This is a genomic window from Planotetraspora mira, from assembly GCF_016863275.1.
Taxonomy (GTDB): domain Bacteria; phylum Actinomycetota; class Actinomycetes; order Streptosporangiales; family Streptosporangiaceae; genus Planotetraspora; species Planotetraspora mira.
The window spans coordinates 1-55,528 of sequence record NZ_BOOO01000035.1 but is presented as its reverse complement, the minus strand read 5'-3'; the positions used below and the strand labels follow the sequence as shown (position 1 = coordinate 55,528).

Sequence of the window (55,528 nt, the reverse complement as noted above, 5' to 3'; positions counted from 1 at the left end):
GCGCTGCAGCAGCAGGTGGATCGTGCTGCTCCCGGTCTTCCCGGTCGCGCCGGTGACCAGGAACAACCTGTCGTCGTTGGTCATCTGAACACCTTTCGTAGCACTACGTGTCGCGGAGCAGCACCTCTTCGGAGGCCGCCTTGCGCGCGCTTCGAGATGCTGTTCACGGGGCGGGACGGCCCGTAGGTCCGGTGATCGGTACGCCGGGTAGCTTCCGCAAGTTCGACATATCGAGTTCACTGACTGAACTACACCAGGTAGACACCGTAGCACGCATCAGTTCAGTGAGTGAACTGACATGGTCGGGCCGCGACTCGGCCCTAGTCGGCGGCGTTGTGCGATCGCGCGGCGCGACAGCACTCGGCGGCTCGGGTCAGGAGCACAGCGAGGATCAGCGGGACGTCGCTCCGCCTTCCGCCGCGGCGTGTCCGGCGGCGTTCACCGCTCCCAGCATGATGCTTTCGGCCGCGCGGACGGCCTCCACCCGGCTCAGGCGACCGGCGGTGGCCTCGCGAGCCAGCGCCTCGGCGGCGCCGACGACGCCGAGCATCAGCGCCTTCCCCTCGCTTTCCGGCAGCGGCACGAAACGCTCCACGGCGCGGAGATAGAGCCCGGCGTAGCGCTCCCGCCCCTCCCTCAACAGTTCCTCGGTACCGGCGATCGAGGAGAGCGCCGCGGTCACCGAGCCGAACTCCTTGCCGATGTGCAGTACGCAGTCGATGTACGCCTCGGCCAGGATCCGTACGGTCTCCTCCAGCGAACGCACCCGCGCGCGCAGCGCCGCGGTCGCCGCTTCGGTCTGCTGGTCGTCGATACGCCGGTAGAGCGCGGCCAGCAGTCCCGTCCGCGTCTCGAAGTGCTCATAGGCGACCGGCTTCGTGACGCCGGCCTCCTCTGCGACCCGGGCAAGCGTCAGCGCGTCGGCACCCTCGGCCCCGACGATCTCCATCGCCGCGTCGAGCAGTTGCAGGCGTCGTTGCTCGCGCGACAGCCGTCGTCCGGCCACGTGTTCCTCCTCCTCGAAGAGAGCCTTGACAAGTAACCTACCAATGGTAACTTACGAAGAGTAACTTATCTGGCCGCCCGTCTCGTGGCGCGACCCCGGCGTTCCGGTAGCCCGGCGCACGGAGCGGCCGGTGCGTGCCACGCCTCCCGCCTGGGCGGCGACGCACCCTTCCTTCTCTTCCTCGGGAACACATGATGCATCGCATACTTGTCGTCGGCGGCTACGGGCTCGTCGGCGGATGGACAATCCGTCACCTGCGTACGGCAGGGCACGACGTCGACGTGGTGATCGGCGGGCGACGGCCCGCCGAGGCCGCCGCGCCGGCTCACGAATGGGGAGCAAGCGTCGTGAAGTTCGACACCGACCACGCCGAGGCCGGACTGGCCGCGGCAGGACCGGTCGACCTGGTGGTCTCCGTGGTGCAGGATCCGGACGACAATCTGCTGAGGGCGGCCCTGCGGGCCGGATCCGCACACCTCGGGATCGTGCGCAAGTCGGACAACGTCGGCCGCACCATGATCGCCGCAGCTGACCTGGCGCAGCGCCCAGCCCTGATCATGGGCCACTGGCAGGCGGGGGTCACGACGTTCGCCGCGCTGGCCGCCGCGCAGGGGTTCGGCCGGGTCGAGCACATCGAACTGGCCGCCCTGTTCGACCGGACCGACCCCACCGGACCGATGACCACCGACGACAGCGAGGCCTTCTTCAACCGGGCCCTCCTCCGCCGCGGCGGACGTTGGGAGACCGTAAAGCCGGAGGACGACATCCGCATCGTCGATCGGGGCGGCCCGCCGGCGTTCGGCGCCCAGCCCATGGGCGTGCTCGACGTCCCGGCGCTGGCGGCGGTCACCGGTGCGCCGAACGTCCGCTTCGACCTGGGGGTCGGCGACTCCTACGGCACACTCGCCGGCGGAACGGCGTCCCACGAGATCTACGCCGACCTGTGGGGCCGGGACGAGCACGACGCACCGGCGGCGCTCCGCACGATGGTCAGCGACCCGCTGGGGCAGGCCCATCTGACCGCCCTCGGAGTGCTCATCGGCATCGAGCGCGTCCTCGGCCTAGACGGCGCCCCGCCCCCGGAGGCCGGTGTGGTCCTCCCCGAAACGGCGATCGACCCGGTGCGCGCGCTGGACCGCCTGCGCGCGTTCGGTGTCGGCATCACCACCGTCGCCCTTCCGTCGACCCCCTCAGGAACAGCGGACTGATCGCACCCGCGTTCGCACCGGGCGACCACCCCGGGTCTCCGTTCATCCGGCGCGCGCCCACACGGGTGGACCTCAAGCGGGTGAGTCCGCGCGTTCGGCTGCGCGCGTCGCTCCGCGTTCGCCTTCACCGGCGGCCGAGAGTGTGCGCGGTCGCATGATCGGCTCGAGGAGGCGTCGGGGTGTGTTGATCGCGACGGACACGGGATCATGATCGGAGTCCGTTCGATCGAAACCGGGCCCGGGTTCGATCCGGATCTCCGGGACCGGGACCGCCAAACCGCAATCTTGGCAGCGCCCCTCGTGGTCGAGAAGGCCTCCGTCCTGATCGTGGCGCTCGGCGCGCTTCACTCCGGACGGAGAGTAGAACGCATCCCCCCAGCTCATGAGAGCACGCACGACCGGCCACAGTCCGACGCCCTTGGCGGTCAGCCGGTACTCGACGCCTCCGGTCGCATCGTCGTCACGTATGAGCACGCCTTCCTGCACGAGGAACTTCAGCCTGTTGGTCAAGACGGCGCGGGGGATCTTCAGCTGAGTGGCGAAGTCTCCGAATCGACGCACCCCGAAGAACACGTCTCGAATGATGAGCAGCGTCCACCGCTCTCCGACGATCTCCAACGATCGAGCCAGCGAGCAGTTGCGGTCTGCGTAAGTACTGGGGAGCGTCATGCTGCGATTCTACCCGCCCCGGTTCACTCAGCGAACTATGCCGTGCTACGGTGTCCGACCAGGAGCAGTTCAGTCAGTGAACTGAGCATGTCGAGCTTGAGGAGCCTGCCCCGTGTACCAATTCCTTGTCTCCTTCACCGTCCGGCCGGAGCACCGCGACGACTTCGTTCGGGCGGCCAGGAAGACCGCGCGTGACTCCCTCGCGAACGAGCCCGGCTCCCACCGGTTCGAGGTCATCGCGGATGAGAAGAACCCGGATCTCTTCTACCTGAACGAGGTCTACACGGACCTCGACGCATTCAACGCGCACGCCGGCGGCCCCTACTTCGGCGCGTTCTTCGCCGAAGCCGGCACCTACGCCGAAGGCCCGACGTGGCTCATGAGAGGAAACTTCGTCGGCGACAGCGCCGCCTGAGCCATACCCGGCCGGATGCGCCGGTGAGACCAGAAAGGAAGAGGTATCCATGTCCGAAACTCCGAGGCGAACCCGCCGTTACGTTCTCGCGGAGCGCCCCGCTACGCCCACCGGGCCACTGCAGGAAGGCGTCCTGCGCTATGAGGACGACGTTCCCGTGCCGCGGCTCGAAGCAGGACAGGTTCTGGTGAAGGTCGAGTGGATGTCGCTCGACCCCGCCACCCGGGGCTGGATGAACAACACCTCGAACTACATTCCGCCGTCACCGTTGGGCGAGACCATGCGCGCCCTGGGCGCCGGAACGGTGAGCGCATCGGAGCACCCTGACTTCGCGGTTGGGGAACGGGTATCCGGATTGCTGGGCTGGCAGGAGGATGCCGTGGTGAACGGCTCGATCCTGCGGCGGGTGCCCGAAGGCGTGCCGCTGCACGCCTCCCTGAATGTCCTGGGCATCGCCGGGCAGACCGCCTGGCTGGGGTTGCACGACATCGGACGGCCGCAGGTGGGCGAGACGGTCGTCGTCACCGCGGCGGCCGGCAGCGTCGGCTCCGTCGCCGTTCAACTGGCGATCGCCGCCGGCGCACGGGTCATCGGCGTCGCGGGAACGCCGGCCAAGTGTGAGTGGGTGAAGGAACTCGGCGCCGACGAGTGCGTCAACTACCGGGAAGACGACGTGTCGGCGGCGTGCTCCCGGTTGTGTCCTGACGGAATCGACGTCATCTTCGACAACGTCGGTGGGGCGATGCTCGACGCGCTGCTCCCGCACGTGGCGGTCAACGCCCGTGTCGTCCTGTGCGGTGCGATCTCCCGGTACGACGGCGGACGTGGTCCCGCTCCTCTCCACAACTGGTTTCACCTGTTGCCCAACAGGGTCCGGGTGGAAGGTTTCATCTACATGGATCACGACGCCCGCTTCGATGAGATCGAAGCCGATCTCCTGCCCCGCCTGCGCAACGGCGAACTGCGCAGCCGGGAGCACGTGGTCGAGGGACTGACCGCAGCGCCGGCGGCGCTTCGCACGCTCTTCGACGGCACGAACACCGGCAAGCTTCTCGTGCGGGTCGGTCGTCCTTGACCCGCGTGCATCGCGCCGGTTCGAAAATCACCAACTCATGATGAGGAGATCCATCATGTCGTCTGTGCTCATCACCGGCGCGTCCAAAGGCATCGGCCGGGCTGTCGCCGTCGAACTGTCAGGCCGGGGTCACCGGGTGATCGCCACCGCACGTCGTCCGGAAACGCTTGCCGACCTTCCTGTCGACCAGCGCCTGCGCCTTGATGTCACCGATCAGGAAAGCGTCGATCAGGCCATTCAGGACGCCGGCGACATCGATGTGGTGGTCAGCAATGCCGGCGAGACGGTGCGCGCGCCTTTGGAGAGCGTCCCGCTCTCGGAGGTCGAACGGCTCTTTCAGCTCAACACCCTGGGTGCGCTGCGGGTGGCGCAAGCCGTGCTTCCGGCGATGCGTGAAAGAGGAGCGGGCCGCCTCGTCTTCGTCTCCAGCATTCAGGGGCGGCTGGTGCTCCCGATGATCGGCCCTTACGGGGCCAGCAAATGGGCACTGGAGGCGCTCGCAGAGACGCTCGCCATCGAGACGGGCCACTTCGGTATCAAGGTCAGCGTGGTGCAGCCCGGCCCGGTCTCCACGGGTGGCGCTCAGCGCGCCAAGGTGTTCCTGAAGGAGAACGACCCGTACGCACCGCTGTATGAGGCACTCGATGTCCTCCGTGGCGAGCTCGTCACCCCAGAGGAGGTGGCCGCCACCGTGGCCGCCACGATCGAGCAGCCTGAACCTCCGCTGCGCGTGCCTGTCGGTGCACCCGCCGAACGGGTCCTGCAGGCCCGCAAACTGGCCCCGGAGAGCGAGCCCTTCCTGATGGCCGAAATCAACTGGTAGTCCGATGGGACGATCACATCCGCTGGACAATTCCGTCCACTCGGCGCTGGCCGGGCCGCACGCCCACTTCGCGCGGCGACGGGGCAACGCATTGCGCTACCCGTCGGACGTGTCACCGTTCATGGCGCTGCCGGACTCCCCCGACGACGCCGACTGGGCGGACGTCGCAGCACTCGCCGGTCCCGGTCGGGGAGTCCTGCTGACCGGCCTCACGGTCGAACCGCCGGACGGCTGGGAGATCGTGACGCGAGGCGCCGTACTCCAACTCGTCGACGCCGGGATCGCCGCCGCGCCGGACGGGGAGGCCGTCCGCCTCACCCAGGCGGACGTCCCGGAGATGCTTGCTCTGGCCGAACGCACCAAGCCGGGACCGTTCCTGCCGCGCACGATCGAGATGGGCACCTATCTCGGCATCCGCCACGGCGGGCGTCTGGTGGCGATGGCCGGTGAACGGCTGCGCCCTCCGGGGTGGACGGAGATCAGCGGAGTCTGCACCGACGCGGACTGGCGCGGACAGGGATTGGGGACCCGACTGGTGCTGGCTGTCGCGGCCGGCATCCGCAAGCGCGGCGAGACGCCCTTTCTGCATGTGGTCGCGTCCAACACGAACGCCGTCCGGCTGTACGAATCCCTGGGATTCCGACTTCACCGCACCGCAACCCTTGTGCTCACCCGGCCGCCGGCGGAAGTACCGATCTCGCCGGGCAGCACACCGCGGCCTACCGTCCGTGATGGGCGGCGAAGCTCAACAGGGTGATCGACGGGCGCAGATCGCGCGGGCCGGGCAGGGCCGCGATCTTCCGGAGTGTTCTCGACCGCCATGCCTTGCGGCCGGGCGGCGGCTGCAGGTCTTCGGCGGTGGCCACGCCGGGGATCTGTGCGGGCAGGCGGGCGGCCTCGGACACCGGCAGGCTGAACGGCATGGGCGGCGCGGTGTAGCGGGCCGACATGCGGTAGCCCTTCATCGTCCGGTTCCGGAACCAGGTGGGTATCGAGTCGAAGAACAGCCGCCCGCCGGGGAACCGCGCGGCGCACTCGGCGATCAGGGACATCACCTGATCGCGTTCGAAGTACATGAACAGACCCTCGGCGGAGATGAACACGCCACGCGCCGGATCGAGGGCGTCCATCCACGTGCGGTCCAGCGCCGAGGCCGGAACGGCGGCCATGCGCGGCTCCCGCGGGAGCAGGCGTCTGCGCAGGTCGATGACCGGTGGCAGATCCACAGACAGCCAGTCGACGCCGGGCCGCCCCAGGCGCCAGTAGGTGGTCTGCAGGCCCTCGCCGAGGGCGACCACCGTGGCGGCGGGGTGCAGGTCCAGGTAGGCGCGGATGGCGACGTCCAGGGCGAGGGCGCGCAGCGGATGGGTCTGGTTGGGCTTGCCGAACCGCTCGTAGTCGTAGTCGATCCTGCCGTAGAGGCGCTCCGCCAGCGGGTCGTGGAACGCCGAGCCGGGGTGCATCGACTCCTCGGCGCGGTTGCGCAGGGTCCACAGACAGGTGGCCGCCACACCGTCCAGCGCCGCACCGTCGATCTTGTCATCGGTCATGCCCACTCCCCAGGTGAATCAGGTAATGCCCTTATCCCGGGAACGTCCATCACCATGATCAGGCGGACGGCGATGGCTTCCACGCGGCCACCTGCCGGGGCGATATGTCCACGCCTTCGCGGCGCAGCCCGCTGTACATCCCTGATGACGGTTCCCATGCCCGCAATGGTCGACGGTCGCGGGTCGCCAGGCGTCCCGCCACGAGAGGCTTCGCCCGCTACGACACCGGCATGAGAAATCGGCCGGTCTACATCGCGGGGAGTAGCCTCGCAGGCGCCAAGGGGCGACGCTGATCGCCTGTCATATGCGGGAGCCGTCCTCGGGCGTCGCCGCCGGATGCCGCGCATTGCGCAACAGTTGCGCTGCGCGTTCGGCGATCGCGTAGACGGTGGCGTGGGGGAAGCCGACCAAGGCGCCAGGCATGACGGAGGCATCAGCGACGCGCAGCCCTTCGACGCCGCGTACACGCAGCGCGGTGTCGACGACGGATCGCTCGTCGGTTCCCAAGCGGCAGGTGCCGACAGGATGGTTGATGCTGCCCAGGTCGTCCCGCACGAACGCGGCCAGTCCCTCGTCGGTGTCCACATCAGAGCCGGGGGTGACCTCCGAGTGGCACCAGGGGGCGAGGGCGGGCGCGGCACCGATACGGCGTGCGGACCGCACCCCCGCAATCATGATTTGGAGGTCGTCGCCGTCCTGCAGGTACCGCGGGTCGATCAGGGGCGGGGCGAGTGGATCGGCGCTCGCGAGCCGCACGGTCCCGCGGCTGGCAGGCCTTGCGAGGATGACGGCCAGGGAATACGCCTGGCCCAGACCGACCGAGCGGTGGCCGGGCGCGTCGACCAGCAGGATCTGGTGGTCGGGACCGTCCGTCGCGTAGGGCGAGCGACAGTATCCCCATACCTCGCCGCGCTGGTCGCTCGCGGGGGGCATGGGCTTGGCCGCGCGGTACACGAGGTTGCTGACCGGGTGGTCCCGGAGGTTGGCGCCGACCTCCGGCGCGTCGTGCACGACGGGAATGCCGAGGCTGCGCAGATGCTCTCGCGGTCCCACACCCGACAGAAGGAGGAGTTGCGCGGAGCCCAAAGCGCCGGCTGTCAGGATCACGTCACCGCGCGAGCGCACGGTCACCAGGGTGCCCGGCGCGTCGTGCGGCGCGTAGACGACGCCGGTGCAGCGGCCCTGCTCGATGACCATCTGGTGTACCAGGGCGCCATCGATGATGCGCAGATTCGTCCGCGCGCGCACGTCGGAGGTGAGGTAGGCGTCCGTGGCGCTCTGCCGCCTGCCGTCGACGATGTTCCAATCGGGGTGTCCGAAGCCCTCTTCCAACCCCGAGCTCACGTCCCGCGCGGTGGGATGCCCGCACTGGACCGCGGCTTCCAGGCCGGCGAGGATCAGCGGGCTCAGCGGGTCTGCGAGCCTCGGCGTGAGGGGTCCGTCCGTACCGCGCACTGAAGGATCACGATGGGGTGCCGTCTCCGAGCGCCTGAAGTAGGGCAGCAGATCGGCGTAGGCCCAGCCGGCGGCGCCGGCCGCTTCCCAAGCGTCGTAACCCGAACGGTGGCCTCGCGCGAACATCATGGCGTTGATGGCGGACGAGCCGCCCAGACCGCGGCCACGCGCAATGAACGTAGAGGTGCCGGTGGCCCGCTGGGTGACCGTGGTGTCGCCCCAGCAGGCCGGGCTGCCCAGCAACTCGGGCCACGCGAGCGGTGACTTGATCTTCTCCGCGATCTCGAGGCTGTACGGGCCGCCCGCCTCCACCAGCAGCACCCGCGTGCCGCTGTCCTCGGACAGCCGGGCTGCCAGTACACAGCCTGCGCTTCCGGCGCCCACCACTACGTGGTCGTACACGTCCGTATCCATCACGCGGCTCCGATCCCGACCTCACACCGTCGCCGCCCACACCAAACGACACGGAAGACAAAGGCCGCAAACCGAGCATGCGACGCACTTCACCCCGTGACCGCCAAACGAAAGTCATCCCGGTGGAATGTTTCGCCAAGTTGCTCCGCCTGTGCCCGAGAGGCGGCTCCGGCCGAAAGAATCCGAGGCCGGCCCAGACGCCTTATAAGTCGGGCTGTCCGCGGCGAGATAATGACCGAATGCCGAGCCGACTCGCTGTCATCGCGATCGATGCCGTCGACCCTGACGTTGTCGCCGACTTCTGGTGTGCCGTACTCGGCTGGACCGTCCTCGGGCGAGAACCCGGCGGCATCACCATCGGCGACAAGGAGCGGTCCTGGCCGATGATCGACGTCTTCGCCGTGCCCGAGGGCAAGACGGTCAAGAACCGCCTGCACTTCGATCTGCGTGCCGACGGGCTGTCGACGTCCGACGAGCTCGACCGCCTGCTGGCGCTGGGAGCGCGACACGTAGACGTCGGACAGTCGTCCGACGCGAGTTGGGTGGTGCTGGCCGATCCGGAGGGCAACGAGTTCTGCCTCCTGTCCCGGTCGGTCCAGCAGCTGACCGAACCGGGGTAGGACACTGCACGCCGGATCAAGGCAGCCTCGTCCTCACGGTGGACGAGGCTGCCTTGATCCGGTCGCCTCCGTCGTACGCGACGCGGTTGCATCCGGTTCGGCGTGGGCGAAGCCGACGTGTCCTGGCCGGGGGCGGCTCAGCGGCCCTGCTTCTTGCCCGAGGCCTTGGTGATCCGGGCACGGACCTGCGGGCGGGTGACGCTCCAGGCGACGCCCAGCAGCAGCAGCCCCTGCACGGCCTGCTCCACACGGGCCCACATCGGGTACGGGCCGGGCAGCAGGACCAGGGCGGCGATGCCGATCGGACCGACCACCGACACCCACAGCATGCGCAACCACGCCGAGCGGGCGCCGTCACGCATCCTGGCGGCCCAGCGCAGCGACAGCAGCGCCAGCAACAGCACCCCGGCCGCCCGGATCCACACCACGGGGTCGAGACCGTCGCGGAACAGGAACGCCAGACCGAGAAAGACCACGCTGAGACCGACGTTGGCCCGGAGCAGCGTGAAGGTCCACCGCGTCGGGGCATCGACGGCGGCAGGAGCGGGAGTGGGAACCGAAACCGGGACAGGCTTGGCGAAGACGTCGGCCCCGGCGGCGGGACCAGCGGTGACGGAGGTGGGAACGGCAGCGGGGGCAGTGTGCTGAGCGGTCATCGTCCTGAGCCTTTCGCGGTGTGTTGCGGTGATGTGGACGACGCTACGGATCAGGCATCGGCTGCCGGTATCCCGTTAGCCACCGTCCCGGGTGGGGCTGGACCCACTCGATCGCGGGGCCCAGGTGGGTACGGCCGCCTCCGCGCGGGACGGCACACTTGGGGCTGTGGTGAACATCTGGGCGCCGGCCCGCGCGCACGGCTTGGCACTGACCCGCGGCCTGGTGCTCACCGGTCTGAAGCCGGTGGCGGCCGTGCTGGCCCTGCTCCCGGTTCTCGTCGTCGCCGACGGCTACGCCGGCGTGGTGTCCCTGACGCTGCTGATGATGTTCGCCCTCGGCCGCCGACTCGCCGGGCTGAGCCGTAAGCTGGCCGGTCGCTGGGGCGGCGTCGAGATCCCGGCCCCCTACCTGCCCCGCCCGGCCCTCCAGCAGGTCGAGCACGGATGGTACTGGACCGGTTACGACTACCATCACTCGCGCTGGGTGGCCAAGGCCTCGCTCTACACGAACTGGTTCTTCCGCGACCCCGCGACCTGGCGCGACCTGCTCTGGCTGCTGGTCGATCCGGTGGTCGGCGGCGTGTTCGCGCTGGCGCCCGCCGCGCTGGTCGCGTACGGGTTGGCGAGCGCGGTGCTCCCGTGGCTCCCCGGGGAGGGCGCCGATCTGCCGGAGCTGGCGAGATACGGCTTCATCCACGGCGACTCCACCACCACGGCTCTGCTCGCCACGCTGGCCGGGGCGGCCACCCTGCTCCTCGGGGTCGCCGTGGCGCCCTCGGCCGTACGCGCGCACGCGCGCTGGACCCACGCCCTGCTGGCCCCCACCAGACAGGCGTGGCTCGCCCGCCGCGTCGATCGCCTCACCGAGACCCGCACCGACGCGATCAACGCGCAGGCCGCCGAGCTGCGCAGGATCGAGCGCGACCTGCACGACGGCGCCCAGGCCAGGCTGGTGGCGATCGGCATGACACTCGGTACGGCAGAGCAGTTGCTGCGCACCGACCCCGCAGCCGTCGCCCCGCTTCTGGTGGAGGCCCGCGAAAGCTCGGCCGCCGCGCTGCGTGAGCTGCGCGACCTGGTGCACGGCATCTACCCGCCGGTGCTGGCCGAACGCGGCCTCAGCGACGCGCTGCGCCTGATGGCCCTGGAGAACCCGCTGGACATCACCGTGCAGGCCGATCTGTCCGGCAGACCGGAGCCACCGCTCGAGTCCGCCGCCTATTTCGCGGTGTCCGAGGCGCTCACCAACGTGGTCCGGCACGCCTGCGCACGTCACGCGCAGGTGGAGTTACGGCACGACGGCGAGTTGCTGCGCATCGTCGTGCGCGACGACGGCCAGGGCGGCGCCGACCCTTCGCGTGGCTCGGGCCTGCGCGGGCTGCAGCGCAGGCTCGGCGTCTTCGACGGTAACGTGATCGTGAACAGCCCTCGTGGCGGTCCGACCGAGCTGACGATGGAGATCCCGTGCGTGTTGTCCTCGCCGAGGACCTCTACCTCCTGAGAGACGGGTTGTCCCGGCTCCTGCAGGCCCACGGCCTCGAGGTCGTGGCGGCCGTGAAGAGCGGCCCCGAACTCGCCGACGCCCTGGCCGAGCACCGCCCCGACGTGGCCGTGGTCGACGTGCGGCTGCCACCCACCTTCACCGACGAGGGCCTGCGAGTCGCGCTGGAGGCCCGCCGGGAGACGCCCGGCCTCCCCGTGCTGGTGCTCTCGCAGTACGTCCAGCAGCTCTACGCCCGCGAATTACTCGCCGACGGCACCGGCGGCGTCGGCTACCTGCTCAAAGACCGTGTCTTCAACGCCGAGCAGTTCGTCGACGCGGTGCGGCGGGTCGCCGCCGGAGGCACCGCCATGGACCCCGAGGTGATCTCGCAACTGCTGGCCGGCACGGGGCGCGAGAGCACGCTGAGCCGCCTGAACCCGCGCGAGCTCGACGTGCTCGCCCTGATGGCCGAGGGCTATTCCAACGCCACCATCGCCCAGCGCCTCTTCCTCAGCGAGGGCTCGGTCAGCAAATACACCACCACGATCTTCACGAAGCTCGACCTCGCGGCCTCGAACGACACCAACCGACGGGTGCTGGCCGTCCTCGCCTACCTCAACGCCTAACCCGTCGTCGTGCCGACCTGCGGTGTTTTCGTCCGAAGCGGCACGACTGGCCCGTGCGTCGAACCCGGCCGACAGGCCGGCCCGGAAAGGATCCCCGTCCGCACGCGGCAACGGGCCGGCTCAGGTTCCGGGGCGCCGGGGGGCTGTCGGGACGGGCGTGCGTACGACGGGCAGGCCCGAGTCGCGCCAGGACTGGAATCCACCGATCACGTCCGTGGCCCGCGCCAGGCCCAGGAGCCTGAGGGAGGCCGCGGCGAGCGAGGAGGAGTACCCCTCGTCGCAGACCACGATCCAGTGGATGTCGTGCGCGGCGGCTTCCTGGATGCGGTGCGGGCTCAAAGGGTCGAGCCGCCACTCCAGGTGGTTGCGCTCGACGACGATGGCCCCCGGAATCTCGCCGTCCGCGGCCCGCTGGAACTCCGGTCGCGTGTCGACGAGCAGGGCTCCCCGCTGTGCCGCGTGATAGGCCTGGACGGCGGTCAAGCGCTGCAGCCCCCGCCGTGCCCGGGCGAGCACGTGATCTATTCCCCCCGACTCCATTCGTCGATCATGACCCCAGACGGCCAGGTCAAACGTCCCGGCGATGCCGATGACGGCGCGGGTCAGGGCGCGTCTTGCAGGAGGGGAGCGAGTTTGCGGCGGGAGGTGACGTCGAGTTTTCGGAAGATCTTGTTGAGGTGGTATTCGATGGTTGAGGTGCTGAGGAACAGGCGGGCGGCTATTTCGCTGTTGGTGACTCCGGAAGCGGCGAGAATCGCGATCTGTTTTTCGCGGGGGGTCAGGGCATTGGTGTGAGGGGTGGTTCGTTTGCGGGGATGTTCGCCGGTCGCCGACAGCTCGACTCGGGCTCGTTCGGCGAACGCCGCGGCGCCCATTCCGGTGAACATCTCGTAGGCCGTTCGCAGCTCCCGGCGCGCGTCGCCGCGGCGCTTGCGCCGCCGGAGCCACTCCCCGAACAGGAGGTGGCTTCGCGCGAGTTCGGTCGTGATCCGCGTGTGCCCGAGCAGCTCGATCGACTCGCGGTAGAGCCGCTCGCCGTGATCGTCGTCGACCATCAGCGCCCTGCAGCGGGAGAGCAGGCCGAGGCCCCAGGCGGTGTCAGCGGCCAGGGCGCGCTCCTCCAGACGGGTGAGGGCCGCCTTCGCGGCGACGTGGTCGCCGCTCCGTACTCCGGCCTCGACGATCTCGTGCAACGATCTGGTGCCGGTACCCGGCCTGTCGGCCTCGAATGACGGAAGGACGCACGCCAGTGCTTCGGCGTAGCGGCCGAGGCTCAGCTCCAGCACCGCCAGGCAGTTCCTGGCGAAGTCGGCGAGACCGACGGTCGAGCCGGTCCGCGCGGCGGCCGCCAGCGCCCGTGTCTCGGCTTGTCTACCGCTCCATGCCAGGAGCTCGATCCGTTGGATGTCCCCGGAGGACGACTGTCCGATCATGCTGGAGAGATCGGCGAGCTCGTCCTGGAGCGCGCCCGCCGCTGAGAACCGGCCCGCGCGCAGCTCCCACAGGGATCCGATCATGAGTGTGGTCCGCAGCGCGCCCAGCGCTCTGTTCTCGCGATCGTAGGCTTCGAGCCGCTTCCACGCCCGCCATCCTCCCTCGTCGTCCCACACGTCATCGGACGCGAACATGCTGACCACCGCCAGAGGCAGGCCGTCCTCGGCGAGGCCGCCGTCCGTGTGCAGGGCTTCCAGCGCGCCGCGCAGCAACGGCACAGCGGGCCGGTGGCCGACGGCGATGCGTGTGGCGTAGGCGTTGAGCAGCAGGTCGGAGAAGGTCGATTCCGCCGACCCCATCGCAGGTGACGCCAGCACCGCGCGAGCGAGGCCCTGCGGGGTGACTCCGACGGAGCGGTCGTATGTGATCAGAACCACCTGGAGTGCTTCGAACATCATTTTCCTCGCCAGACGAGGATCCAGGTCGGCGATCGACTCGGCGGCGTCCAGGAGAATCGCGGGGGCGGTGGCAACCCGGCCGAGGTACAGCTCGGCCGTCGCCCCGATCTGCCGCGCACGGGCGCGCAGCACGGGACGGTCCAGGCCGAGCTCGGCACGGTCGAGCATCTTCCGCGCCGCAGCCGGATCCCCGACCACGACGTAGGCGTGTGCGGCCGCGACGAGCCGCGCGGCCTGATCGCGGGCATCGGGGGTGAGGTCCGCCGCGCGGGACAGGAAGGCGGCCTGTTCCGCGTGGCCGCCGCGGGAACGTGCGTGCTCCGAAGCCGTTTCGAGCTCCGCCGCGACCTGTTCGTCGAGCCCGATCGTGGCATGCGCGCGATGCCACGCGCGGCGGTCCCGGTCGTGCTCCTGATCGCTCACGGCGGCGAGGGCGGCGTGGACCCTGCGCCGCTCCACCGCGCCCGCGCCCCGGTAAACGGCGGAGCGGATCAACGGGTGCCTGAAGTCGAGGGGGCCGTGGTGGGTGAGAACACCCGCGGACAGCGCGGTGTCCGCGGCGCTCGCAGCGATCCCCAGGTGACCGGCGGCCCGCCAGAGCAGCGACGGGTCTCCGGGCGGCGCGGCGGCGACGACGAGGAGCAGGGCCCGGGTATCCGCGGGGAACGCCTGGACCTGCTGCAGGAAATGCGTTTCGAGGAGCCGGCCGACCGGGAGAGGGCCGGGCAGGGGGGCAAGACCCGACAGTTGCTCAGCGGTGAGCGTGCGGGCGAGCTCGATCAACGCCAGCGGGTTGCCGCCGGTGCCGGTGACGATCTTCGCGGCCACCGCGTCGTCGAGGCGTCCGGCGACGCTCGCCGACAACAACCTCCCGGCATCGCGATCGGGCAGTCCGGACACCGTCATGACGGGCAGCCCGTCGAAGAGTGCCGAACCGTCAGAGCGCGGGCGGGTGGCGAAGAGGAACCCCACGGTTTCGGCATGCAGACGGCGAGCGACGAACGCCAGGGCTTCTGCCGATTCCCGGTCCAGCCACTGCACGTCGTCCACCACGCACAGCAGAGGCTGAACCGAGGCGGCATCGGCGAGAAGCGTGAGGGCCGCCATGCCGACGAGGTACCGGTCGGCCGCGACTCCGGCCACCTGGCCGAACGCCGAGCGCAACGCATCGCGCTGCGGGATGGGAAGGCCCTCGATACGAGGCGACCATTGGCGCAGCAGGCGGTGCAGCCCCGCGAAGCCGAGATGCGCCTCGGACTCCACACCGGCGATCCTGACTACACCGACGTCCGGACAGCCCGCCGCGGCCTGGTCAAGGAGCCGGGTCTTGCCGGTCCCGGGTTCGCCGACCAGCACCAGCACGCCACTCAGCCCGTCCTGGACACCGGCCACAAGGCCGGCCAGGACGTGTTGTTCCTCGAGGCGGCCGATGAGCGGCCGGTCACGGGAACCGACCGGCAGGTGCTCGGCGGTGGTCGGCCGGGCCGTGACTGCACGGTCGGACAGGCCCTCCGTGAGAAGCGTGAGCACGTCGTGCGTGACGGCCGTCATAACACGGCCGCCTGGCGGATGAGCTCGGCCACCGTGGCGGGCTGCGAGACGTAGACGGCGTGGCTGCCGATCGCGTCGACGACGAACGATCCGGAGCGTTCGGCCATGGCGCGCTGGGCCGGCGGCGGGATCATGCGGTCCTCGGTGGCCACCAGGTACCAGCTCGGCTTGTGCCGCCAGGCCGGCTCGGTGACCGCCCCGGCGAGGGCGCCCACGCCCCAGGGGACCTGGGAGTCGGCCATGAACGCGGCCAGTTGTGCGGGCAGATCGGCGGCGAACGCGCCGTGGAACTCGTCGCGGTCAAGGAAGAGGAAGCCCTCCACGGGAGGGAGGATCGGCGGCACCGGCGCCCCGGGCGGCGGGTCGGCGATGAGGGTGCCGACCGACTCGCCCTTGTCGGGGGCGAACGCGGCGACGTACACCAACGCCGCCACGTTGGGGTGCGTGCCGATCTCACTGATGACGACCCCGCCATAGGAGTGGCCGACTAGGACGGCCGGACCGTCGAGCGCGTCCAGGGCCCGGCGGGTCGCGGCGACGTCACCGTCGAGCGACACCGTCGGGTTCTGCACGATCCGGACGCGGAAACCGTCTCTCGCGAGGTCGTCGTAGACGCCCTGCCAGCCGGATCCGTCCACAAAGGCGCCATGCACGAGCACGACGTTCTTGATTGTCGTCATGGGTCGCTCCTGACCTGGATGGACGGACAGGCTTAACGCCTGCCTGTGGGTTCAATCAAAGTCGCGCGGAAGGAACCAGACCACGCACAACAGCACGAAGAAGTTCGCGCTCAACCGGCTTGCGGCGGCTGAGGAGAAGCGGCCGCAAGCTCGCGGCAGCGGTTGCTCGCCTCGGCGTCGCCGACGTCCTCATACACCTCGGCCGCCCGCGCGTAGGCATGGCGGCTCTCCCCGGTCCGGCCCTCGTCGGCCAGCAGGGCCGCCAGTGTCTCCAGGGAACGGGCCTGCGGGACGGGCAGCCGAGCCTGCTCCATGAGGCCGATCGCCTCGGTGAGCTTGATGATCGCTTCACCCCGGTGGCCGAGCGATCCCAGACATTCGCCGACGCGGGCAAGCACGATCGGCCGGAGGAACGCCGCGACGCTCGGCGTCACCCCCGAGCGGTCGTCGTTCAGCAGGGCCAGCACGTCGAGGTACTGCTCCAGCGCCTCGGTGTGGCTTCCGGCGTCGCGAAGGCAGGTGCCGAGGGCGCTGAGACAGTGGCAGTACCGGTCCATGTCGCCGTTGGCCTTGTGGATCCGCGCCGCCTGGGTTTCCGCCGCGATGGCCTCATCGAGCCGGCCGAGCCGTCGGAGCGCGCCTCCCGCGTGGTGGTGGGCCGAGGCGATCTGCGTCGTGGCGACACTGCGGGTAGCCAGGTCGATCGCCCGGGCTGTGTACCGCAGTGCGGTCTCCGGGTCGTCTCGCGGAATCAGATGGACCCAGGCCAGCAAGTTCATCTGCGTGGCCTGGCGGGCCGGATCGCCCAGGGCGGCGGCGGCCTCCGCGCCGAGGGTGAAGACCTCCTGCCAGTACGGCGCGTGCATCCACCGGTCGGAGAACCAGTACATCGACTCGGCGCAGTCGAGGACGGCGGAGTGCAGGCCGCCGCTCGCCGCGTGGCGCAGCGCGCCCAGCCAGTTGTCCACGTTCACGCGCAGCCAGCGGTCAGCCTGCTCCGGGGAGAACAGGTCGGCGAGGTCGGCGTCAAGCCGGTCGGGACGGCCGTAGGCGGGTTCGAACCACCGCCCGGCGGTGGTGGCCATCCGCAGCAGCCACGACGTCACCGTCTCGATCAGAGCGTCGCGCTCGGCCGCGGCGTCCTCCGCCTGAAGCCTGTCGCGGGCGAACAGCCGGACCAGGTCGTGGAAGCGGTACCGGCCCGACGTGCCGTCCTGCAGCAGGCCGAGGTCGACGAGTTCGTCGAGGGCGTCCCAGGCGTCCTCGACCGAGATCCCGCCGGCGACCGAGGCCAGAGCGGCGTCGAAGTCCCGGCCCGGCACCAGGGCGAGCCGGCGGAAGACCTGTCGCGCTGACGCCGCGAGCTGCTCATACGACATCCCGAACGCATTGGCGATCTTGAGGTCGCCGGCACTGAGCTGCTCAAGCCGGCGTTCCTCGTTCGCCAGCCGGGCGACGAGCTCGGCGGCGCTCCAGCCGGGACGGCTGACCAGCCGGTTCCCGATGATCCGCAACGCGAGAGGCAAGCCGCCGCACAGCTGCGCGAGCTGCGTCAGCGCCGGTTCGCCGTCCGATGCGGAGCGTCCGCCCAAAATCCCGGTCAGCAGTTCGGTGGCCTCCGCCACGGGCAGGGGCCCCAGGCTGAGCCTGCGCACCCCCTCCAGACCAGCCAGCAGCCGGCGGCTGGTGATCAGGACCCGGCCGTGGCCGCCGCTCGGCAGCAACGGCCGGATCTGCTCCTCGGAGGCGGCGTTGTCGAGCACCACCAGAACGCGCTTCTCCTCAAGCGCTGACCGGTACAAGGAGGCACGATCGGGGACGTCATTGGGTACTTCGTGATCCGCGACGCCGAGCGCACGAAGCAGCAGCGCCAGAGCCTCCCCGGCGGCGACGGAGTGCGGGGACATGCCGAACAGATCGAGGAAGAACACCCCGTCCGGGAAATCGGTCCGCAGGGCATGGGCGGCGCGAACGGCGAACGTGGTCTTCCCCAGACCGGCAGGGCCGGTGATCAGCCCGACGCCGGCCGCCCCCGGCGAGGCGCCGGCGTGCACCAGATCGTTCGTCCAGGCCAGCTCCGCCGCCCGGCCGGTGAAGTCGCCGACGGATCGGGGTAGCGCGCACAGACCGGTTGATCGGGTCCAGTGGTCCCGCAGACGACCGTCCCGCGCCAGTTCGACGAACTGCTTGCGGGCGCTCTCATCGAGAGCGAGTGCGTCCGCGATGGCGATGACGGTCCGGTGCTGAGGTCCTCTGCTGCGTCCCCGCTCCATGTTGGACAGGCTTCGGTCACTGACCCCCGAGGCGTCGGAGAGCTGTTCCAACGTGAGACGCGCCGCGTGCCGATGGCGGCGCAACACCTCCGCGAAGCTGAGTGGATCGGCGATGGGGACCCCCTTGCGCGTGCGAGCGTGCATCAGCCGGAGGCCGCTGAAGCGGCGATCTCCTCAATCAAGGGAAGCACCGATGCCCGACCGGGACGCTAGGGACGATCCCTAGTCGTCGGTACTAGGGTCGGGCCGGGCGAGGCTCACGGAGAGCTGAGCGCTTCGGCGAGGTGGCGGCGGGAGGAGATGCCAAGCTTGGCGTAGATATGGGACAGGTGGTATTCGACCGTCTTCTGACTGACGTAGAGCTCCGCCGCGGCTTCCTGGTTCGTCCGTCCGCTCGCGATGACGTGGGCCACCGAGAGCTCGCGTTCCGTCAGCGCCGAGAGCCGGCTGGGATCCCGGTTGAAGGCCGTGAGCCCACTCGCGGACAGATCGGCCTCGCACCGCCGGACGAACGGCACGGCGCGCAGCGAGCTGAAACGGCCGTGGGCCTTGTGGAGCCACGCTGCCGCATCCCGTCGAGACGTGGAACCGGTGGCCAGGAGAAGCCTTCCGTAGGCGTGTTCCACGAGGGCCCGGTAAAGGGGCGCGGTGTCGGTGTCCCCCTCGGCGGCGACGGCCTGCTCATAGATCGCAAGGGCGTCGCGCGGACGGCCCCGGGCTTCGGCGAGTTGACCGTCGAGTCTGGCGATGACGACCCCGAGGTAACCGTCGCCGTCGTAGGCCGCCCGCAGTTCACGCAGTGCCACCACCGCGGCGTCCACCCGTCCGGTGCCGGTCAGCGCCTCGATGAGCAGCGACTGCTGCCACAGCCAGAAGGGCTTGTCCAGCAGGCGGAACCCGCCGTCTTCGGCCGTCCCGTCGAGCAGCGGCCGGAGCGAGCGCAGCAAGGTGGGGTAGTCGGCCCTGGCCTGTGCCACGGTCGCAGCCGCCAGGGACGAGTAGACGATCTCGGCTGCCGAGTCGAGGGACTGCGCGATCCGCGCCAGGTCGTCGAGGTGTCGCTGTGCGATGTCCCACTCCCCCCGGCCGGCCTTGACGCAGACGGCCGCGAAACGGGCCGGGGCCTCGCCCGCCAGCTGGTCTTGGGACGACGCGACGGCCAGAGCCCGCTCCGCGGTGGACTCGCTCTCGTCCCAGTCGCCGGCGACGTAGTGGACGACGGACAGAAGGGAGATCGTCAGGGGGCCGAACTTGGATCCGGCCCCCTGCTGGTCGCGTTGCGCCACGATCTGGAGATCGGCGCGCGCCGCGGAGAGCTCGCCCAGGAACAGACGCAGGACGCCGCGCGTGGCCAGCGTGTCGAGATTGTGGTTGCCCACCGTGGTGCCCTGGACCGGCAGATGCGCGAGGTCCCGCAATGCCGCGCGCGGACCTTCGTGCCAGAGCCGGCCGGTCGCCAGGGCCGCGCGGGTGAAGTCGGTCGTCGCCGGGTCGAGATCGCCTATCGTCAGGGTGCGGCGGGCGATCTCCACCGTCTCGGCGCCCCGCCCGCGCCAGAGCATGATGTTGGTCAGGAAGGTGCCGGCCAGTACGGCGACCCAGCCGGGCTCCGGGAGCGACAGAGCCTCCTGCCATGCCTGGGTGAGGTGCGCCTCGGCGGTGGCGAACCGGCCCGCCATCATGTCCAGGGTCCCCAGGACGCAGCTGCGCAGCGGCCCCGGCGAGCAGTCCTCCACCTGCCGGCGCAGGTTCGCGGCCCAGCCGGGCTGCATGGTGAGCAGCGACTGGGCACAGGCGGTGAGCAGCCGTCGTTCGCGATCCGCGCGGTCGGCCGACAGAGACGAGGCCCACAGCAGGCGGGTGGCGGCCACGGCGTTGCGTCCGCTCGCCGCCTCCTCCATTCCGGACCGGTCGAGCTCGTCGGAGAGCCGGGCATCGATGGTCGCGGCCGCCGCGACCCGATGGGCCCAGCTGGCGGCCGTGCTCACGAGCGCAGCCGCACCGACGTGCAGGAAGCGACGCCGTTCGGGGGTCAGCGCGTCATAGATCGTGTCGCGCTGGAGCGCGTGCACCAGGGCGACGGGGCTCTGAGGTTCCTTGGGCCACCACAGCGCGAGCCCGGCGGCCAGGGCGGGCCCGAGTGCGCGAGCCGGATCCGGGAGATCGGCGAGCCGGCCGACCACCGACAGCGGAACCTGCGCGTCCAGCACCGCCATGGCCTCCAGCAGGTCGCGGGACTCCTGTGGGAGACGGTCCAGTTGCGCCCTGATCCCGACCTGAAGCGATCGCGGGACGGGCCAGCGCTCCAGCGCACCGTCTCGCAGCACGTCGGCGGGAATCTCCGCCAGCACCGTCCGGACGTACAGCGGGTGCCCTCGGGTGTAGGCGTGCAGCCGGTCGGCCAGGCCCGGCGCCAACCGGCCTTCGATCAGGGCCTGCGCCAACTGCGCGATCTCGCCGCCGCCGAGTCCGCCCAGATCGACCTTCACCGTCCGCTCCGACGAGCGCAGCAGCCTCTCCAGGGTTTCACCGGACGCCTCCGCTTCCGGCCGGGTCACCAGAATCGTCAGGACCCGGTCCGCCCAGAGACGGCGCAGAACGAAGCCCAGCACCTGGACCGACAGCCGGTCCGCCCACTGGACGTCGTCCACGATGACGGCGACGGGGTTGCCGGACTCCTGCAACGCGCCCAGCAGGAGGAGCAACTGCCCGCCGACCACGTGCGGACTCGTCCCCGCGGGCGGACTCTCGGCCAGCAAGGGGAACTGTTCCAGCACCGCTCGGTCCACATGCCGGGTCAGCTGTCCGATCACGCCGTACGGCAGGTCGGCCTCCGATGGGTCGCCGATCGCCCGGAGAATCGTGAAGTCGTCCAGTGACGCGGCGAACCTGCGCACGAGGGCGCTCTTGCCGATCCCGGCCTCGCCCTCGACGACGGCCAGCCAGGAGTCTCCTGCCCTGACCTTGCCCGCACAGTGCCGAAGCCGGGCGGACTCATGCGCACGGCCCACGAACAACTCGTCCACCGCATCAGGGTCCACGTGCCCGAACCCCCCAGTGCCAGTCGTCACGGAGCGCTGCTTGTCACCTCCGACATGAGCATTCCGCCGGAAAACGGGCGGAAGGTCTCATGCGCTCCGACGTTAGGAAACCACACCGCCTGTGGCAAGCGACGCGGGGGACTGTGGCCTTTCCCTGATACGAAGCCTCCGGTGCCGGTGTTCTCCTGCTGCGACAGACAAGAACACACCTGGAGGGCACCATGACGAAACCGATCCCCGTCATCTTCATTCACGGGCTGTGGCTGCACGCCACGTCGTGGACCCCCTGGATCGAGATGTTCGGCGACGCGGGCTACGCGCCGTCCGCCCCCGGCTGGCCGGGCGACCCCGATACCGTGGCCGAGGCGCGCGAGAACCCCGAAAGCATCGCCGACCACGGCATCGACGACGTCGTGGAACACTTCGCCGGGATCATTCGCACCCTGGACGCCCCGCCGATCCTCGTCGGCCACTCCTTCGGCGGAATGATCGCGCAGAAGCTGCTCGGACAGGACCTGGCCCGCGCCGCCGTTGCGATCGACGCCGCGCAGATCAAGGGCGTCCTGCCGCTCCCCCTGTCCGCGCTGCGCGCCACGCTGCCGGTGTTCAAGAACCCCGCCAACAAGCACCGTGCGGTCTCGCTGACCGCCGAGCAGTTCCGGTTCGCGTTCGGCAACGCCATCTCCGAGGCCGAGTCGGACACACTGTATGAGAGATGGACGATCCCCGCACCCGGCAAGCCACTGTTCGAGGCGGCCGCCGCCAACTTCAACCCGCACTCACCGGCCAAGGTCGACACCGACAACCAGTCACGCGGCCCGCTGCTGCTGATGACCGGCGGCAAGGACCACACCGTCCCGGAGACCGTCGTCCGCGCGACGCTCAAGCAGTACCGGCACTCCGACGCCGTCACCGACATCACCGCATTCCCCGACCGGGGCCACTCGCTGACCATCGACGCGGGCTGGCGCGACGTCGCCGACACCACGCTGACCTGGCTGCGCCAGCAGTCTCTGTAGGACCGCCCCCACCCCTTCGAGGAGCGGGACCGAAAAGTGTGCCCGGGTGAAGTTCCATGGCTCACGGTAAGACCGCGGCACATCCATGATCCACTTAGTTTAGGTGCGGGCCGCTGATGAACTGGTGCTGGGCTTCGACCTGCGTGAGTCACACCGGAAACGTCACCGCGGTCAGTTCCTCTGAGATCGTCCACAGGCGACGTTGAGCGGTGGCGTCGTGGGATCGGGCGCTCGACGTGACGACCTTCGGGTGTCCCCTGCTCTCCTGGAATCCGTCGGGACCCAGGTACTGGCCGCCCTGGACGGACAGGTCGGTCGCGGCGCGCAGCGAGGGCAGCGCCCCCATCGCGGCGGGCTGGATCAGCAACGGCCGGACTGCCGCGAGACCGACGTTCTGGATCCTCCGGTGTCCGATCCTCCGGGGTGCGCCGCGACGGCGACGGTCTCCCCCTTTCCGGACAGCCTGTGTTGGAGTCCGTAGGTGAACATCAGGTTGGCCAGTTTGGAGTTTCCGTATGCGGCGACGCGGCTGTACTCGCGGGTGCTCCAGTTGACGTCGTCGAAGTCGATCGGTCCACCTTGGCGGTGACCCGCGCTGCTGACGGTGACGACGCGAGAGCCGGGGATGCGCAGCATCTTGTCGAGCAGCAGCCCGGTGAGAGCGAAGTGGCCGAGGTGGTTGACGCCGAACTGCAACTCGAAGCCGTCCGCCGTGGTCGTTCGCGGGGCGTACATGATGCCGGCGTTGTTGATCAGCAGGTCGATGCGGTCACGGGTGGCCCGCAGTTCGTCGGCGGCCGCGCGGATCGAAGCCAGCGAAGCGAGATCGAGGCGTTGCACCGTGACGTCGGCGTCCGGGATGGCTGCGGTGATCTCGGCTGCCGCCCGCTTGCCCTTGTCCATGTCCCGTACGGCGAGGACCACGGACGCTCCGCGCGCGGCGAGCACCTTGGCGGTTTCGAAGCCGATGCCGGTGTTGCCTCCGGTGATCACGGCGACACGACCCCGCTGATCGGGCACGTCGGCGGTCGTCCACCGCTGTCGGGGCATGGTTCCTCCAGATACAATCGGGGCGCTCGTTCCGCTTAGGAACATACCGGAACGCGCGCCCCGCTTGTCAAGGAGACCTGTTGTGACTGAGAAATCCCGGCCGCTACGCGCGGACGCCGCCCGCAACCGCGCTCGTGTGCTGCAGGTCGCCTACGAGACGTTCGCCGAAGAGGGCGCGGGCGTCCCGATCGACGAGATCGCCCGCCGCGCGGGAGTGGGCGCGGGCACGGTGTACCGGCACTTCCCCACCAAGGAATCGCTGTTCCAGGCGATCGTGGCCGACCGGTTGCAGCAGGTCGTCGAGCGGGCACGCGAACAGGCGGCAGCCGACCCGGGGGAAGGGCTGTACGCGTTCCTGTTCCATATGGCCGAACAGGGCGCGACCGATCTGGGGCTCACTGAGGCCTTCGCAGGGATCGGCTTCGACCTGGCTGCGGCCCTGCCCGACGCCGAGAAGGAGTTCACGGGGATGATGGCCGAGATCCTCACCCAGGCCCAGCGCGCAGGGACCGTGCGATCTGATTTGGATGTGGCCGACATCAAGACCCTGATCGTCGGCCTGCAGGCGATGCGGCGCTTCCGCGGCGACAGCGAGTTGATGCACCGCGTCTACCCGGTGATCCGGGCCGGCCTGGCCGCGCCAGACGCGTCCCCCGATGGAGCCACGGATGCGAGTGCTTGAGCACAAGCCCCTTGATTAAGCGGGGCGCACGTTCCGGTAGAGTCCTAACCGGAACGAGCGCCCCGAATTAATCTGGAGGGACCATGCCTCGACGCCACGGACCGGCGCCCGACATGCCCAGGCGCCACCGCTGGACGATGGCCGAAGAGTCGACGCGCGCCACCTTCGCCATGACGGCGGGGTGGGCATGACCTGGCTCGACGAGACCATCCGCGGTCGGCACATCAGTCTGATCACCTTCCGTAAGAACGGCCAGGCCGTCCCCACCCCGGTCGGGTTCGTCGTCGACGGCGACGAGTTGTTCGTGCTGACGGCACGGGACAGCGGCAAGGTCAAACGACTCCGTAACAACACGTCCGTCGTGGTCACACCGTGCGACGGCAGGGGGCGCGTCGCCGAGGGCACATCGAGCATGAAGGGCACGGCCCGGCTCCTGGATGAGACAGAGACGGCCCGAGTACGAAGGCTCATGTCACGCAGGTATCCCGCGGCTCGGCTGGTGTTCTGGTGGAACCAGTTCCGCGGTGGCCGTGACCGTTGGATCGGGATCGAGGTGACGCCGTGATCCAGATCGTCCGGCGACCTGCCCCACGGCCGGCCGGGACGCCGGCGACGAGGTGCCGTCACGGTGCGAGGTGCTTCTCGAACCAGTGGTGGGCGTAGTACTCGGTGTTGTACGGCTCGATCTCGCGGTAGCCGGCCGAGCGGTACATCGCGATCGCCTCGGTGAGGTTGCCATTGGTATCCAGCCGGCATGCGGCCCAGCCACGCTCGGCGGCGTATCGTTCCAGCTCGTCCAGCATCCGCCGCCCGATCCCGAGCCCGCGGACGGAGTCCGCCACCCAGACGCGCTTGATCTCGGCGGGTGCGTCGCGGTGGAGCTTCACCGCGCCGCAGCCGACGGGCTCGGCGTTGAGGGTGGCGAGCAGGAACACGCCGGCGGGTGGGACGAGTTCCTCGTCGTGGACCGGGTTGCTCAGTGCCGGGTCGAACCCATCGTCGAAGCGTCGCGCGATGTCCCGGGCGTAGGCCCGCACGCACGCCCGGGCCCGCGGGTCACTCGGAGGGCACGGCTCGATGACCACCATCGACGCGATGAGCAGCCGCTCGACCTCGGCCATCGCCGCGACGAGCCGTTCGCGGCGTTGCTCGGTGAGCGGCTCGAGGATCGACCAGGCGAGCTCGTCGGAACGCCTGTCGAGCTCGGCCCACTCGGCCCGGCCCGCGTCGGTGAGCACGGCGGCCCGTACCCGCGCGTCGCCACCGACCTGGTCGGCCGGCCCGACGGTGACGAGCCCGTCACCTTCGAGGGTGCGCAGGAGCCTGCTCAGGTACCCCGAGTCCAGCCCGAGCCGGGCGCGTAGCACGGCGACCTCGGCGCCGCCGGGGCCGATTTCCCACAGCAGACGGGCCTGCGCGAGGGGTCGTCCGCGGGCCATGTATTCGTCGTCGAGCGCCCCGACCCGCTGTGTGACCGTCCGGTTGAACCGCCGCGCTGCGGCGATGAGTTCCGCTTTCATATACCTGACTTTAGTCAGGCATATGAAACTGCCGCAAACATGCTCCCCTACCGCGAGTGCGTTCTGAGCCGAGACACCCGCCTTTCGAGGTCGTAGGAGCCCACCGGCCCATGACTTGCTCCTCTGATGAAAGGCGCGCTGTCGTCAGCGTTGCCGTCGAACCCAGACAAAAACGCCCCGGCCGCGATCGGCTCGGGGCGTTCGGGCTGTTCAGGTCGTGTGGGGATGATGCCGTCAGTGCCGCTGTCCCCTCGGCCATGCACCTGGGACTCAGGTCAGCCCTTCAGGCACATGACGGAGATGACACCGGTGGGCTGCCCAGCCCCGGGCGCGTAAGCCACAGTCACCGACCAACCGACCGCGGCGCCGCCAGCGATCGCGGGACCGCTCGAGCGCACCTCGACGCCGGACGGGACCGCGAATCCCCCGCCGGTCGCGACCATCCCTGGCGGGCAGTTCACTTGCCCGGCCCCGTTGGCGATCCGCGACTGCACTGCTTGGACGTCGAGCGGTCCGGCGGCGCCGGGCGGGCCCGCGGGACCCCGCGCGCCTGTGGCGCCCTTCGGACCTGCCGGCCCGGTGGCGCCCTTCGCGCCGGTGGCACCCTTCGGCCCGGTGGCACCCTTCGGTCCCGTGGCACCCTTGAGGCCGGTGGCTCCCCTCGGGCCCTGAGGCCCCTTCTGATTCCAGGACGTACGTGTCTCGGTGCTGCTGCACTTGGTGCCGGCCGACACGATCCGTACGGCGCGAGTGGCCTTGTTGACGCAGGCGTAGATCACCGGGGTCGGGGCAGCGGAAGCGGTGGCCATTCCGCCGACCGTGAGCAGCGAGCCGGCGAGCGCGCCCACCGCTAAGACACCGATCGTGCGTCCTCCGGGCAACTTGATGATCATGTGGCGTGACCTCCTGCGGAGATGACGGATCTTGACGCATCTGAGCGTGCTCGATATCCGGGCTCGCGTCATCGGTGTCAGCACCTAGATCACCAGGTGCCAGCCCCCATTCAGCCGGGTGCTGGCACCAGGAAGCCACGGTGACTCAGCCGGTCACCGGCCGGCGCGGGTCAGTCCCCGCCGGTCGCCGTACGTCAGTCTCCGGCGAGCGCGGCGTGGACGGACGAGACCGCGCTCGCGCCGTCGCCGACAGCCGTGGCCACGCGTTTCGTCGAACCCGAGCGGAGGTCGCCGACCGCGAAGACCCGGGGTGAGCTCGTCTGGCACGGCAAGGCCGATCCGGCGGGTAGCCCGACGTCGGTGAGCACGAACCCGTCCTCGGCCTTGGCCACTCCGGTCAGCCAGCCCGACACCGGGTCGGCGCCGACGAAGCAGAACAGCGCACGGCTGGCCAGCCGTTGCGGCCGCTCGCCGGGCCGTTCGACGACGACCGACGTGATGGTGCCGTCACCGGCCAGTTCGCTGACCGTGCAGCCGGTGTGGACTCGGATCCGGGAATGGGCCTGGATCCGGTCGGTCAGGTAGGACGACATGCGGGCTGCGAGGTCGTGGCCGCGGACGACCAGATCGACCGTCGCGCCGCGGGCGGCGAGGGACAGGGCCGCCTGCCCGGCCGAGTTGGCGCCGCCGACGACGGTCACCGGCCGGCCCTCGTAGCCCCGGACGTCCGGCTCGGTCGCGGCGTACCGGATGCAGCCGGACTGCTCGAACGCCGCCCATCCGGGGATGTCCAGACGCCGGTATCGGGCGCCGGTGGCGGCGATCACCGCGCGGCACTCGACGCGGACCCCGTCCTCCAGGACGACGACCGGCCGCCGCTCGTCGGACAGGTCGAGGCCCTTCGCAGCGCAGGGCGAGTGGATGCGTACACCGAACTTGAGGGCCTGGACCATGGCCAGGTGGGTCAGGTTCACGCCGCTGACCCCGTCCGGGAAGCCCAGGTAGTTCTCGATGCGGGCGCTCGTGGCGGCCTGGCCGCCGAGCCCGCTCCGGTCCAGCAGCACGGTGACCAGGCCCTCCGACGCCCCGTACACGGCGGCGGCCAGGCCCGCGGGACCGGCACCCACGACGACGAGGTCGACCGGTCCTCCGCCGTCCCGGTACGTGAGGCCGAGCGTCTGCGCGACTGTTCTCGGCGTCGCGCGCCGCACCACCGAACCGTTGGCGACGGCCGCCGGGAGGTCGGCTTCCGTCAGCCCGGCCGAGGTCATCAGGGAGCGCCCGGTGGGTGAGGTGGCGCTTCGCCAGGTGTGGGGCAGCAGCATCTGCGTCACGTAGCCGCGCAGTTCCAGGGTCTCCGCGGAGTCCTGCCGGCCGACGATCTCCAGAGCGCCGCCCGCCGCCGCGCGGAAGACCTCGCGCCGCTCCTGGAACGCTGCGAGCAGCAGTCCGGCGATGTCGTCCTGCTCAGCAAGGGCCCGGCGCAGTCGCGCCGCCCCGATCCGGATGACCGCCCCCGCGGACGTCACCCGGGCGGTCAGGTAGACCTGCTGTCCGGTCAGAAGGTTGAGCTCGCCGAGGAAGTCTCCGGGGCCGCCCCGGTAGATCAGGCGTTCCGGCTCGATCGCCGTCGCGTCCCGGACGATGTCCACCGTCGCCGTCCGGAGCAGGAAGAAGTCGTAGGAGTCGTCGCCGGAGGTGTACAGGTTCCGGCCGGCCTCGACATGCTCCTCCTCGCCGTATCCGGCAAGGCGGCGGAACTGCTCGTCGTCGAGGGCCGGTCCGGTCGGACGGCGGCGCTTCGGCCGGGCGACGGTCACGACGTACAGGAGCAAACCCGCCGACGTGAAGACGAAACCGGCCCAGACGGTGGACAAGGTGCCCCAGCCTGCCTCCAGGGTGACCGCGCCGCCGATCGCGCCGAGGGAGTTGGCCAGGTTGAGCGCGGCCAGGTTGAGCGCGCCCATCAGGGTCGGGGCGTCCGGCGCGAAGCCGGTCAGCCTGACCTGGATGGTGGGGATCGCGAACATCATGGTCGCGCCGACGCCGAACAGGCACGGCAGCAGGACCAGCAGATCGCCGCCCGCCACGCCGATCAGCACCAACAGCGCCAGGACCCCGCCGTACCCCCAGATCAGACCCCGGTGCTTGTACCGGTCCGCTACGCGCCCGCCGAGGTAGTTGCCGACCGCCATGCCGAGGCCGAAGACGGCCAGGGCGATGGGGATGAGCGCAGCGTCCCGCCGCGCCGCGTCGGTGACGAAGGGGCCGATGAACGTGTAGACGGCGAAGATGCTGGAGATGCCGAGCGAGGCGACGGCGACCATCAGCCAGACGTTGATCCGGCGCAGGCCGTTCAGCTCGCTCCTGACGGGGCTGCCGTGCAGGTCGTCGGTACGGGGCAACCAGGCCACCAGGGCGATGCCGGCCAGCAGGCCCACGGCGACCACGGTCCAGTACATGACACGCCACCCGGCGTGCTGGCCGATGAAGGTGCCGAGCGGCGACCCGGCGATGGTGGCGACGGTGAGTCCCCCCATCACGGTGGCGAACGCCTTGCCGCCCTTGCCCGGCCCGTACACGTACGCGGCGACGACCGCCCCGGCGCCGAAGAACGCCCCCTGCACGCTGCCCGCGACGAAGCGGAAGACGACGAGCAGCACGATGTTCGGCGCCAGCGCGGACAGCCCATTGCCCACCAGGAAGAGCACGACCAGGCCGAGCAGCAGCGTGCGCCGGTTGACCCGGGCGGCGAGCAGAGTGATCAGCGGAGAACCGATCACCACCCCGAAGGCGTAGGCGGTGATCGCGTATGTGGCGACCGGGATCGACACGTCCAGGTCGGCGGCGAAGAGCTGGATGATGCCGTTGCTGCCGAACTCGCCGGTGCCGATCGCGAAGGTGCCCAGTGCCAGCGCGAACAGAGCGAGCCTGGGGTTGACGGCGGGCTTCTCGGCGAAGGTGTGCCGTTTCTCCTCGGCGGCGCACTGGCCTTCGTACGCGCTGACGAACATGATCAGCGGGCCGCGTGCTTGATGAGGTCGGCGGTCACGGCGGGTTGGGAGATCATCGCGACGTGCGAGGCACCGACCTCGCGCACCTGCGACCCGGCCCGCCGCGCCATGAACCGCTGCGCCTCGGCGGGCAGCACCTGGTCGTTCCTGGCGACGAGGTAGTAGGAGGGAATGGTCTTCCACGCCGGGGCTCCGGAGGGCTCCCCGAGGGTGCGGGCGTCGGCGGGCCGCTGGCCGGCGTGCATCAGGTCGGTGGTCGATTTCGGTACGTCACCGGCGAAGACGTCGTGGAAGAACTCCTTCTTGATGTAGCCGTCGACGAGGCCCTCACCGTAGGGCCGGAAGTCCAGCGCTGCCTCGCTGAGCTTGCTGCCCGGGAACCTCGTCTGCAGTGCCAGCAGCGACTCACCCTCGTCGGGGGCGAACGCGGCCACGTAGACCAGTGCCTTCACGTTCGGGTTGCCGGCCGCGGCGTTCGTGGCGACGATCCCGCCGTAGGAGTGCGCGGCCACGACGATCGGGCCGCTGAGGGTGGCGAGAACACTGGCCAGGTAGGCGGAGTCGGTGGCCACGCTGCGCAGCGGGTTCGCGGGCGCGATGACCTGATAGCCGTCGCGGATGAGCTTGGCGGCGACGCCGTTCCAGCCGGAGGCGTCGGCGAACGCGCCGTGCACGAGGACCACCGTGGGTTTGGGCTTGGCTCCCGTCCGGGGAAGCGCCTGCGCCTCGGACGTTCCCAGCAGCGCGCCGGTCGCGACCGCGGCGGATCCGGCCAGCACAGCTCGGCGAGTCGTCGTCATGATGTTGTACCTTTCACCTCGAATTGCGATCAATGTTGATTCCGGGCACTTGACGATCACTGAACGAGCGATTCAATCGTCGTCCAGTACGCCGATTTAGCGTGCGGCCATGAAATCGGCGAAAAGCGAAAGCGCCCGGATCTGGGGCCTGCGGTTCCACCTGCTTTTCTACGTCCTGGGCAATCTGGCTCAGGTCATCGTGTGGTGGGTCTACGACCCCGACCACTTTTTCTGGCCCCTGTGGTCGATCGTCTTCTGGGGCATCGGGCTGGCCTTCCATTTCTGGGGTGTCTACTCGCAGCCCAAATCCGGAACCGAGTACTGAGCCGTGTCGTTCTTCGCCGAGTTCGTGCGCGCCCCCATGACGGTCGGTGCGGTCGCGCCGAGCGGTCCGGCGTTGGCCATGGCGGCGACGGCGGTGGTGCCCCGGACCGGTTCCCCGGTCGTGGTGGAACTCGGTCCGGGCACCGGCGCCTTCACCGGCGCCATCCAGCGGCGCCTCGCGGGTCGCGGCCGGCACATCGCCGTCGAGATCAACCCACGGTTCGCATGGCGGTTGGCCGAACTCCATCCGGCGGTCGACGTCGTGACCGCGGACGCGGCCGGCCTTGCCACGGTGCTGACGCAGCGCGGGCTCAACGAGGCCGATGTCGTGGTCAGCGGCCTTCCGTGGGCGGCGTTCACCGAGAATAGGCAGCGTGACGTGCTGTCCTCGGTGTCCGCGGCGCTGCCGTCGCACGGCGTGTTCACCACCTTCGCGTACGTGCACGCCCGATGGGCACCACCCGCGCGGACGCTGCTGCGATCACTGCGGTCACGCTTCGACGAGGTCGTCGTCAGCCGGACGGTGTGGGCCAACCTCCCGCCCGCGCTGGTCTACTACTGCCGTCGCCCCAACACCCGCTGAGCGGTCAGGTCGGCGAGCAGTCGCTCAGCGCGATGCGCGAACAGGTGCGCCCCTGGCGCAACGACAGGCTGCTCCACACGGACTGCCAGAACTTGCCAGCATGCCCCAGAATGTCCGCCATGGATTCCCCCTTGATCCTGGCCAGTCTGCCTTTCGCCCTCGGCATCGTCATGCTCGGCCTGGGTCTCGGCCTGACCCTGGACGACTTCCGTCGGGTGGGCCAGTATCCGAAGGCGGCCGTGGTTGCGCTGCTGTGCCAGATCGTGCTGCTGCCGGCGATCTGCTTCGGCCTGGTGGTGGCGTTCCGGCTCCCGCCGGAACTGGCGGTCGGGATGATGGTGGTCGCGGCGTCGCCCGGTGGCCCCACAGCCAACCTGTTCAGCCACCTGTTCGGCGGGAACGTCGCGCTGAACGTCACGCTCACCGCGGTCAACTCGGTGCTGGTTGTGGTCACCCTGCCGATCGTGGTGAACCTCTCGGCCGGGTACTTCCTCCCCGGCGGGGCCACCCTCGGGCTGCAGTTCGACAAGTTGCAGCAGGTATTCGTGATGGTGCTCGGGCCGGTCGCGATCGGGATGCTCGTGCGCGCGCTGGCACCGCGGGTGGCGCAGCGGCTCAACCTCCCCGTCCGGGTGCTGTCAGTCGTGGTCCTGGTCACGGTCATCTCCGCCGTGCTGTACGGCGAGCGGGAGAACCTCGTCGACTATTTCGTCTCGGTCGGGCTGGCCGTGCTGGCTTTCAACATCGTGAGCCTGCTGATCGGCTACGGCGTGCCGCGCCTGGCCGGCGTCGATCACGGCGCGGCCACCGCGGCCGGGTTCGAGATCGGTATTCACAACACCGCACTCGCCATCACGATCGCACTGAGCCCGGCGCTGTTGAACAGTGCCGAGATCGCCATCCCGGGTGCGGTGTACGGCATTGTCATGTTCTTCACGGCGCCCGGGTTCGGCTCGTTGATCAGCCGTCGAACTCGAACGAGCTCCGCCCTGTGACCCTTCTCGGCCCGTATGGCCTGATGTCGTGATCTGACACCGAAGGCGGCTCCCCGCGACGGTGTCGCTCGTGCCGAGCAGTGCGATCAAAGCTCGGCAAGGAACCTCTCTGCGCGGCGGGCGAAGAGGTGAGACTCGCGTTCGTTGGACTGGTCGCGGGCTTTTTCGGCAGCGGCTCGAACGACTTCGGCAGGTTCGCCGCGGGCGTGGAGCAGGCGCGCCCGCAGCAGCAGGACAAGTCCTTCGGCGTAGCGTTGGCCGTAGGCCTCCAGTGCCTGGTCCGCTCGGTCGAGGGCGACGGCCGCCTTGTCCGGCCTACCGGCGGCCAACCACATCTCGGCGAGCAGTCCCTGGTGGTACGCGACGCCCCACCGCGGCGGGTCTACCAGCGTCTCGGCCACGAGCTGTTCGGCCTCCGCCGCGATGCCGGCCGGGTCGTCGCCGGTGAGGGCACGGGCCCAGTACCAGTTCAGCCGGATGTAGTGCTCCTGCTGCATGGCGGCGCGGCCGGTGCCCACGGCCGTCCACCGGTTGATCGTGCGCATCACCCAGCCCGCGTCACCGGCCATCGAGGCGATGATGGTGATGTAGTAGGCCCAGGTCGCGACCGCATACGAGTCATCGGGGCCGTTCCACTTGTTGATCATGGCCGTCGCCGTCTCGGCGTCCCCGTGTAGTGCCGTCACGACGGCCTGCCAACCGGGCCACTCACCCGAGACGTCACGCCGGATCGGGCTCTCGCTGTGCGAGGAGACGACCCCGTCAAGAAGGGCGGGGTTGTTCTCGCTGAAGCACCGGTATGCCTCGCCGATGTTGCCGATGTCCCACTGGTGCAGGCCCCAGGCTTGCCGGCCGTACGCTCGGACGACTGGATCGGAGGACGCCTCCCCTTGGTCGTACAGCCGGCGGACCAGACGAACCCGGTCCCACTCCAGGAAGGTGTAGGCCCCGAACAGGCGAGCGAAGAGGAGGCCCGCGGCCTCTACCTCCCGGCCGAGTTGGCGGGCCAGAAGTTCCGCTCGCTCCAGCAGATCGAAAGTCGTGCCGCCGAACCCGGCTTGCCGACGCGGGGCGATGGCGAGGAGCGAGAGGGCGGAGAGCTCGAGTTCCGGGAGCCCGGCGGTCCGCGCGATCTGGGCGGCTGATTCCAGGTGCCGATCTGCGGCGGCGAACGCGAGCTTGGCCGCCGCGCGACGACCTGCGCGCTTCAGCGCCTCTGCGGTACGAACCGGGTCGGCGAGCGGCCTGGCGGCCCACAGGTGGAAGGCGAGGCGTTCGGTGATGGACTCGTCATCCGCTTGGCTTTCTTCGAGCGCGTCCGCGACCCGCAGGTGCAGCCGGATGGCCCGCCCGTGCGCCGTGGTCTCCGTGACCGATTCGCGAACCAGGTCGTGCGTGAAGCGCCACGCGAACGGGTCCTCCGGCTCCGATTCGAGCAGGCCGAGCGCGCGCAGCGGTTCGAGGCGTTCGAGACAGTCCGCGACGTCTGCACCGGCGGCGCGGGCGAGTAAGCCGAGCTCGACGTCGCGGCCGATCAGCGCCGCGACCTGCAAAAGGTCGCGAGCGTCGTCGTCGAGGCCGGCCATCCGATCGCGGACGACGTCGCGCACGGTGGACGGCACCCCGGCCCGGGCCGATGCGTCACCGTCGCCGAGCGCGCCACGGTCGCTGAGAAGCCGCGCCAGTTCGCGGACGAAGAAGGGATTGCCGGCGGTGCGAACGTGGATGTTGCGGGCGATGTCCGTCCTGGGTTCGTGGCCGGTCTCGCGGCGGATGAGTTCGGCCACGGCGGTCAGATCGAGCGGGCCGAGCCGGATCCTGCGGTGGCTGGGCAGCCGGCTGGCCGCGGCCAGTGCCCGCGAAAGGTCGGAGCCGGGTGTCGGTGCGCGGTCGCGAAGGGCGCCGATGATCGCGGTGCCGGCGGGTAGCCGGCCCACTACGTGGCCGAACAGCTGGAGCGAGGCGGCATCGATCCATTGAAGATCGTCCATGACCAGCAGCATCGGCTGTTCGGCCGAAGCCTGGCCGATAACAGTGACGACCTGCTCGAACAGGCGGAACTGGGCACGGCTGCCGGCAACCGGCGGTGCGGCGTCATCGTCTCCGGATTCGAGGAGACGACCGAGTTCGCCGGCCCGCCACTTCTCACGCGCCGACGCGGGCAGGCTGTCGACGACAACGGTGAGTGCCTGCTCCCATGGCCACATCGATGGTGTTCCGTCGCCTTCCAAGCAGGAAGCCCAGACGACGAGAGCGCCACGCCGGTCCGCGACGGCGGCGGCCTCTTCCAGCAGGCGCGTCTTCCCCGCGCCCGGTTCGCCTTCGACGATGCCGAGCCCGGTGCGGCCGGTGAGCGCCGCCTCGATGGCCTGCCGCAGTACGCCGAGTTCCTCGCTCCGGCCGACCAGTCCGGCTGCCTGCCTCGCCGGTGCCCGGTCACCCTCATTCTCCGTGCTCGTCGCCACCGGCGGCTTTGAGGTCTGCGTCAGCACACGCAGGTGCGCGGCCTGCAGCGCCGGGCCGGGGTCGATGCCGAGCTCCTCGGCGAGGCGGTCACGGACCGCGTGGAACGCTGACAGCGCCTCCGCCTGCCGTCCAGCGGCGCCGAGGGTGGCGATGAGGCCGGCATGTACGGGTTCGTGGAACAGCGCCATCGACGCGGCCAACTGCAACGGCGGGATCACTCGCTCCGGTCGATGTAACGCCACGGCCAGTTCGGCCGCCGCCTCACAGGCGACGTAGAACTCGTCGTCGAGGGCGGCCAAGACCGGCATCGCGATCGATCCATGGGAAAGTCCGTCCCCCGCGGGTCCCTGCCAGAGGCCGAGCGCTGTGACGTAGTGGTCAAGCGCCACTTCGCGAGCTTGCTCGGCGAGGGCGGCCTGGGCGGCTTCGAGGAGTTCCCGGAACGTGACGAGGTCGAGCGTGCCGGGTCCGGCGCTGAACACGTACGCGTCGCCGCGGCGGTGCAGGTACGTACCGGCTGCCCGGGCGGGGACCGCGGGTTCGAGCACCCGCCGCAATGCCCCGACGTACTTCTGGATGATGTTGAGCGCGCTGGCGGGGGGGTCCTCGGCCCAGATCAGGTCGATCAATTCTCTCGTGCTGACTGGACGGCCCGCGCGCGCCAGGAGCAGGGCCAACAGCTGCGCCTGCTGTCGGGGGCCGGCGTCCAGTTCGACGCCATCGCGCCACAACCGCAACGGACCGAGGATCTGTAGGCGCAGCGAACCGGCGCCGACTAACAGACCTTCGCCGTCGGGCCTAACGGGACGGGCTGGCCCAGTCACGTCTGTCGACTCCCGGATGGGCATTACAGATTTGTCCGCCTGCGACCCATTTCGGACCGCAGTGTGCACCGAGTCTACTGGTCCAGGATTGGTCGCAGAAGGGTCGGCGGACACGCCACCTCAAGCCGGGTCGAATGAACGAGCGGAACGCCGGAAAGGCGTGATCGAACGCGTCCGCCGCGACCTACACGCAGACACCAGCCGACAGGGAAGGCGACGTTCAGTACTTTCGATATTCGTTCAGTCGTAGTCAAGTTCGCATTCGTATGTTGAGGCTGGGGCGCCGGTGAGGCGCTTCTACGCTCGCCGTGACCTCCTTGAAAGCGACGACCCGTCTGCGCAGGCACATGACCTGCCTCCCACACCAGCCTATGCGTAACCCGAGCCATAAGGAGCGTTGGATGCCGACTCGCGTTAACCGGCAGACCGTCGATCTATCCGCCTATCCCGACCTCATGGTCCTTTACCTCGGCATGCGGGTGAATCGTCTGTACGGGATCCGGACCTTCTTCAGCTTCGGCCGGAAGATCAGTGAGTCGGTCGCGGGCAAGCCGGACGGGCTGCTGCTGCACGAGCCCGTGTACTACTCGTTCTTCCCGATGAACATGGGGATGCGCCAGTACTGGCGGGACCTGCCGTCGCTGCTCACCTTCGCCCGCTCCGAGCCGCATCGGGAGTGGTGGCTGGCCTTCCTGCGGGACTCGGGCGGAACCGGTTTCTGGCACGAGACGTACTCGATCAGGGGCGGCATGGAGGCGGTCTACGACGACGTGCCCAAGCCGCTCGGGTTCGGACGGTTCGCCGGGATCCGGCGCGCTCGTGGACCCATGTTCGGTTCCGCGGCTCGTCTGGGACGCACCGAGCACGGCAGCCCGGTCCTGAGCGAGACGGACCTCTACGAGTCCTAGTCGCTCTGACAACGCAGGCGGCGGTGATCACTGAGCGCGTCCCGAATGCTTTTCGCCAGATATGTGTGAGCGTCGCCGCCTTCCAAAGCTGCGACGTTAAGCTCTCCGATCAGCAGGGCGTCCGCGTCAGGCATCGCTCGGGGGCCGGTCTGACGGGCGCAACGCGGGTCGGACGGATTCGGCTGGGTCGCGGTGAGAGATTTCTCCGGGGCCGTGTCGATCCGCGAGCCGCTCGTTCGACGTGAGGGTGCGAGGGTCGAGAGGCGGCCCCGCCGGATGAGGAGAACGCGATGCCGAAGTACCTGCTGATCATGCGGGGCACCGACGAGTCGAACGCGGCCATGATGGCCAACATCCACGAGATGATGGCCGAGACCCGCCAGTTCATCGAGGAGGCGGTCAAGGCCGGCGTTCTCCTCGCGGCGGAAGGGCTGGACGATCCGGGCCAGGGCGTCGTGGTCGACTTCAGCGGCGAGGTCCCGGTGGTCACGGACGGGCCGTACGGCGAGACCAAGGAACTGTTCGGGGGCTTCTTCATGCTCGACGTCGCCTCGAAACAAGAGGCGGTCGAGTGGGCCAAGCGGGTCCCGGCGGCCCCCGGGGCCAAGATCGAGATCCGGCGGGTGCCCGGGGACGACGAGGTCCCGCAGGTCGACGAGTGATCGTAAAGGACTGGGCCGGGAGCGAGAGCACCGGCCGGATCTGATGGGTACGGCCGACGTCGAGGCCGTCTGGCGGATCGAGTCGGCGCGGATCGTCGCCGCGCTGACCCGGTTCACCGGCGATTTCGGGCTGGCCGAGGATGCCGCCCAGGAGGCGGTGGCCGAGGCGCTGGTGTCGTGGCCGCTCACCTCTCCGGCGAATCCGGCCGGCTGGCTGATGGCCACGGCCCGGCGGCGGGCGATTGACGCGATCCGCCGCCGGACCGCCCTGCAGGACCGATACGCCCTGCTTGCGGCTGACCCGGCGGCGGACCCGGCGGTCGACGAGGACATCGACCCCGACCGGATCGACGACGACGTGCTGGCGCTGATGTTCGTCAGCTGCCACCCGGTGCTCTCCCCCGAGGCCCGGGTGGCGCTGACCCTGCGCGTGGTCGGCGGCCTGTCCACCGAACAGATCGCCCGCGCGTTCCTGGTAGCCGTGCCGACCGTGCAGGCCCGCATCACCCGGGCGAAGAAGACGATCGCGGCGGCCGGGGTGCCGTTCGAGCTCCCGCCGGCCGCCGAGCGCCGGGAACGGCTGGGCGGCGTGCTCAGCGTCATCTACGTGATCTTCACCGAGGGGTCGACGGCCACCTCGGGCGACCGGCTGCTACGCCCCGACGTCGCGTACGAGGCGATCCGGCTGGCCCGCACGCTGGCCGCGCTGCAACCGGACGAGCCCGAGGTGCACGGCCTGCTCGCGCTGTGCGAGCTGACGGCCGCACGTTTCCCGGCCCGGACCGGCCCGGACGGCTCGCCGATCCTGCTGGCGGACCAGGATCGGCGGCGGTGGGACATCTCGGCGATCCGCCGTGGGCTGGCCGCGCTGGCCAAGGCATCGACTCGCGGGCTCGGCCCCTACGGCCTGCAGGCCGCGATCGCCGCCACCCACGCGTCGGCGCCCTCTGTCGAGGCAACCGACTGGGACCGAATCGTGGTGCTCTACGAGGCACTCGGCCGGGTCGCGCCCTCGCCGGTGGTCGAGCTCAACCGGGCCGTCGCCGTGGCCATGGCCTCGGGTCCCGCGCAAGCCCTGGCCATCGTGGACGAGCTGATCGCCTCGGACCGGCTCCCCGGTTCGCATCTGGTCCCGACCGTACGCGGTGAGCTGCTGGCCCGCCTCGGTCGGCGACCGGAGGCGCGCGCCGAGCTGGAGCTGGCGGCCCGGTTGTGCGCCAACGAGCGTGAACGCTCAGTGCTGCTGCGCAAGGCGGCCGCGCTGGGCTGACTTCTCCAGCGCGGCACCGTGATCGGCTCGGGGCGTTCTGGCTGTTCATCCACGCCGTCGAAACGGACTGTCGCAGACAGTGCTGGATGATGTATCAGCGAACGAGCAGTATCAATGCGATGAAGGCTGCGAGCACGAGGACCATGGCCGCAGCGATTGGGCCACGAGCGCTGGCTCCGATGACGACGCGGCCCCGCGTGATTTCCCGATTCAACGCACGGTAACGGACGGTGGCGTAGCCGAAGCCGGTGATTGCCGCGCCTACGAGCACGCCGCCTGCGGCAAATGCGTAGACCTCGTTGTGTGAGCCGAACTTCGCCGCTCCCAGACCGAAGGCCATCATGGCCAAGCTCGTCCGCAGCCAGGCGAGGTAAGTGCGCTCGTTGGCCAGGTGCTCGCGAACCCGGAGATCTCCGGCTGCGATGGACGACTCGTTCACCGATCAGGCACTCCCCGTCCGACCGATTGGGCCCTCGTCGCGACCCGTTCAGGGCAAGCCGTAATCCGCAATGGCACGATGATACAAGAGGTTATGCCAGGTGGGGGCCTCGGGAAGAGGCTCAAGCCAGTCGGGGGAGGCGATGAACCTTGAGTGGTCCCCTACGCGGAAGCGAGCCTGATCATCCCTCGCCTGACGGGGTCAGAGAGCGAAAAGTCGTCAAGCCGACTCCCCCCGAGCTCATGGAGGACGCCGGGACCGGTCTGGACTACGGGATTCGGCCGGATCGCACGCCTGGCTACATCACCCCGATCGACCGCTTCTTCCTTCGCAGCCACGCACCGACCCCCCATCTGGACGCGGCGAGATGGTCGCTCCGGATCGAAGGAAGTGGGGTACGCGAGCCGATCACCTACAGCTACGCCGATCTGTGGGATCACTTTCCGCTGATCTCAATGGTCCGAACGATCGAGTGCGCCGGTAACCGCCGTGTGCTGTTCGGCGAGGAGTACGAGCGCAAGTTCGAGGGAACCCAGTGGGGCCGCGGCGCGATCAGCACTGCCGAATGGACCGGCGTCCGGTTGCGCGACCTGCTCGAACCGGCGGAGATCACCCCAAGAGCCCGCGAGGTCATGCCGGAAGCGCTCGACGAGATCCAGGCCCGCCGGCCCATGCCGCTGGCCAAGGCGCTTGCCGACGACACCCTGCTCGCGCTGGCCATGAACGGCGAGACGCTGCCGCTCGATCATGGGTACCCGGCTCGGGTCGTGGTGTCCGGATGGCTCGGTGCCGCCAGCATCAAGTGGGTGGGCCGGATCGAAGTCTCCGAACATCCGCTGCACGTTCCGTGGAACACCGAAGACTACGTACTGATCGGTCCGGACTACCCTCCGCAGGCACCCTCACTCGGTATGCCGATCACCGGCATACCGGTGGCGAGCCTGGTGGAACTGTCCTGGCCAGCACGGCTGCGGCCGGTACCGCAAGTCATCCGGGGGCGTGCGTTCGCGGGAGAGAATCAGGTCACGGCGGTCGAATACCGCATCGACGAGGGTTCCTGGCAGGAGGCGTCCCTGGCTCCGCCGGAGATACCGGGCGCGTGGGTACGCTGGCAGTTCAGCTGGGATCCCGAACCCGGCGATCACACCATCCGGGTACGCGCCACCGACGACCAGGGCCATACCCAGCCCGACACCGTCCCATGGAATGACCTGGGCTACTGCTACCACCCGGTGCTGTCTCACCCCATCCGAGTCGAATCCACGACCTGAGGCCCATCAGGGCTCGGAGAACAGGCGGGCGAACTCATGACCGAAATCATCGCAGGGGTGGAGGTTCCCGAGACGGCGGCGGTCGCCGAGGCCACCCGCCACATCCGAGGGATGACCAGCCCCCTCATCTTCCATCACTCCCGGCGCGTCTTCTTCTTCGCCGCGCTTCACGCTCGCGAGGTCGGTCTGCGGCTGGACCCGGAGCTGCTCTACCTGTCCGCCATTTTCCACGATCTCGGCCTGCTGACGCCCTTCTCCGACGTGGAGCAGCGCTTCGAGCTCGATGGCGCCGACCACGCACGCAAGTTCCTGCTCGACCGCGGTTTTCCGACCACGGCCGCCGATGTGGTCTGGGAAGCCATCGCGCTGCACAGCACGCCGGGGATTCCCTACCGGATGGGCCCGGAGATCGCCGCCACGCACCACGGCGTGCTGACCGACGTGCAGGGCGTGGGCTTGGACAAGCTGGATCGTGGCCTGGTGGACGAGATCACCGCTGTTCATCCGCACGGCGACTTCAAGAACGGGTTCCTGCAAGCTCTTCTCGAGGGAACCAGAGACCGCCCGGACACCACCTACGGCACCATTAGTGCGGACGTATTGGTGCACTTCATACCCGGTTTCCGTCACGTCAGCATGGTCGAGCGCGTCATGGGTTCGGCCTGGCCGAGCTGATCTTCCTGCCGGATTCCGGAGGCATCACCAGAACAGGCGACCGAATCGGTCCGGCGCGTCAGTCCGAGGCGCCGCTGCGCCGGGCGTAGGCGCGGGCGGCGCGGACGCGGTCGCCGCAGCGGGTGGAGCACCAGTGGCGCCGGCCGTGGGTGCGCATGAGGAACCGGTCGCAGGGGGCGGAGCCGCAGGCGGCGAGGATGCCGGCGTCGGGACCGGTGAGCAGGTCGGCGGCGTCGGCGGCGAGGGTCGCCAGTGCGTGGTTGACGGCCCGATCGGTGGGGTGTGCCTGGATGCGGCGCAGTCCCCGGGCCCCGTCCCAGGCGAGGAGGGGTGCGGTGGGTACAGCCGTGAGTGCCTCGTTCACCGCGCGCAGGGAGTCTTCGGGCGGGGTGGTGCCGTCGACGCGGGCGGCGAACAGGGCGCGTACGTGTGCGCGAAGCACGCGCATCCGCTGTGCGCACACCTCGTACAGCTGCACGTCCGGGGTGGTCAGGTCGTGGGCGGCGAGCCAGCGCATGGCGGATCCGGGGGTGGCGAGCAGGTCGTAGCTCTGGCCGGCGGGCAGGGTCGCGACGGTGTCGGCGAAGTCCAGGGAGCGGTACTGGTCGGCACCTGGAGCTGGGGGCAGAGCGGTCTGCGCTGTGTCGGTGGCCAGGGTGTCGTCCATGTCTCTCATGGTAGCGATTGCATTTTTCCGTGATGCCCGCCTAGTCTTATGTCACGTTAAACACAGATTTTTTTCGTGAGAAATGAGGGAGACGTGATGTCCCAGCTCGATGCCGATCAGTTCCCGGTCCGCACATACGGCGGCCCGACCGCCTTGTTCGAGTACGGCGGCCTGCGGTTTTTGACCGACCCGACGTTCGACGGCCCCGGCGACTACGGCAGGCCCGGCCGCCCGGTCCTGACCAAGACCGCCCCCTCCGCCGGCACCCCCGCCGATCTCGGCCCCATCGACGTGGTCCTGCTCTCCCACGACGAGCACGCCGACAATCTCGACACCTCGGGCCGTGCCCTGCTCGCCGACGTCCCCCTCACCCTGACCACCCCCAGCGGCGGCGAGCGTCTCGGGCAGAAGGTCAAGGGCCTGGCCGACTGGGAGACGGTCGAGTTGGAGCGCCCGGGCGGCGGCACTATCACCGTCACCGGTGTTCCCGCCATCCACGGCCCCGGCCCGCGCGAGAAGGTTGAGCCCTTCACCGGCCAGGTCGTCGGCTTCGTCCTGACCGGAGAGGGCCTGCCGACGGTCTACGTCAGCGGCGACAACGCCTCCCTCGACGCCGTCAAGGAGATCGCCGAGCGCTTCGCCCCGGTGGACACCGCCATCCTGTTCGCCGGCGCACCTCGTTTTCCCATGCTTTTCGACGGCAACCTGATCGTCCTGGACAGCGCGCAGGCCGCCGAGGCCGCCCGGATCCTCGACGCCCGCCGTGTCGTCCCGGCCCACCACGACAGCTGGGCCCACTTCACCGAGGGCCGCGAGGACCTGGAGGCCGCCTTCACCGCCGCGGGCCTGGCCGACCGCCTCGACCAGGACTGGACGCAGCGCTCCTCAGCCTGAACCGCCGCCCAGAACCGAGACGTCATGTCGGGGTCGGGGCCCGAAACATGCCGGGCCCCCACCCCGGCAGCAACCCCCCTCGCACCGCCCCCGGCACCCCAGGCGGCCGTACCGGGCGGCTGGGCTCGCGGTTTTCAAGAGCGCTGTGCGGATGTCCTGCCTCGGCTGATGCGCGATTGTCGGTACGCCGGTGGATACTGCCCGGCATGGCGAGCTTCAAGGACCAGGACCTGACTGATGCCGAGTTCCGCGAGTGTGACTTGACCCGCGCTCGTCTGATCGGGGTGGTAATGCAGGACGCTGTGATCGACGGGCTGGTCACCAATCTGGTGGTCAACGGAGTCGAGGTGACGTCGTACGTCGAAGCCGAGCTTGACCGCCGGTATCCGGTGCGGCTGCTGCTCCGCTCAGCCGATCCGGCGGACCTGCTGCAGGCTGTCCGGCAGCTGCGGGCCGGCTGGGCGGAGACGATCGAGCGGCTGCGAGCGATGCCCAGGGGTTCGGAGCAGCAGCGCGTCGGCGGCGAATGGTCGGCGGTAGAGACCCAGCGCCATCTGGTGTTCGTGCACGACTCGTGGTTCCGCCGCTGCTGTCTGGGATCGACCGAGCCGTTCACCGCGATCGGGTTGGCGTCCGAGTTCGTCCCTGACCAGGAGGAGCAGGGCCTGGACCGAGCGGCGGCCCCCAGTCTCGACGAGGTGCTGGCCGCGCGAGACGTGCAAGGCGCTGAGCTGGAGCGTTGGCTGTCGACGGTGACGGCCGATCAGCTCTCGGCGCCCGCGCCAGTGCCGGCGGGCCCGGGTTGGCCGCCGTATGCCAGGGGAAAGTCGGTGCTGGAGTGCGTTCAGGTGGTACTGAACGAGGAGTGGGCGCACCACGGTTTCTGCGTTCGTGACCTCGATCTACTCGGATCATGAGGGCTCGAGGAACCCGGTCGCCCATCTGCGTCCGGTCGTCGAAACTGTGCCGATGCATCACGCCGACCTCGAAATGCCGACTCTCCATGGGGACGGGTCTGTGGCCGGCGATGAGTTTGGGATGCGTCGCCCGTCTACCTACCGATACCGCCTGACTCGAAGGGATCACTGCGATGGCAAAGGTCATCTCCACGCTGTTCATCTCGGCCGACGGTGTGGCCGAGATCAACCCCGATTGGCACTTCCCCTATTTCGACGAGAACATGGGCCGCGCCGTCGGCGAGGATTATGACACCGCTGATGTGCTGCTCATCGGCAGGGAGACCTACGACAGCTTCGCCGGAGCCTGGCCCGACCGCGAGGCGGCGGGTGGGGACGACGCACCCTTCGCCAAGCAACTCGGGGACGTGCGCAAGGTGGTCGTCTCGCGCCAGCCGCTGGAGTTCTCCTGGCGCAACTCCGAGCTGATCAAAGGCGATCTCCTCGATGCCGTCACCTCGCTCAAGGCCGATGCCGGCATCAGAGGCATCCTCATCCCCGGCTCGATCTCCGTGGTGCAGCAGTTGCTCGCCGCGGGGCTGGTCGATGAGCTGCGCCTGCTGGTGCACCCGGTGGCGGCGCGTAAGGGCCGCAGGCTGTTCGACGACGGCGACGCGCCGTACCACCTGAGAATGACGGCGACGGAGGCGTTTCCGACGGGCGTGATCCGCGTGATCTACTCGCCGACCGAAGCACCCGCCAAGGTCGGCTACGACGAGGTCAAGGACCAGGTGCCCGGCGGGAAGTAGTGGCCTTCTCGGGAGGATCGCCGTAGCGGCGCCACATCCGGTGGTCGGCGCCGCGGTCTGAGTGGCGGTTCAGACGGCGGGCACCACCGCGGACGCCGCTTCGAGGGTGCGCAGGCGGACGGACGGGTCGTAGACGGGGATCGACAGCATGAGCTCGTCCGCGCCGGTCAGAGTGGCGACGGCGGCCAACCGGCGACGCACCGTCTCCGGCGACCCCTGCGCCTGAGCCGCCGACAGCTGCTCCAGCCGTTCCGCTGCCTCCGCGTGGAGAGGCGTCGCCGCCGCCTCCGCGGGCGAGCACAGTACCGCCTCGGCGGCCCGGCCCGCGAAGGCCGTCAGCAGGGCGAGGTACGCCGGGCGGACCAGGTGGGCGGCCTCCGCGTCGGTCGCCCCGCAGACCGTGTCCACGCTCACCAGCACGTACGGCTCGTCCCGCCACCGCGAGGGCCGGAACTTCTCCCGGTAGCGGGTCAGCGCCTCGACGGCATTGCCCGGCCTGATGTGGTAGGCGAACGCGAGCGGCAGCCCCAGTTCGGCGGCGAGTTCGGCGCCCGCGGCGCTCGACGAGAGCAGCCAGGGCTCGGGGAGCACGTCGGCGCCGGGCAGTACGCGAGCGCCGTCCCCGCCACCCAGGTGACTGAGCAGTTCGGCGAGGTCGGCCCGGTACTCGACGTCCGTGGCCGGGTCGGCGCCGCGGCGCAGCGCGCGCATGATGTCGGGGTCGAAGGTGCCGGGCCCCCGGCCGACGCCGAGGTCGATGCGCTCCGGATGCAGAGCGGCCATGGTCATGAACTGTTCCGCGACGGCGAGCGGGGCGTGGTTCGGCAACAGCACCCCGCCTGAGCCGACCCGGATCCGCTCGGTCACCGCCGCGAGGTGCGCGGCCAGTACGGGCGGCGCGACGCTGCTTACGGGCGAGTACCCGTGGTGCTCGGCGACCCACACCCGGCGGAAGCCGAGATCGGCGGCGCCGCGCGCCGTCGCGACCACCGCCGCGAGGCCGTCGCGCGCGCTGTGCCCTTCTTCGAGCACCGCGAGCTCCAGCAGCGACAGGAGCGGCAGCCGCTTCTCCGGCGCGGCGGACGGTGCGTCCAGCGGCACGACGGATCCGTTCTGCGACTTACGCCGGTTTTCTCCCACGAACAACCCTTTCTCCCCGATAGGCGAAGCGTTGGCACCGTACACCAGGTGCCTTCGGCGCCCGCCACCCCTCCTTCTCAGCCCGCGGCAGACGGATACCGCGATGCCACAAGGTCTTCGGCAAGGTCCTCCAGCTTGAGGTCGGCGTTCAGCGCAGTGACCACTTCCTGCGTCAGCGGACGAAGGGCATAGACGTGCCGCACCGCATCGAGGCTCACGGGAACTTCGTAATAGTCCTCAGCGAACCGCTGGAACGCCTCCGGCGACGGATCGACAAGAAGCGCGAACAGGTGCGTCGATCCATCGGGATCGCTCTCGCCGTCCGGGTACTCAATCTCGCCTACCCGCCAACGGCCCTCGCCGGCCTCACGCCACAGGCAAGCGGTCACGACCGGCATGCCTTCGTCGCAGAACGCAGGTTCTTCCACACAGGGGCGAAAGACGTCGGGAACCGAGTCGAGCACCCCCGGCCACGGCCCGTCGTTCCCGTACGGACTCATCACCGCCTCATGATCAAAACCGCGGATGTACGCACCCTCCGCCAAGAAGACGATGGAGTATTCGTCTCCCGAGCCGTTCCGCATCGAAGCCATCTCCTCCCCTGGGCCCCAGCCCGCGTCGAAGGAGTGGTAGCGGCTCTCCCACTCTGGACTCAGGACGGCCTCCAGTACCGCCATGGATCGGCAGAGATCACGAAGTACCGGAATCGCAGGCAGCAGGCGGGCCACATCATGAGCAGTCATGAACCCCATCCAATCGGACACCGACGACAATCCACACGATGCGACCGCTCGCAGAACATGGGGCCATGTCACCCTGATCGTTTTCTATCGCTGTCCCTCGGCGTCCAGGACTGCAGTTAGCACCTGCGTTAGCAAGATCCGCCTACAGGATGCTCATGGGTCCAGCGCCCCCGCCACGGCTACAGCCAGAGACTCCCGGTCCCTGGGTAAGCCGACTCTGGTTGCGTCGGCGCCACGGAAGCACGCTGGTCAGGCGTCGGGAAACACCCGACCACCGAGCCTTCGGAGACATCTTCCATGAGTACTTCTCGTACACCCCGGAACTGGTTCCTCACGGGTGCTTCCCGTGGCCTGGGCGCACACTGGGCCGAGGCGATCCTCGCCCGTGGCGACCGGCTTACGGCTACCTCCCGCAACGCGCAGGCGCTGCGCCCCCTGGTCGACCGCTACGGCGACCAGGTCCTCGCGCTGGAGCTCGACGTCGCGGACACGGCCGCCGTCAACGACGCCGTGAGCACCGCCGAGAAGCAGTTCGGGGGCATCGACGTGCTCGTCAACAACGCCGGACACATGCTGCACGGAGCCCTGGAGGAGCCTACCGACGACCAGATCAGGGCCCAGATCGACGTCAACTACCTCGGCGCAGTATGGACTACCCGCGCCGTACTGCCCGGCATGCGCGAGCGCCGCTCCGGACACATCATGCAGGTCTCCTCGCTCGGCGGCCTGGTGGCCTACCCGGCGCTGGGTATCTACAACGCCTCGAAGTGGGCACTGGAGGCGATGAGCCAGTCACTCGCGGCCGAGGTCGCGGCATACGGCATCCATGTCACGCTCATCGAACCGATCATGTTCCCCTCGGGTCTTACCGCCTCCTCCCCCCAGGCCCGGCAGGACCCCGCCTACCAGCACGCACGCGAGGCGCTCTACGCCGGCGCACAGGCCGCCGGTTTCGTCCTCGGAGACACCGCCGCAACCGCCGACGCCCTCCTGGCCGTTGCCGACGCGCCCGCTCCGCCGCTGCGCGTGCTGTTCGGCACGGGCGGCCTGGACGCTCTGCGCACCGAATACGCCAGCCGGCTCGCCGCCCTCGAGGAGTGGGACCACATCTCCCGCCTCGCTCAGGGCAAGCCGAACGGAGAATGAGCCCCCAATAACGGGAGCGTTCATTCGCCGGGAGCCCGCGGCCATCGTCCCCGCAAGGCACTGGAGATGGCCCTGTCTCCGATCGGACCCTCAACCTTGATCGCTCATGAGCCCCCGTCAGGTCACTGGCGGGGACTCTGTGTCTGTGTGGCGGGGGCTTTTCGGGGCTGGGGCAGGAGGGGCGGCGATTTCCGACTCACGACGCGGTAAGCCGGGTCTCTTGGCCTGACCAGCGGGACCGCAGCCACCGGTCGTGGCTGGCGATCACGATGGCGCCGGGGCCTGTGCCCAGAGCCTCCTCCAACTCGTCGCAGAGCCGGGGCGAGAGGTGGTTGGTGGGCTCGTCGAGCAGCAGCAACTCGGGCGGGTCCGCCACAAGCGAGTTGCGGGGTTGCGGCAAGCCGCACGTTCGCTCCAATCACCGCCGGCCAGCGGTGAGCACGCGTAGCTTGGCCACGCAATCGTCGGCGGGGCCGCGTGGCACAGCCTCAGCAACGAGGATGCGCAGGCCGGGAGCGCTCTCGATACGCAACGTCTCAAGTGAAAAGGTCATCTCGCCAACTTCGCTGTGGCGCAAGCGGATGAGTCCCTGGTTCCTGCCACGTACATCATGGCGAGCCCAGAGTCGGCGAAAGTCCTCGCTTTCACGTGAGAGCTCGTCAACCAGTTCGAGCAAGTATGGGTCGTCGGGGTCTGTTCCCGCCGCGGCACGCAGGTGAGCAACATTCGCAGCCGCTTCCTCTTCCCAGTTCAACCACCACTCGCGTGCCGCAGGGTTGAGTAAGGCCAATCTGATCAGGTTGTCGGTGTAATCCACCCCCTCGAAGATCGCGGCGGCCACCCGATTTCTGGCCAGAATGTCCAACCGACGGTTCACCACGAAAACTGACGCGTCATCCCATTTCTCGATGAACCGCAACACACGCAGGCTGACCTGATCCACGCGGGAGACGGCCCTTTGGACGCACGCTCGCGGGTGTGCCAGCTTGTACAGGTACTCGGTGGCATCGGGGCAGAGTTGGAGAGCCTGCGCCAAGGCGGCGAGCACTTGATCCGACGGGTTGTCATCCCGCCCCTGCTCCAGTCGCGCGTAGTAGTCGGCGCTCAGGCCGGCCAGCATCGCGATCTCCTCGCGGCGCAACCCCGGAGTCCGGCGACGCCCGCCTACACGCGTCAGCCCCACCTGATCAACGGTCATGAGTTGGCGCCGGGCGCGCAAGAACTCCCCAAGAAGAGTGCTCATGCCAGGCACGATAAAAAATCACAGGTCAACAACATGCAAAGTGACCAACTGGATCACACTTAACGATGGCCATCCAGACCCCCGTAGGATCCCCCGACGAGTTCACCATCGAGGTCAGTGTCAGAGATCAGATGGCTCCGCCATTGGCGTAGAGGACTTGGCCATTGATCCATCGCGCCGGACCAGCGAGGAAAAGGACGACCTCGGCAATGTCGTCGGGGGTGCCGATCCGCTCCAGCGGCGAGCCGTCAGCAATCCCCGCGCGGAGATCTTCACGGCCTGAAAGGTACTCCTGCAGCATGTCCGTCTCGACGGGGCCGGGTGCGACGGCATTGACCGTGACATCGCGGCCTCGCAACTCCCGCGCCAGCAGCAGAGTCAGCGCCTCCACTCCACCCTTGGTCATGGTGTAGGCGGCATTCCCCGGGCGCGAGAACCGGGTGACAGAGCTGGAGAAGTTGATGAGCGCACCGCCCGGTCGCAACCTGCGGGCTGCCTGCTGGTCAACGATGAAGGTGCCACGAAGGTTGATGCGAACGACATGGTCGAGCAGATCAAGGTCGAAGTCGGCTACCGAGCCCATGGGCATGATGCCGGCGGCGTGCACGACCACGTCCACGCCGCCGAAAGCCGCCTCCACCGTGTCGAAGAGCGTCGCCACCTCACCCTCTTTTGCGACGTCTGCGCGTACGGCCATGGCCGTGCCGCCAGCGGCGGTGATCTCTTTGACCATGGCATTCGCGGCCGCGGCACCCTGTGCGTAGTTGACGACGGCGGCTAGCCCACTTGCGGCGAGGCGCTCGGCGACGCGCCGGCCTATGCCGCGCGACCCTCCGGTGATGATTGCGACGCGCTGGGCTGTGGTGGTGGTCATACGGTCTCCGGTTCCGTGCCCGTCCTGACGACAGGCGGTGTGCTGTGTGGTTTCAGTCTGGGATCGACAGATCGGGACTCGGAATGCTTGAAAGTCCCGAAAAGTTGCGCGACGGTACAGGAGTGTCCTGGCGTGTTCAACTGTCCGCCCCCGCCCCCGGCGACCCGCTCAGCGAAGCGCTCACTCTCAGCGAGGCGCTCTCAGTCATCTCTGGCGGTTTCCGGGCGACGGCGCCTTGGGCCCTTCGGTTCTGGCCACAGGCCCGGCTGAAGTTGGCCGCTGTTGTCTCAGGCTCCTGCTGGCTGACAGCAGACGGCCCTCAAGCTCCGCTGCTGCTGGGTGCGGGCGATGTGGCCGTCCTCAACGACGTGAAGAGCGTGCAACTCGCCTCCGATCCAGGGCTCGCACCGGCTGAGGCGGCACCGATGTTCGGCCCGGGCCGCGAAACGATCGTTTGGATCCCCAGCCATCACCAGGAACACGGCGCAGCGCCTACGGAGGAGACGAAGGTCCCAGCCGGCCCGAGCACCGTGATCATCGGAGGCCATGTCGCCCTGAACGCCACCGGCGAGGAACTGCTACTGGCCGCGCTCCCGCCGCTCACGCGAATCGGCGCGGAAAGCGCCGAGGCCCCGGTCGTCCAATGGATCCTCGATCGTCTATTGCACGAACTGAATGCCGAACGGCCAGGCACCCATCACGCATCCCATCAGTACGCCCAACTTCTGCTCGTCGAAGTGCTCCGCTCCACGCTGGCGGCCTCGCCCGAGTCCTTCCCCACCGGCTGGCTGCGCGCACTGGCTGACCCACACCTCGCGCCGGCCCTTCGCCGAATGCATGCCGATCCTGGCCGCCGCTGGCATCTCGAGGAACTCGCCCAGGCTGCCGCGATGTCGCGCACCAACTTCAGCATGCGCTTCCGCGCGGCGGCGGGCGTACCACCTCTCACCTACCTCCACCACTGGCGCATGCACATCGCCGAACGCGCTCTTTTGGACGATGAGATGCTGATTGCCTCCCTGGCTTCGAGCCTCGGTTACGCCTCCGAGAGTGCTTTCAGCAACGCCTTCAAACGCACTCATGGATATTCGCCGCGCAACTACCGCGCGAAGATCCACGCACGACAGCAATCGGAAGCGTTGACTATTCCTGACAGCCAGAGCACGTCCGCCGATGCTTAGGTGCAGTACAACCTCGTCGGCGCGTGGCAACGCCGGCGACCGGTGCTGGAACGACTCTCCCGAGCGCTCGGTGAAGAAATCTGGCGCGCCTCCGGTCTCAGCGCGACCCAAGATCTCCTGGCTTGCGGCCTTGATGCGACGTTGCCGTCAGCGTCGTCGTCAATAGAGATCAAAAACGCCCCGGCCGTGATCGGCTCGGGGCGTTCTGGCTGTTCAGGTGCTGTGGTCAGGGGCAGGGTCGAACTGCCGACCTTCCGCTTTTCAGGCGTAGCGTTCGCCCTGCTGACTGCGCCGGGTCTTCCGCTCAATCAGCGTCGGAAGCGGGCAGCGTTTCGGCGAGCCCCACGGCCATCGCGCGGAGCAGGAGCTTGAGGCGGGGTTCGAAGTCGAGCGCGATGTGCCCCCAGGAGGGAACCTGCTCGTACAGTTTCGCCAGGGTTGGCGTGGGATGGGAGACCTGCCAGAACCCGCCGGCGAGCGGAAGCGTGGCTGCGATCATCGACTGCAACTGGCTCGCCGACATCGTGCTCTCACGCTTCAGCATGTCGATGATCTCGTCGTGCGCCACGAACGCGTTCGTCTTGTAGCGGCGGGCCCGCTCGATGTCGACATCGCCTTCCAAGTCCATCGGGACGTGTGCGAGGAGATCGCAGAAGACCGGTAGCGACGCGATCGTCTCCGTGAGCACGTCAGCGACATCGACCGGCTGCAGGCGGGCCCGCCCTGCCACTCGGGCGCCGATCGTGTCGCGCCAGTGGCCCCAGCCGCGCTCGGCGAGCTCCAGCAGGAGCTCTTCCTTGCTCGCGTAGTAGCGCCGCACGCCAGTGCGGTGGAGGCCGGCGCGCTCGGTCACCGCCGCGACGGTCAGGAACCGAACGCCGCCGAGCTCAAGCGCGAGCGCCTCTGCGGCAGCAAGCAGGTCCTCCGAACGCTGCGCCTTGTCCTCGGCCGATCTCGCCCTCTCCCGCATCCCACAACAATAACGCACGCGATGATGCGCTATGCATGGTACTGTCACGCGTAACGCATCACGTAGTGCGCTAACGCGAGGAGAGTCCGACATGAAGGCTGTGCAAGCCACCCGCTTCGGAGAACCGGCCGTTCTTGAGGTCGTCGAGCTGCCCGATCCAGCGCCGGGGCCGGGCGAAATCGCCATCGACGTCACCCATGCCGCTGTCGGCCTCATCGACCTCTTCTTCCGCGAAGGTCGCTTCAAGGACCAGCCCGGGATGCCGCAGCCGCCGTTCATCCCGGGTCTCGAGGTCGCCGGAACGGTGCGGGCGCTCGGTGATGGAGTGCGCGGGTTCGAGATCGGCGAGAAGGTCGTTTCGATGTCCAACGGCGGCGTCGGCGGTTACGCATCGGTCTTCATCGCGCAAGCACCTCACGCGGTGTCCCTTGAGGGCCACGACATCGACCCCGCTCTCGCGGTCTCTGTCGTGCCAAATGCCGCGATGGCGCACGTCGCGCTGACGCGCGTCGCCCATCTGGTCGAGGGCGAGAGCGTGCTGATCCACGGAGCGCTCGGCGGATTCTCCGCGGCGTTCCCCGGGATGGCGAAGCAGCTGGGCGCCGGCCGGGTCGTCGGCACGGTTCGCGCGAGCAAGCTCCAAGCCGCCGCTACCACGAAGCTCCCGTACGACAAGATCGTCGACTCGGCGGAGCTCCCGACTGCGCTCGGCGAGGAACGCTTCGACGTCGTCATCGACCCTGTCGGCGGAGAGGTGCGCAGCCAGAGCCTCGATCTGATGTGCCCCGGCGGTCGGCTCATCGCCTCCGGCAATGCCAGCGGGGACTGGGGTCACTCGGTCGAGACCAATCGGCTCTGGTTCGGAAGCGTCGCGGTCATGGGCTTCAACGCCGGCGCCTACCTGCCCACACACCCGGACACCGTGCGGCCCGCCCTCGAAGCAGCCGTCCAGGCTGTCGCCGCCGGACTCGGCCAGACCGAGGTTGACGTGCTCTCGTTCAGCGAGGCTGTAACCGCTCACCAACGGATGGCAAGCCGGTCGCTCAACGGGCGCATCGTCCTAACCCCCGGCGAACCGGCGTAAGCGACACCGTTGGTGATGTCCCCAGGCCGGTGCGGCGCTCAAGGCCGCCACGAACGCCCACCTGAGCAAGCGAGGCCGCGTGTCTTCCCAGACACGCGGCCTCGCTGCTCGTACGGGGACATTCCCGGGGCCGTGAACTCTGCCACGGGCGAGAACGACGGCGTTCATTTCTTCTCGCTGAGGGCGAGGAGCCTGTCCACCAGTGTCCGGGCGTGGTGCGCGTTGGTCGGCCGTTCGAAGAACATCGCGTGGAAGTACAGCGGTGCGAGGATGACCTCCAGCAGCTCCAGCAACGTGGGGGGATTCTCCCCGCGATCCCTGGCGCGGTCGAGCATCTTCTGGAGCTGCGTGCCTCGCTCCAGAAGATAGACATGCTTGGAAGGCTCTCCCTCCGGGCGCGCGCCCACCAGGGCGGCACGGAGGAAGACGGGGCCGAGGGGGCCGGCCACGTCCTCGGCCACCTGGACCGCGTAGGCCTCCAGGTCCCCACGGAGCGTCCCGGTGTCGGGAACCGGGGACGAGCGCGTGAGCTGCTCGGTCACCACGTCATCGACCAACGCGCCCAACGTGCCCCAGCGCCGGTAGATCGTGGCCTGGTGGACTCCGGATCGCTCCGCCACCTGCGCGATGCTCAGATCGTCCCAGTCCGCCTCGTGGAGCAGGTCGAGGACGGCCTCGCATACGGCCGTGCGGACGCGGGCGTTACGCCCCCCGGGCCGGCGTACGGGTTCCTGTGCTGCCATGGCCGACATCTTAACGCGAATAGTCTTGCTTTAAGCGCGTCGCCTCGCTAACTTCCCCTTGAAGCGAATAATTTCGCATTAAGGAGACGGGCGTGGATGCGCTGATCTTTGAGAAGGACGTCACGTTCTGGTACGAGACGCTGCGCTTGCTCGGCCACATCGCCTACGGCGGCGCGGACTTCGGTGAAGTGATCACCACCGCACAGCGGATCACCGAGAGTGACTACGACAGCTGGCACAAGGAGTGGCGGGCGACGGCCGACCGCGTCGCCGGCGAAGCTCGGCGGAGCCTGGCGGCCGGCCACGAGGTCAGCGCGCGTGACGGGTTGCTGCGGGCGTCCACCTACTACCGCTCTGCCGAGTTCTTCCTGCACGGCGACCCGTCCGACCCGCGCGTCGACCAGTCCTACGCGCTCGGCGTGGAGTCGTTTCGCGCGGCGGCCCGGCTGTCGGACATCAGGATCGAACCGGTGCTGATCCCGTACGCGCACACCGCTCTCACCGGCTACCTCTACCGGGCGGGCGACAGCCGTACACCCCGGCCCACCATCGTGATGCACAACGGCTTCGACGGCAGCGCAGAGGAAATGCACTTCTTCGGCGCGGCGGCGTTCGCCGAACGCGGCTACCACGTCCTCACCTTCGACGGCCCCGGGCAGCCTGGGCCGATGCACCGCGAAGGGCTGGTGTTCCGGCCGGACTGGGAGAAGGTGGTCGGCCCGGTGCTCGACTACCTGCTCGCGCTGCCCGAGGTCGATCCTGAGCGGGTCGCGCTGCTGGGCGCCAGCATGGGAGGACTGCTGGCGCCACGCGCCGCCGCCTTCGAACCGCGGATCAAGGCGCTCATCGCCTTCGACGGCGTCTACGACATGGGGGCGATCGTCGCGGGCCACTTCGGCGAGGACCGCGATCAGGCGCGGGCCGTGCTGGGCGCCGAGTCCGCGCCCGAGGTCGACGAGATCATTCAAGGCCTCATGGCGAACGACCCTGTCATGCGGTGGGCCTTCACCCACGGCATGTGGGTCACCGGCGCCCGGTCACCGCGCGGGTACGCGGCCAAGATGCTCGACTATCACCTTCGTGACGGCATAGCCGAGCGGATCAGGTGCCCCACCCTGGTCTGCTCGGCGCCCGGCGACTTCGCCTTCCAAGGCCAGCCCGAGGCGCTCCACGATCACCTGACCTGCCCGAGAACCTTCCTCGAGTTCACCGCCGAGGAGGGTGCCGACGCCCATTGCCAATCAGGCGCCCAGCGACTGGCCATGGCCCGCATCAGTGACTGGCTCGACGAGACCTTCAGGAGTGAGAAATGAGCCGTTCAGGTAACAACCAGATCGTTTCGGTCGTGCTGTGGGACGTGGTGCCGGTGATCGGCACCTACTATGTGTGCCGCGCGCTGAGCGTGAGCGAGTACGCCGCCATGCTGACGGCGGCGAGCGTCGGATTCCTGCGGGTCGCCTACGTCGCCGTCCGGCAGCGTCGCTTCGATGGATTCGCCGCCTTCATGGGCGTCGTCTTCGGCGTGGGAATGATCCTCTCCTTGCTGACGGGAGACGCGAAGTTCCTCCTGGCCATCAAGTCCGTCACCACCGCGGTCGCGGGCCTGATCTTCCTGGGTTCCTGCGTCGCAGGCCGTCCCGCGGCCTTCGCCGTGGCGAAGCGCTTCGGCGCCGAAGACGCGGACACCGCGCGGCGCTGGGACGTCCTGTACGCGGCGGAGCCGATGTTCCGCCGGACCTACCTGGTGATGACCCTCGTCTGGGGAATCGCGCTTCTGGTCGAGTCGGCCGTCCGCCTCCCCCTGGTCTACTGGCTGCCGACCGATGTCATGGCCGGGCTGTCGTCGATCCTCCTGGTGGCGACCATCGGCCTGCTCGGAGCATGGAGCGCCTGGTACGGCAAGCGCGGCGAAGAGGCGGCGAAGAAGGCCTCCAGTTCGGAGGCCGGCTCCCGGGACGCGGTTCCCGCCAGAGCACTGTCCGACGACTGAGCCGCGAATGATGACGGGGCCTGGGAGGACACGGCGGACGCGGGGCCACCGCCGAGGCAAACGGTGGGGCAGATGTGCTGGCGTCTGGGGTCAGCCGCCCGGGGCGGCACAGCGCTGACGGTCGCCTCGCTGCAGATGGCAGTGGCAACCCGCGGCGCTGACGTGGACCGGGGTGATCTTCCACTCCGATCGCGGGTCGGAGGTGCCCGCGCCGTCTTCTCCGCGCCGCCGTCCGTGGCGAATTCCCAGGCGCCGCCGTCGGTGCCCGCGCCGTCTTCTCCGCGCCGCCGTCCGTGGCGAATTCCCAGGCGCCGCC

At 69.2% G+C, this 55,528-nt stretch carries 52 protein-coding genes, 1 tRNA gene and 2 pseudogenes (1 of these 55 cut by a window edge); 27 read left to right on the top strand and 28 right to left on the bottom strand.

Features of this window, described 5'->3' with window-relative positions; all coding sequences use genetic code 11:
* Positions 1-84 carry the 5' portion of an NmrA family NAD(P)-binding protein gene (locus tag Pmi06nite_RS29270; protein WP_203956372.1) on the bottom strand. 825 nt of this gene lie to the left of the window's left edge, so only the first 84 of its 909 coding nucleotides appear in the window; it begins with the start codon at positions 82-84; its stop codon lies off the left edge, out of view.
* Between the two features lie 307 nt (positions 85-391).
* On the bottom strand, positions 392-1,006 hold the full coding sequence (locus tag Pmi06nite_RS29265) for a TetR/AcrR family transcriptional regulator (protein WP_203956371.1): 615 nt from the start codon (positions 1,004-1,006) through the stop codon (positions 392-394).
* A gap of 194 nt (positions 1,007-1,200) precedes the next feature.
* Here Pmi06nite_RS29265 and Pmi06nite_RS29260 point away from each other — a divergent pair, with 194 nt between their 5' ends.
* Complete coding sequence (locus tag Pmi06nite_RS29260; RefSeq protein ID WP_203956370.1) at positions 1,201-2,214, top strand: hypothetical protein; 1,014 nt, start codon at positions 1,201-1,203, stop codon at positions 2,212-2,214.
* A 72-nt stretch (positions 2,215-2,286) separates the two neighbouring features.
* Here the strand turns inward: Pmi06nite_RS29260 and Pmi06nite_RS29255 are convergent, their stop codons facing one another.
* Positions 2,287-2,883: a winged helix-turn-helix transcriptional regulator gene (locus Pmi06nite_RS29255; protein WP_203956369.1), complete on the bottom strand. Its 597-nt coding sequence runs from the start codon at positions 2,881-2,883 to the stop codon at positions 2,287-2,289.
* A gap of 112 nt (positions 2,884-2,995) precedes the next feature.
* Between Pmi06nite_RS29255 and Pmi06nite_RS29250 the strand changes: the two genes are divergently transcribed.
* The 4 genes from Pmi06nite_RS29250 to Pmi06nite_RS29235 are packed head-to-tail and all read left to right on the top strand — an operon-like array spanning position 2,996 to position 5,953.
* On the top strand, positions 2,996-3,298 hold the full coding sequence (locus tag Pmi06nite_RS29250; protein ID WP_203956368.1) for a putative quinol monooxygenase: 303 nt from the start codon (positions 2,996-2,998) through the stop codon (positions 3,296-3,298).
* A 49-nt stretch (positions 3,299-3,347) separates the two neighbouring features.
* Entirely contained in the window at positions 3,348-4,373 is a 1,026-nt protein-coding gene (locus tag Pmi06nite_RS29245; RefSeq protein WP_203956367.1) for an NADP-dependent oxidoreductase, read from the top strand.
* A gap of 55 nt (positions 4,374-4,428) precedes the next feature.
* Positions 4,429-5,196 carry an SDR family oxidoreductase gene (locus Pmi06nite_RS29240; protein ID WP_203956366.1) on the top strand — a complete coding sequence of 256 codons (768 nt, stop codon included), beginning with the start codon at positions 4,429-4,431 and terminating at the stop codon, positions 5,194-5,196.
* A 4-nt stretch (positions 5,197-5,200) separates the two neighbouring features.
* The gene (locus tag Pmi06nite_RS29235; protein WP_203956365.1) at positions 5,201-5,953 is read left to right on the top strand and encodes a GNAT family N-acetyltransferase; all 753 of its coding nucleotides are present in this window, start codon (positions 5,201-5,203) and stop codon (positions 5,951-5,953) included.
* On the opposite strand, the gene Pmi06nite_RS29230 is transcribed toward Pmi06nite_RS29235, so the two are convergent.
* Complete coding sequence (locus Pmi06nite_RS29230) at positions 5,916-6,746, bottom strand: class I SAM-dependent methyltransferase (RefSeq protein ID WP_203956364.1); 831 nt, start codon at positions 6,744-6,746, stop codon at positions 5,916-5,918. The two genes, Pmi06nite_RS29235 and Pmi06nite_RS29230, sit on opposite strands and share 38 nt — an antisense overlap.
* Positions 6,747-7,046: 300 nt before the next feature.
* Entirely contained in the window at positions 7,047-8,615 is a 1,569-nt protein-coding gene (locus Pmi06nite_RS29225) for a GMC family oxidoreductase (protein WP_203956363.1), read from the bottom strand.
* A gap of 239 nt (positions 8,616-8,854) precedes the next feature.
* Between Pmi06nite_RS29225 and Pmi06nite_RS29220 the strand changes: the two genes are divergently transcribed.
* A complete protein-coding gene (locus Pmi06nite_RS29220; protein ID WP_203956362.1) occupies positions 8,855-9,235 on the top strand; it encodes a VOC family protein in 381 nt (126 codons plus the stop codon).
* A 137-nt stretch (positions 9,236-9,372) separates the two neighbouring features.
* On the opposite strand, the gene Pmi06nite_RS29215 is transcribed toward Pmi06nite_RS29220, so the two are convergent.
* The gene (locus Pmi06nite_RS29215; RefSeq protein WP_203956361.1) at positions 9,373-9,891 is read right to left on the bottom strand and encodes a hypothetical protein; all 519 of its coding nucleotides are present in this window, start codon (positions 9,889-9,891) and stop codon (positions 9,373-9,375) included.
* Positions 9,892-10,057: 166 nt separating this feature from the next.
* On the opposite strand from Pmi06nite_RS29215, the gene Pmi06nite_RS29210 reads away from it, so the two are divergent.
* Together Pmi06nite_RS29210 and Pmi06nite_RS29205 are read left to right on the top strand one after the other, a co-directional pair.
* Positions 10,058-11,392, top strand: coding sequence for a sensor histidine kinase (locus tag Pmi06nite_RS29210; protein ID WP_203956360.1), 1,335 nt, complete (start codon positions 10,058-10,060; stop codon positions 11,390-11,392).
* A complete protein-coding gene (locus Pmi06nite_RS29205) occupies positions 11,356-12,000 on the top strand; it encodes a response regulator transcription factor (RefSeq protein ID WP_203956359.1) in 645 nt (214 codons plus the stop codon). The genes Pmi06nite_RS29210 and Pmi06nite_RS29205 overlap by 37 nt, the downstream gene beginning before the upstream one ends.
* A gap of 120 nt (positions 12,001-12,120) precedes the next feature.
* On the opposite strand, the gene Pmi06nite_RS29200 is transcribed toward Pmi06nite_RS29205, so the two are convergent.
* The 5 genes from Pmi06nite_RS29200 to Pmi06nite_RS29180 all read right to left on the bottom strand — a co-directional run bounded on the left by Pmi06nite_RS29200 (position 12,121) and on the right by Pmi06nite_RS29180 (position 21,467).
* The gene (locus tag Pmi06nite_RS29200) at positions 12,121-12,540 is read right to left on the bottom strand and encodes a rhodanese-like domain-containing protein (RefSeq protein ID WP_203956358.1); all 420 of its coding nucleotides are present in this window, start codon (positions 12,538-12,540) and stop codon (positions 12,121-12,123) included.
* 62 nt (positions 12,541-12,602) lie between these two features.
* Positions 12,603-15,443, bottom strand: a complete 2,841-nt coding sequence (locus tag Pmi06nite_RS29195; protein WP_203956357.1) for a helix-turn-helix transcriptional regulator — start codon at positions 15,441-15,443, stop codon at positions 12,603-12,605.
* Positions 15,440-16,123, bottom strand: coding sequence for an alpha/beta fold hydrolase (locus Pmi06nite_RS29190; RefSeq protein WP_203956356.1), 684 nt, complete (start codon positions 16,121-16,123; stop codon positions 15,440-15,442). The genes Pmi06nite_RS29195 and Pmi06nite_RS29190 overlap by 4 nt, the downstream gene beginning before the upstream one ends.
* A 110-nt stretch (positions 16,124-16,233) precedes the next feature.
* The gene (locus tag Pmi06nite_RS29185; RefSeq protein WP_203956355.1) at positions 16,234-18,540 is read right to left on the bottom strand and encodes a tetratricopeptide repeat protein; all 2,307 of its coding nucleotides are present in this window, start codon (positions 18,538-18,540) and stop codon (positions 16,234-16,236) included.
* 113 nt (positions 18,541-18,653) lie between these two features.
* Positions 18,654-21,467 (bottom strand): helix-turn-helix transcriptional regulator, encoded by a 2,814-nt coding sequence (locus Pmi06nite_RS29180; protein WP_203956354.1) that lies wholly within the window; start codon positions 21,465-21,467, stop codon positions 18,654-18,656.
* Between the two features lie 191 nt (positions 21,468-21,658).
* Here Pmi06nite_RS29180 and Pmi06nite_RS29175 point away from each other — a divergent pair, with 191 nt between their 5' ends.
* A complete protein-coding gene (locus Pmi06nite_RS29175; protein ID WP_203956353.1) occupies positions 21,659-22,456 on the top strand; it encodes an alpha/beta hydrolase in 798 nt (265 codons plus the stop codon).
* A gap of 148 nt (positions 22,457-22,604) precedes the next feature.
* Here Pmi06nite_RS29175 and Pmi06nite_RS42880 read toward each other — a convergent pair whose 3' ends face one another.
* Positions 22,605-22,823: an SDR family NAD(P)-dependent oxidoreductase gene (locus Pmi06nite_RS42880; protein WP_308442536.1), complete on the bottom strand. Its 219-nt coding sequence runs from the start codon at positions 22,821-22,823 to the stop codon at positions 22,605-22,607.
* Positions 22,817-23,506 (bottom strand): oxidoreductase, encoded by a 690-nt coding sequence (locus Pmi06nite_RS29170; RefSeq protein ID WP_308442535.1) that lies wholly within the window; start codon positions 23,504-23,506, stop codon positions 22,817-22,819. The genes Pmi06nite_RS42880 and Pmi06nite_RS29170 overlap by 7 nt, the downstream gene beginning before the upstream one ends.
* A gap of 82 nt (positions 23,507-23,588) precedes the next feature.
* Here Pmi06nite_RS29170 and Pmi06nite_RS29165 point away from each other — a divergent pair, with 82 nt between their 5' ends.
* Positions 23,589-24,188 carry a TetR/AcrR family transcriptional regulator gene (locus Pmi06nite_RS29165; RefSeq protein ID WP_239114274.1) on the top strand — a complete coding sequence of 200 codons (600 nt, stop codon included), beginning with the start codon at positions 23,589-23,591 and terminating at the stop codon, positions 24,186-24,188.
* Between the two features lie 70 nt (positions 24,189-24,258).
* Positions 24,259-24,753, top strand: a complete 495-nt coding sequence (locus Pmi06nite_RS29160) for a PPOX class F420-dependent oxidoreductase (protein WP_308442541.1) — start codon at positions 24,259-24,261, stop codon at positions 24,751-24,753.
* 58 nt (positions 24,754-24,811) lie between these two features.
* Here the strand turns inward: Pmi06nite_RS29160 and Pmi06nite_RS29155 are convergent, their stop codons facing one another.
* From Pmi06nite_RS29155 to Pmi06nite_RS29140, 4 genes are all read right to left on the bottom strand, one after another.
* Complete coding sequence (locus Pmi06nite_RS29155; protein WP_203956350.1) at positions 24,812-25,708, bottom strand: helix-turn-helix domain-containing GNAT family N-acetyltransferase; 897 nt, start codon at positions 25,706-25,708, stop codon at positions 24,812-24,814.
* Positions 25,709-25,983: 275 nt separating this feature from the next.
* Positions 25,984-26,601, bottom strand: a complete 618-nt coding sequence (locus Pmi06nite_RS42705; protein WP_275409612.1) for a hypothetical protein — start codon at positions 26,599-26,601, stop codon at positions 25,984-25,986.
* Positions 26,602-26,795: 194 nt separating this feature from the next.
* A complete protein-coding gene (locus tag Pmi06nite_RS29145; protein ID WP_203956349.1) occupies positions 26,796-29,615 on the bottom strand; it encodes an MFS transporter in 2,820 nt (939 codons plus the stop codon).
* 2 nt (positions 29,616-29,617) lie between these two features.
* A complete protein-coding gene (locus Pmi06nite_RS29140) occupies positions 29,618-30,415 on the bottom strand; it encodes an alpha/beta fold hydrolase (protein WP_203956348.1) in 798 nt (265 codons plus the stop codon).
* Between the two features lie 109 nt (positions 30,416-30,524).
* Between Pmi06nite_RS29140 and Pmi06nite_RS29135 the strand changes: the two genes are divergently transcribed.
* From Pmi06nite_RS29135 to Pmi06nite_RS29125, 3 genes are read left to right on the top strand one after another with little or no spacing between them, the layout of a single operon-like run.
* Positions 30,525-30,740 carry a 2TM domain-containing protein gene (locus Pmi06nite_RS29135; protein ID WP_203956347.1) on the top strand — a complete coding sequence of 72 codons (216 nt, stop codon included), beginning with the start codon at positions 30,525-30,527 and terminating at the stop codon, positions 30,738-30,740.
* A gap of 3 nt (positions 30,741-30,743) precedes the next feature.
* Entirely contained in the window at positions 30,744-31,322 is a 579-nt protein-coding gene (locus Pmi06nite_RS29130) for a class I SAM-dependent methyltransferase (RefSeq protein ID WP_239114273.1), read from the top strand.
* A gap of 32 nt (positions 31,323-31,354) precedes the next feature.
* The gene (locus Pmi06nite_RS29125) at positions 31,355-32,317 is read left to right on the top strand and encodes a bile acid:sodium symporter family protein (RefSeq protein ID WP_308442534.1); all 963 of its coding nucleotides are present in this window, start codon (positions 31,355-31,357) and stop codon (positions 32,315-32,317) included.
* Positions 32,318-32,403: 86 nt separating this feature from the next.
* Here the strand turns inward: Pmi06nite_RS29125 and Pmi06nite_RS29120 are convergent, their stop codons facing one another.
* Positions 32,404-35,520 (bottom strand): BTAD domain-containing putative transcriptional regulator, encoded by a 3,117-nt coding sequence (locus tag Pmi06nite_RS29120; RefSeq protein WP_203956346.1) that lies wholly within the window; start codon positions 35,518-35,520, stop codon positions 32,404-32,406.
* Between the two features lie 488 nt (positions 35,521-36,008).
* On the opposite strand from Pmi06nite_RS29120, the gene Pmi06nite_RS29115 reads away from it, so the two are divergent.
* The 3 genes and pseudogenes from Pmi06nite_RS29115 to Pmi06nite_RS29105 all read left to right on the top strand — a co-directional run bounded on the left by Pmi06nite_RS29115 (position 36,009) and on the right by Pmi06nite_RS29105 (position 38,447).
* Positions 36,009-36,515, top strand: coding sequence for a monooxygenase family protein (locus tag Pmi06nite_RS29115; RefSeq protein WP_203956345.1), 507 nt, complete (start codon positions 36,009-36,011; stop codon positions 36,513-36,515).
* A 290-nt stretch (positions 36,516-36,805) separates the two neighbouring features.
* Positions 36,806-37,221 (top strand): annotated as a pseudogene (locus Pmi06nite_RS29110) (YciI family protein).
* Positions 37,221-38,447, top strand: coding sequence for an RNA polymerase sigma factor (locus tag Pmi06nite_RS29105; protein ID WP_203956344.1), 1,227 nt, complete (start codon positions 37,221-37,223; stop codon positions 38,445-38,447). The pseudogene Pmi06nite_RS29110 and the gene Pmi06nite_RS29105 overlap by 1 nt, the downstream one beginning before the upstream one ends.
* A 94-nt stretch (positions 38,448-38,541) precedes the next feature.
* Here the strand turns inward: Pmi06nite_RS29105 and Pmi06nite_RS29100 are convergent, their stop codons facing one another.
* Entirely contained in the window at positions 38,542-38,886 is a 345-nt protein-coding gene (locus Pmi06nite_RS29100; protein WP_203956343.1) for a YidH family protein, read from the bottom strand.
* A 242-nt stretch (positions 38,887-39,128) separates the two neighbouring features.
* Between Pmi06nite_RS29100 and Pmi06nite_RS29095 the strand changes: the two genes are divergently transcribed.
* On the top strand, positions 39,129-40,157 hold the full coding sequence (locus Pmi06nite_RS29095; RefSeq protein ID WP_203956342.1) for a sulfite oxidase: 1,029 nt from the start codon (positions 39,129-39,131) through the stop codon (positions 40,155-40,157).
* Between the two features lie 36 nt (positions 40,158-40,193).
* Complete coding sequence (locus tag Pmi06nite_RS29090) at positions 40,194-40,832, top strand: HD domain-containing protein (RefSeq protein ID WP_203956341.1); 639 nt, start codon at positions 40,194-40,196, stop codon at positions 40,830-40,832.
* A 58-nt stretch (positions 40,833-40,890) separates the two neighbouring features.
* Here the strand turns inward: Pmi06nite_RS29090 and Pmi06nite_RS29085 are convergent, their stop codons facing one another.
* Positions 40,891-41,499 carry an ABATE domain-containing protein gene (locus Pmi06nite_RS29085; RefSeq protein ID WP_203956340.1) on the bottom strand — a complete coding sequence of 203 codons (609 nt, stop codon included), beginning with the start codon at positions 41,497-41,499 and terminating at the stop codon, positions 40,891-40,893.
* 96 nt (positions 41,500-41,595) lie between these two features.
* Between Pmi06nite_RS29085 and Pmi06nite_RS29080 the strand changes: the two genes are divergently transcribed.
* From Pmi06nite_RS29080 to Pmi06nite_RS29070, 3 genes are all read left to right on the top strand, one after another.
* Positions 41,596-42,393 carry an MBL fold metallo-hydrolase gene (locus Pmi06nite_RS29080; RefSeq protein ID WP_203956339.1) on the top strand — a complete coding sequence of 266 codons (798 nt, stop codon included), beginning with the start codon at positions 41,596-41,598 and terminating at the stop codon, positions 42,391-42,393.
* A 206-nt stretch (positions 42,394-42,599) separates the two neighbouring features.
* Positions 42,600-43,310 (top strand): DinB family protein, encoded by a 711-nt coding sequence (locus Pmi06nite_RS29075; protein ID WP_203956338.1) that lies wholly within the window; start codon positions 42,600-42,602, stop codon positions 43,308-43,310.
* Positions 43,311-43,483: 173 nt separating this feature from the next.
* Entirely contained in the window at positions 43,484-44,098 is a 615-nt protein-coding gene (locus tag Pmi06nite_RS29070) for a dihydrofolate reductase family protein (protein ID WP_203956337.1), read from the top strand.
* Positions 44,099-44,167: 69 nt separating this feature from the next.
* Here Pmi06nite_RS29070 and Pmi06nite_RS29065 read toward each other — a convergent pair whose 3' ends face one another.
* A complete protein-coding gene (locus tag Pmi06nite_RS29065; protein ID WP_239114291.1) occupies positions 44,168-45,238 on the bottom strand; it encodes an MsnO8 family LLM class oxidoreductase in 1,071 nt (356 codons plus the stop codon).
* A 77-nt stretch (positions 45,239-45,315) separates the two neighbouring features.
* Positions 45,316-45,981, bottom strand: coding sequence for a hypothetical protein (locus Pmi06nite_RS29060; RefSeq protein ID WP_203956336.1), 666 nt, complete (start codon positions 45,979-45,981; stop codon positions 45,316-45,318).
* Between the two features lie 297 nt (positions 45,982-46,278).
* Here Pmi06nite_RS29060 and Pmi06nite_RS29055 point away from each other — a divergent pair, with 297 nt between their 5' ends.
* Positions 46,279-47,127, top strand: a complete 849-nt coding sequence (locus Pmi06nite_RS29055; RefSeq protein ID WP_203956335.1) for an SDR family NAD(P)-dependent oxidoreductase — start codon at positions 46,279-46,281, stop codon at positions 47,125-47,127.
* Between the two features lie 196 nt (positions 47,128-47,323).
* On the opposite strand, the pseudogene Pmi06nite_RS29050 reads toward Pmi06nite_RS29055, so the two are convergent.
* The 3 genes and pseudogenes from Pmi06nite_RS29050 to Pmi06nite_RS29040 all read right to left on the bottom strand — a co-directional run.
* Positions 47,324-47,506: pseudogene (locus Pmi06nite_RS29050) on the bottom strand (ATP-binding cassette domain-containing protein); the annotation flags it as partial.
* Positions 47,507-47,545: 39 nt separating this feature from the next.
* Positions 47,546-48,370 carry a helix-turn-helix transcriptional regulator gene (locus tag Pmi06nite_RS29045; protein WP_203956334.1) on the bottom strand — a complete coding sequence of 275 codons (825 nt, stop codon included), beginning with the start codon at positions 48,368-48,370 and terminating at the stop codon, positions 47,546-47,548.
* Between the two features lie 127 nt (positions 48,371-48,497).
* On the bottom strand, positions 48,498-49,244 hold the full coding sequence (locus Pmi06nite_RS29040; RefSeq protein ID WP_203956333.1) for an SDR family oxidoreductase: 747 nt from the start codon (positions 49,242-49,244) through the stop codon (positions 48,498-48,500).
* Positions 49,245-49,366: 122 nt separating this feature from the next.
* Between Pmi06nite_RS29040 and Pmi06nite_RS29035 the strand changes: the two genes are divergently transcribed.
* Positions 49,367-50,425 carry an AraC family transcriptional regulator gene (locus tag Pmi06nite_RS29035; protein WP_203956332.1) on the top strand — a complete coding sequence of 353 codons (1,059 nt, stop codon included), beginning with the start codon at positions 49,367-49,369 and terminating at the stop codon, positions 50,423-50,425.
* A gap of 223 nt (positions 50,426-50,648) precedes the next feature.
* Here the strand turns inward: Pmi06nite_RS29035 and Pmi06nite_RS29030 are convergent.
* A tRNA-Phe gene (locus tag Pmi06nite_RS29030) sits at positions 50,649-50,718 on the bottom strand.
* A gap of 11 nt (positions 50,719-50,729) precedes the next feature.
* Positions 50,730-51,395 (bottom strand): TetR family transcriptional regulator, encoded by a 666-nt coding sequence (locus tag Pmi06nite_RS29025; protein WP_203956331.1) that lies wholly within the window; start codon positions 51,393-51,395, stop codon positions 50,730-50,732.
* A gap of 91 nt (positions 51,396-51,486) precedes the next feature.
* Between Pmi06nite_RS29025 and Pmi06nite_RS29020 the strand changes: the two genes are divergently transcribed.
* Complete coding sequence (locus tag Pmi06nite_RS29020) at positions 51,487-52,479, top strand: quinone oxidoreductase family protein (RefSeq protein WP_203956330.1); 993 nt, start codon at positions 51,487-51,489, stop codon at positions 52,477-52,479.
* Positions 52,480-52,643: 164 nt separating this feature from the next.
* On the opposite strand, the gene Pmi06nite_RS29015 is transcribed toward Pmi06nite_RS29020, so the two are convergent.
* Positions 52,644-53,222, bottom strand: a complete 579-nt coding sequence (locus Pmi06nite_RS29015) for a TetR/AcrR family transcriptional regulator (protein ID WP_203956329.1) — start codon at positions 53,220-53,222, stop codon at positions 52,644-52,646.
* Positions 53,223-53,314: 92 nt separating this feature from the next.
* Here Pmi06nite_RS29015 and Pmi06nite_RS29010 point away from each other — a divergent pair, with 92 nt between their 5' ends.
* Both Pmi06nite_RS29010 and Pmi06nite_RS29005 read left to right on the top strand, forming a co-directional pair.
* Positions 53,315-54,535 carry an alpha/beta hydrolase family protein gene (locus Pmi06nite_RS29010; protein WP_203956328.1) on the top strand — a complete coding sequence of 407 codons (1,221 nt, stop codon included), beginning with the start codon at positions 53,315-53,317 and terminating at the stop codon, positions 54,533-54,535.
* Entirely contained in the window at positions 54,532-55,212 is a 681-nt protein-coding gene (locus Pmi06nite_RS29005; RefSeq protein WP_203956327.1) for a VC0807 family protein, read from the top strand. Before Pmi06nite_RS29010 ends, Pmi06nite_RS29005 begins: the two co-directional genes overlap by 4 nt.
* The last annotated feature ends 316 nt before the right edge of the window (positions 55,213-55,528 follow it).

Bases quoted from the DNA above. Each gene is read 5' to 3' on its own strand.
- Pmi06nite_RS29260 (WP_203956370.1), top strand. From the start codon at position 1,201: ATGCATCGCATACTTGTCGTCGGCGGCTACGGGCTCGTCGGCGGATGG.
- Pmi06nite_RS29255 (WP_203956369.1), bottom strand. From the start codon at position 2,883: ATGACGCTCCCCAGTACTTACGCAGACCGCAACTGCTCGCTGGCTCGA.
- Pmi06nite_RS29245 (WP_203956367.1), top strand. From the start codon at position 3,348: ATGTCCGAAACTCCGAGGCGAACCCGCCGTTACGTTCTCGCGGAGCGC.
- Pmi06nite_RS29240 (WP_203956366.1), top strand. From the start codon at position 4,429: ATGTCGTCTGTGCTCATCACCGGCGCGTCCAAAGGCATCGGCCGGGCT.
- Pmi06nite_RS29235 (WP_203956365.1), top strand. From the start codon at position 5,201: ATGGGACGATCACATCCGCTGGACAATTCCGTCCACTCGGCGCTGGCC.
- Pmi06nite_RS29230 (WP_203956364.1), bottom strand. From the start codon at position 6,746: ATGACCGATGACAAGATCGACGGTGCGGCGCTGGACGGTGTGGCGGCC.
- Pmi06nite_RS29225 (WP_203956363.1), bottom strand. From the start codon at position 8,615: ATGGATACGGACGTGTACGACCACGTAGTGGTGGGCGCCGGAAGCGCA.
- Pmi06nite_RS29220 (WP_203956362.1), top strand. From the start codon at position 8,855: ATGCCGAGCCGACTCGCTGTCATCGCGATCGATGCCGTCGACCCTGAC.
- Pmi06nite_RS29215 (WP_203956361.1), bottom strand. From the start codon at position 9,891: ATGACCGCTCAGCACACTGCCCCCGCTGCCGTTCCCACCTCCGTCACC.
- Pmi06nite_RS29200 (WP_203956358.1), bottom strand. From the start codon at position 12,540: ATGGAGTCGGGGGGAATAGATCACGTGCTCGCCCGGGCACGGCGGGGG.
- Pmi06nite_RS29195 (WP_203956357.1), bottom strand. From the start codon at position 15,443: ATGACGGCCGTCACGCACGACGTGCTCACGCTTCTCACGGAGGGCCTG.
- Pmi06nite_RS29190 (WP_203956356.1), bottom strand. From the start codon at position 16,123: ATGACGACAATCAAGAACGTCGTGCTCGTGCATGGCGCCTTTGTGGAC.
- Pmi06nite_RS29185 (WP_203956355.1), bottom strand. From the start codon at position 18,540: ATGCACGCTCGCACGCGCAAGGGGGTCCCCATCGCCGATCCACTCAGC.
- Pmi06nite_RS29175 (WP_203956353.1), top strand. From the start codon at position 21,659: ATGACGAAACCGATCCCCGTCATCTTCATTCACGGGCTGTGGCTGCAC.
- Pmi06nite_RS29170 (WP_308442535.1), bottom strand. From the start codon at position 23,506: ATGCCCCGACAGCGGTGGACGACCGCCGACGTGCCCGATCAGCGGGGT.
- Pmi06nite_RS29155 (WP_203956350.1), bottom strand. From the start codon at position 25,708: ATGAAAGCGGAACTCATCGCCGCAGCGCGGCGGTTCAACCGGACGGTC.
- Pmi06nite_RS42705 (WP_275409612.1), bottom strand. From the start codon at position 26,601: ATGATCATCAAGTTGCCCGGAGGACGCACGATCGGTGTCTTAGCGGTG.
- Pmi06nite_RS29145 (WP_203956349.1), bottom strand. From the start codon at position 29,615: ATGTTCGTCAGCGCGTACGAAGGCCAGTGCGCCGCCGAGGAGAAACGG.
- Pmi06nite_RS29140 (WP_203956348.1), bottom strand. From the start codon at position 30,415: ATGACGACGACTCGCCGAGCTGTGCTGGCCGGATCCGCCGCGGTCGCG.
- Pmi06nite_RS29135 (WP_203956347.1), top strand. From the start codon at position 30,525: ATGAAATCGGCGAAAAGCGAAAGCGCCCGGATCTGGGGCCTGCGGTTC.
- Pmi06nite_RS29125 (WP_308442534.1), top strand. From the start codon at position 31,355: ATGCGCGAACAGGTGCGCCCCTGGCGCAACGACAGGCTGCTCCACACG.
- Pmi06nite_RS29115 (WP_203956345.1), top strand. From the start codon at position 36,009: ATGCCGACTCGCGTTAACCGGCAGACCGTCGATCTATCCGCCTATCCC.
- Pmi06nite_RS29105 (WP_203956344.1), top strand. From the start codon at position 37,221: ATGGGTACGGCCGACGTCGAGGCCGTCTGGCGGATCGAGTCGGCGCGG.
- Pmi06nite_RS29095 (WP_203956342.1), top strand. From the start codon at position 39,129: ATGGAGGACGCCGGGACCGGTCTGGACTACGGGATTCGGCCGGATCGC.
- Pmi06nite_RS29090 (WP_203956341.1), top strand. From the start codon at position 40,194: ATGACCGAAATCATCGCAGGGGTGGAGGTTCCCGAGACGGCGGCGGTC.
- Pmi06nite_RS29085 (WP_203956340.1), bottom strand. From the start codon at position 41,499: ATGGACGACACCCTGGCCACCGACACAGCGCAGACCGCTCTGCCCCCA.
- Pmi06nite_RS29080 (WP_203956339.1), top strand. From the start codon at position 41,596: ATGTCCCAGCTCGATGCCGATCAGTTCCCGGTCCGCACATACGGCGGC.
- Pmi06nite_RS29075 (WP_203956338.1), top strand. From the start codon at position 42,600: ATGGCGAGCTTCAAGGACCAGGACCTGACTGATGCCGAGTTCCGCGAG.
- Pmi06nite_RS29070 (WP_203956337.1), top strand. From the start codon at position 43,484: ATGGCAAAGGTCATCTCCACGCTGTTCATCTCGGCCGACGGTGTGGCC.
- Pmi06nite_RS29060 (WP_203956336.1), bottom strand. From the start codon at position 45,981: ATGACTGCTCATGATGTGGCCCGCCTGCTGCCTGCGATTCCGGTACTT.
- Pmi06nite_RS29055 (WP_203956335.1), top strand. From the start codon at position 46,279: ATGAGTACTTCTCGTACACCCCGGAACTGGTTCCTCACGGGTGCTTCC.
- Pmi06nite_RS29045 (WP_203956334.1), bottom strand. From the start codon at position 48,370: ATGAGCACTCTTCTTGGGGAGTTCTTGCGCGCCCGGCGCCAACTCATG.
- Pmi06nite_RS29040 (WP_203956333.1), bottom strand. From the start codon at position 49,244: ATGACCACCACCACAGCCCAGCGCGTCGCAATCATCACCGGAGGGTCG.
- Pmi06nite_RS29025 (WP_203956331.1), bottom strand. From the start codon at position 51,395: ATGCGGGAGAGGGCGAGATCGGCCGAGGACAAGGCGCAGCGTTCGGAG.
- Pmi06nite_RS29020 (WP_203956330.1), top strand. From the start codon at position 51,487: ATGAAGGCTGTGCAAGCCACCCGCTTCGGAGAACCGGCCGTTCTTGAG.
- Pmi06nite_RS29015 (WP_203956329.1), bottom strand. From the start codon at position 53,222: ATGGCAGCACAGGAACCCGTACGCCGGCCCGGGGGGCGTAACGCCCGC.
- Pmi06nite_RS29005 (WP_203956327.1), top strand. From the start codon at position 54,532: ATGAGCCGTTCAGGTAACAACCAGATCGTTTCGGTCGTGCTGTGGGAC.